This window comes from Bradyrhizobium sp. BRP19 (genome assembly GCF_020194195.1).
In the GTDB taxonomy this organism is placed as follows: domain Bacteria; phylum Pseudomonadota; class Alphaproteobacteria; order Rhizobiales; family Xanthobacteraceae; genus Bradyrhizobium; species Bradyrhizobium yuanmingense.
In genome coordinates this window covers 394,340-447,580 of the sequence record NZ_JADYVZ010000002.1, presented here as the reverse complement: position 1 = coordinate 447,580, position 53,241 = coordinate 394,340, and the positions used below count along the sequence as shown (strand labels likewise).

The window sequence follows — 53,241 nt, the reverse complement described above, 5'->3', positions numbered from 1 at the left end:
CCGCTCGATCCCGTCAGCGATACGCCGGAAGGTCAGACCGACCTGACCAGGCGATTCAAGCAGGATCCCGCAGCGCAGGCGGTTCTTGCCAATACGCGCAAGCTGTCGCAGATGAAGCCCGCAGACTTTGATGCGGTATTCTATCCGGGTGGTCACGGCCCTATGTGGGACCTCGCCGAGGATCCGGATTCCGTCGCGCTGATCGAAGCCTTTTACAACGCCGGCAAGCCGGTGGCGGCCGTCTGCCATGCGCCGGGCGTGCTCCGGCACGTCACATACAACGGCGAGCCGATCGTGAAGGGCAAGCGCGTGGCCGGATTCACCAACAGTGAGGAAGAAGCGGTTGGGTTGACGAAGGTCGTGCCGTTCCTTGTCGAAGACGAATTGAGGCGGCTGGGCGGGCTATTTGAAAAGGCGCCGGACTGGCAGAGCTTTGTCATCACCGACGGAAGGCTCGTCACCGGCCAGAATCCAGCCTCGTCAAAGGCCGGCGCCGAGGCGCTGCTCAAGCTCCTGAAGCCTGCAGCCACCCGCGGCATCAGGCTGCAACGCCGCACGCCATTTTATTGGCGCGTCACCTTCGACCTTCCGCCGCTGAATATCTTTGGGCCCGAGAACATTCCGCAGCTCAACGAAATCATCACGGCGATCGAGACCGACCCGCAGGTCAAGGTGGTCGTGTTCGACAGCGCAGTCGAGGGCTTCTTCCTGACGCACTACAATTTCTTCGCCCCGCTGGAGGAGTCGACGAAGATTCCGCCGGGGGCCACCGGACTGCAGGCGCTACCTGACCTGCTGGTCCGTCTGAGTCGCGCGCCGGTCGCGTCAATCGCCATGGTCCGTGGCCGCGCCACCGGCGTTGGCAGCGAACTGGCGCTGGCAAGCGACATGCGCTTTGCGAGCCGCGAAAATGCGATCCTGTCGCAATGGGAAGTCGGCGCTGGCCTCGTGCCGGGCGGCGGCCCAATGGCGCGGCTCCCGCGCTTGATCGGCCGGGGTCGTGCCCTTGAGGTGCTGCTAGGCGCCGATGACATCAGCGGGGATCTTGCGGAACGCTACGGTTACGTCAATCGATCGCTGACGGACGCAGAACTCGACGGCTTCGTTGACGCCCTGGCCACACGAATCGCCTCCTTCGACAAGCAAGCGATCGCCGAGACAAAGCGGCTGGTCAACGTCGCGAGCCTGCCGTCGGATGCGGACATCGCGCCCGAATGGGACGCTTTCCTCGCGTCGGTCCAGCGTCCGGCCAGCCAGAGCCGAATCAAGATCCTGCTCGATCGTGGCTTCCATCGGCCGGGCGATGTTGAGAACCGGCTCGGATATCACGTCGGCCGGCTGAACAACTAACCATCCGGAGAATCCGCGACAAGGGGCTGCCCCGAGGCGGCCCCCTCTCAGGTCTTCGCTAGCAGAGGAGAGGTTATGATCCTCGAGCATCAATTGGATGAGGATACATTCCGAGCGATTCTGCCGGAAGAAATTACGTGGGAGCCGTTCCCGTTTCCAGCGGGCGCACGTCTAGCTGTTATGGTTGGTCACCCCGCCGAACCGGGGCCGTACCTAATTTGGGTTAAAGGACCGCGCGGAACGAAGCTTATGCCGCACAAGCATCCGGAGGACCGGATCTACACGGTCATATCCGGGGTCTTCTATATCGGCCTTGGAGAAGCCTTCGATGACGACAAGCTCAAGGCCTATCCACCTGGGAGCGTCATTGTCCTCCCGGGCGAGACCTGGCATTTCCACTGGGCGAAATCAGGTGAGTACGTCACGCAGGTCTCGGCGCTCGGTCCGCTCGGCCTCGAGTATCACGACTCGCGAGATGATCCGCGCGGCAGTGCGGGGGCCGCAATCGGAAGCGAGAGGAGCAATGGTCGTCTCTGCGACCACAGCAACTCCGCTTCGGGTGAATTCGCCTATCACATCGATAAGCAGTTCCGTCATACTGCAGTCATCGATCCGCGACGACTGTTCGTCAGCAGGGAACGGATTGAATGAGCGGGTTGTCGCATGACCGCAACGGGTCACAAGCTGCGGTCCGACCGCTCTGCTCGTCCGGTCCGGTTTCTCTCCGAGAGCAGGCTTCGCGGCGGTCATGGGCAGTTCGGCTGAAGGCCAATTGACCTGACATTCGATGCAAAAGCGCGTCGGTCCGCTCACGGCGGCGGAAAGGCTCCTGCTATTGGCCCGACGACGTCGCGGCCAGCTGCCGGTCGATGGGATCGAACGAAAATGAAACGAGATGCTACGGGTATATCCGCTTCGGAGCGACCATCCTGACCGATGAGCATCAATCCGACGCCGCCATTTGCCACATTCAGAATGATCGGCTCGCCGCTCCACGTCTTGATCGGGTCCATTCCGATGATGAGAAATTCGCCGATAGGCTGGTCGAAATATTGGAGACGCAATTGCGGGCCGATTTCGGCCGCAGCGAGTTCGAGGCCGAACTGCTGGGCGCGTGCGTAAACGTTAGCCAAAGTCACGGTATCGGACGTGAATCCAAGCTGCGCAGGCGATAGATCGAGAAGCTCCACATATGTCTTCCGAGAGCTAACGGTGAACGTCGGCCTAGCAAGGATTTCAGCGGCTTGACCACCGACATTGCAGCCCTTGCTATCGAGTTCGTTGCGCAAGGCAAGAGAGTCGGCGAAGGTACCTATTGTGATCGTTTTCCATGTCGCAACGTCGCGCGCGGACTTAATAGGCTGTTGCGACGCCGGAGCCGAGCGCGTCTTGAGCTTCAGCTTGTTTTGCAACACGTCGCGCGCCGCGCATTGAGCGGACGCGGCGCTCGCAAAGGAAATGACGCAGGCCGCCGAGAGTATGGAAGCCAAAAGGTAGAGGAAAGGTCGGCTTGCTTGGTTATGACCTGCCGCGCGCCGGGCTCGGCTTGTGAAAATACACATGGCAAATGACTTTTCTGAAAACGTTTGGACCGAAAAAGCCCAATTCCGGCAGCGGACGCTGCGCCGACGCGATGCCCTTCTCTTATCCGGCTTCTTCCAACCGTACTCCGTTTAACTAAGAGAGCATGTGAACCAGCTCACAGCCTCCTTCGACGCGTGCTTACGCGCTTACATCACCGGCGCCGAAGTTGTGATCAACGGCGGCTACCTGCCGCAATAGCTCGCTGCCACGGCGGTACGCGCGCTCAGCATTGCACGGCATACAGCGCGCGTCCGCCGTGATGCAGCTTCGCTCCTCTGGTTGCCTGCTGGCCCTGATCATCCTCGCATCGGTCGCGGCCCCGGTGCCGGCTCACGCACATGTCAAATGGTTTGCGCCCTATATTGTCGGAGCGCCACCACAGTCGATCGGGGCCACGTTGACCAATGTATGGTTCTGGACCGGCATTGCGCTCGTGCTGGCATTCTTCCTCGCGTCACGAGCCATCGAGAAGTCGAGCGCCGGCGAGTCGGTCCTGCTGGCCATGGATCGCATCACCGACCCTCTCTGGATGCGCCTCGACGACTTCGTGCGCGTCGTCATCGCCGCCTTCTTCGTGGCGATCTTCGCCGTCGGCGGCGTCTACCTGACGCCAGATCTCAAAACGCCGGCCGAATGGGTGTCCTGGACCCAGCTCCTGATCGCCGGGTTGATCTTCTCTCGCAAGACGCAGCCACTTGCGGCTCTCGGGATCATCGCCTTGTGGCTACTCGCGCTGCGCGACTATGATGTCTTCCATTTGCTGGACTACCTGGCGCTTGGAGTCGGTGTCGCCGCCTATCTGGTGTTGGAGGCTTCATCCAATCCGGAATGGCGCAACCATCGCTTCGAGGCGCTGCGCTGGGGCGTCGCCATCGCGCTGATGTGGTCGAGCCTCGAAAAGTTTGCCTATCCGGACTGGTTCTACCCGCTCGTGCAGGAAAAGCCCTTCTTGACCTTCGGCATGCCGCGCGACGTATTTATCCCGATGGCGGGCGTCGCCGAATTCACGATGGGATTCGGATTGATCTGGACGCCGCTTGTCCGCCGGCTGTCGGCCATCGCTCTTTTCATCATCTTCAACGCAGCGGTCTATCCGTTCGGGCGAACCGACCTGATCGGACACGCGCTCATCATGGCGGTCGTTGTTGCCATTGCTGCCGATCATAGTCGTGAGGTTCATTTCCTGCCCGCACTCAAGCGAAGGCTTGCCGGCGTCCCGACCGGACTTGCGGCGGCGCTAGTCATTTTCACAACGGGTTACTGGGGACTGCACATTGCGATTTATGGCCTCGAAGGAGACATCGGAACGCTGGCTGGAGAGCGGCTGACCCATACGCCGAACCCCGAACATCCGCATGGCATGCACGGCGCTGCGGCGATAGGGTTGACGGCTCCGGATGCCTACCGCGCCGCCATGGACCGCATGCACGGTCCGATGATACGAGGCATCACCAACGCTGATCCCGATGCAGCCTTCGTGCTCGGCATGATCCCTCACCATCAAGGCGCAGTCGACATGGCCGAGATCGTCCTCAAGTTCGGCAAGGATTCTCGAAACCAGCACTTTGCTCGCGAGATCATCGACACCCAAAGGCGGGAGATCGGCGAGATGCGGACATGGCTCAGTCAGAAGAACATTCCGCAACCGTGAGGAAGGGCGATGAGCGCGACAGGCTCCGTCGTCCTGATTGGTCCCGCTTGAGCGCAACAGATGCTCGGCAGGAACAAACATCACGTCAGTAAGCAGCCAGCTCTTCTATCGATCCAAGCTCTTACGAAAGCACTGAGCAGTCCACAAACGGTGCGGCCAACCCAGCAGTTCGCTCTCCATCACGACAGGCCGGGGGTTACCCCAAGCCGACCGAGGCCAGGTAGCTTGAGCGCCGGGCGTCGGATGTCGATGCCGAGAACGGCGCCGAAGAAATTGATCTCCAGACCTTCGACCCAGCCGAGCGAGAAGCCGATGTATCCGGCAAGCGAGGCGTAGATGCCCGTGCCGGACGCCGTTACGCCGAACCATTTGCCGGTGTACGGGAAGTCCTTGCCGATCGCGGTCGGCGGCAGGACGGCCCGGAGCTCAGGGACGGAATCGAGTGCGGCCTGCACGAAGGTGTTCGAATTGGGCCCAGGCCAGACGCTGTAATCTCCATAGGATCGAAACCTGTAGTTTTCGACCACATGCCTGATCTTCGGGATCAGCGCCTCCGCACGCTCGCCATCGACGGCCACGACGATTTCAGGCACAGCGCCGAACCATCGCCCGTCCGGAGCGAAGCCGTTGGTGCGGATCGGCTCGCCCCAGGCCGTGTAGTCGTACCTTGTGTACGACGGCGCATCTTTCTCCTTGACGACGATCCAGGTGTGAATCGCGAAGATGCCGCGCCATCTCACCGTTCTTGCTCCGAACACCCGGATGACGGCCTCACGGTGGTCGGCCGCGGCGGTCAATAGACCCGCGCTGGAGCGGTCGGCCGTCTGCCAGCTCTGGCGGCCATCATCCAGCCAAAAATATCTCGCCGCCGATGCGGCAAGCGGTGCGAAGACGAGGAACAGAAAGATGAGCAACGGCTTTTTCAAGGGAGTGGTACGGCGGGGATCTTCGGCAAACATATAGTTCGCATCGATGTCGACGCCATAGCCGCCGCCCCCGGTCGCCGAACGAGCCTGTCACCTCGGTCGGGCGGGCACGAGATCGATCGAGTTGTTCCGCAACGGATGGAGCACACGCATGGACATGAAGGAAGCCGCGGCAATGACCGAAGCCTCCGGGCTGACGGACGATCAGGGCGGCATGGAGCGGACTTCAGGCCCGCGGCCGGGTTCCGGAGAGCAAGGAGGAGCTTTTGCTCCGCAGGCCCGCACGCCGTCGCCAGAGCCGGCGAAGCGATGGGCCGACCAGTTGCGCGAGGTGACGGTGAGGGCGCCGTTACGGTCCTTGCTCGTCGCTTTCCTGGCCGGAGCATGGATCGCTCGCCGCCGCTAGGAACTGTGACAAGAAGCAAGCGGTTTCAGGCGCTGGCATAGGAAAGGGTGGACGATGAGACTTCTGGTTTTGGCCGCGACTGTCCTTCTGGGCACCATCTCGTTTTCCATGGCGCAAAGCTCAGGAGGCGGTTCGGGAGGTGCTTCCTCCGCTGGAGGGGCGGGCGCAACCGGTTCGGGCGGCGCTGGTGGCTCGACGCTCTCGAACGGGACGACGCTGAGCGGAACCGGCGGTTCGCCGGGGCCCAACACGCTCAATGCAAAAGGGCAGGGAACGACGGGCCAGAGACTCGGCGTGACCCCGTCCGGTCAGGAGGGCGGCGGATCTCGACCGTCTTACAACACGCCAGCCGCAAACGCCGCCGTCCAGCAGCTTGGAAACACCAACACGGGCATCCTTAAGAAGTAGCGGTGATCAAGGCGGCGTGCCCACTCGCTGTGGCGGCGGCGCTTTGACGTTCGCCCTGCAGTGGACCAGGAGCAGGCACCTGCAGGTCCAGATCGTTGAGCGACCGCAAGGGCTGCTCACCTGCATTGCAACTCGAGCCTTTTGAATCGGCCTGTGCAATTTCGGGCCTAATTGAGAAGGTGTTGGCTTCGCAGGAAGCCAATCGCGCTTGCGACGCCGTCTTCGACGCGGATCGCTTCGCCAAGGCGGTTCGCTCGCTGCTGAATCAACGGATTTCCGGTGGCCTCTGCGATCGCGGCGGCCAGCCAATCGGCTGAAAGGTTCCTCACTCCTCTTGATCTTGGCCCGACGCCCAGATCATCGATGCGCCTTCCCCAGAACGGCTGGTCGCCAAAGAAGGGACAAATGATATTCGGCTTGCCAGCTCGAAGCGCAGCCCCCGTAGTGCCGGCCCCGCCGTGATGGACGCAGGCCGACATCAGCGGGAACAACTGCGCATGCGGTGCGCCTTGGATGAAATGGACGTGACTGGCTCCGAGATCGCCTCGAAGAGCACCGCCGCCGACCGCTAGAACGCCGCGTTTCCCAGCCTTGGCCAATGCCTCCAGTACGAGTTTCGTCAGGGACGTCGGGTCGACACCTGGCATGCTGCCAAAGCCCACATAAACAGGCCGCTCATCGCCCTCTACGAAGCGCTGGAGTTGCGGGTCAGGCTGCCAAACGTCGTCGCCTCCCAGGAACCAGTACCCAGTCACCGCGACAGTATTCGGCCAGTCCGGCGGAACGGGCACGACATGCGGACTATAGGCGTAGAGCGTCGCGCGAGGCCGCAGCTTCTTCTCCGGCGTGTTTGCGAGGTGGAGTTCGGTGGCCCGCCATTCCCCGATCATCCCGCGAAAGAGGGCGTAGGCGCTGTGAGCCATCGCGCTGTGCGTGAGTCTGTTGAGGGGGCCAAGCGAGCGGAACGGCACGAGCGGGCTCGCGAACGCTGCTGTCGGTGTGAAGCCAGGCAGGGGAGAAGCCAGAACGGCAGGGCAGGATAACTTTTCTGCGATATGCGCCGCGGCGATGGCCTTCGGGTGATAGATGATCAGTTCTGGACGAAATCGTCGGGCGGCTTGCCATTCGGCGCTGAGCTGTTGGCGGCCGATCGGCCTGAACTGCTTCAGCATCCTGAAGCCAGCCATAAACCCCGCACCGCCCGCCATTGCCGCCTTGGCTTCCGGGGTTTCCAGGAGGGCGAGATATTCACTCGGAAGATGCGCGAAAGCGATGCCGCGGCTCACGACGAACGATTCGAACTGCGAGGGCGCGGCGATCAGCACCTCGTGCCCGGCCTGCTTCAGACCGAGCGCCAAGGCGAGATAGGGTTGCACGTCGCCGCGGGTGCCTAGTGTATGGATTGCGACTCGCATGCTTCTGACCATTGAGAAATGGATTGGGACGACAACCGCTGCTCAGACAAGCCGCTTCTGATGAAGCTTTGACCACACCCCACCCATGTGTCGCAATCGGGCGCGAGTTTCTGCTCACTGGTCAGACGCTCGGGTTTCGGGAGATCGAGAGATCGGCCGATAGTGTGACGGCCCGCCAGGCTTTATTGTTTGAGCCTCATCGTTCAGCGACGCCAATGAGTGCGGTCGAGCTTATCGGCAGCACCGGACGACCATCGGCTCTGGCCCGCACCTCGGCAATCACCGCCGCCTTTTCGATGTCGTCCAGGCTGGTCCAGTCGGGCGACATGCCAAAGAGCGTGTCAGGCGCGTCGAGCGCCGCGACGTCGAGCAGAAAATCATGAGTCACCGTGTCGATCCGGGGATTGCGATAGCCGGCAGCGACGAGGGCGCGGGCGAAATCGTCCGGATCGCTCAGGGCCTGAACGGCTTCAGGCATTGCCATGCCCGGCCGATCAGGGAACAGCTTTTGCCGCACTTCGCCCAACAGGAGGAAGGTCGCTGCGCCCCGATCCTGCCAGGTCGCAACCACGCCATGCCCGCCGGGGCGCGTCACCCGTCGCATCTCGGCCAAACCCTTGCGCCAATCGGGGAACATGATGACACCGAAGATCGAAAAGACGGCATCGAAATGCGCGTCGGGCAGGTCCAGCGCCTGTCCGTCCATGACCCGCGCCTTCACATTGGGCAGACCAGCAGCTGCGATGCATCCGACCATGCCGGGCGAGAAGTCGGTCGCCAGGACTCGTGCGCCGGTGCGAGCGGCTGCGAGGGCGAGCGCGCCGGTGCCGGCTGCCACATCGAGAACATGACTCTGAGGCGTCAGGGTTACGCGCGCCAGCGCCGCCTCCGCAAACAGGGCGGTGAAGGGGTGCGCGGTCTCTCGATAATGCCTGGCTGCGCTGTCCCAGTGGTCCGGATCCTCGAACTGTCGCACTTCCGATCGCTCCCGTGTCATGTAACTTTATATGTAGCATGACTGCGTGCCCTTGCCAATGATGGGATGCATGCGAAAGATCAGCCGATGCGAAACGACAGCCGCCTTTCCCGAATGCTGCATGTGCTGCTCCACATGGCGCGACATGACGGCCCCATGACCTCGGAGGCGATCGGCACGATGCTGGGGACCAATCCGGTTGTCGTTCGCCGCACATTGGCGGGGCTGCGCGATGCGGGCTATGTCCGGTCGGACAAGGGGCATGGCGGCGGCTGGGTCATTGCGTGCGACCTCGAGCGCGTGTCACTTCTCGATGTCTATCGTGCGGTCGGCGGTCCCCGGCTATTTGCGATCGGGAACGAGCATTCCAATCCAGACTGTGCGATCGAGCAACTCGTCAACGCAGCGGTGGACGATGTCCTTCGCGATGCCGAAGCATTGCTGGTCGAACGGCTGGGCGCGGTGAGCCTCGCAGACTTGAGCAAAGGTCTCGACGCGCGCTGCGCAGGCGATCCCAGGTGGCAGCTCGAACGGGTTGGCCGCTAAAGCTCTCTTCTTGTCGTAATTCCGGCTGCTCCGCCCAATGCCGAGAAGTGAAGCGTCTTCTTGCCATGGGGCATTCAGCGAGGCGCGCCGTTCGTCCGCAGGGATCGCACGAAATCGATCACGGCCAGCACCACGACGCAGACAACGATGATGATGAGCGGAATGGCCTTGATCCAGACCAGCAGGATTCCAAGAAATGCGATCATGAGCGCGAGGCCGATGAGTCCGGTGATCAGATTGGTCATCGCACTTTCCTTTTCTCCGCGCCGGGAGCGGATTTCGACCCGGCGCTCGGGACGTTGCGCCGACCGCTGCCACGCATGCGCCCGATGCTCTTGATCAGCCAGTGCGCCGTGCGCAAGAGGCGGGCGTCGTTGCCGCGGCGGCCGACGAGCTGGACGCCCAGCGGAAGGCCCGTTTCGGAACGCATCAATGGCAGGCTGATCGCGGGCACGCCGAGATACGTCCAGAGCGAGCAGAAGACCGGGTTGCCCGTCGTCTCGATGCCGGGTGCCGCGCCCGGCGCTGCGGGCGTCAGGATGGCGTCGTATTCATCGAAAAGGTGGTCCAGAGCCTGGTTGAGCGGCGCAATCCCGGCCAGAGCGTTGCAATAATCCGCCGCAAGATGCGCGCGGCCGCGCTCGATCGCCTGGCGCAGACGCGTGCTCAGCCTGTCGCCGCCTCGCTGGTCATCGCGCCGCAAATTGTGCGCCATATCGACTTCCATGATGATGCGGTGCATGTCGACGGCCCCGTTGAAGCTCGGCCCAAGCTCGACTTCGCTGCACGCTTCGCCCAAAGCGTCGACGAGCTCGGCAAAGGCTTCACGCATCTCCGGCTCGGCCTGATCCCAGACCGGAGAGCGCACAAAGGCAAATCGCGGCGGCAACGGCGGCTCGCTCGCCGCGACCGCAGAGAATGGCGGGCGCGCAACAGGCCGGGTGTCCGGATCCTCCGGGTCGAAGTCGACCATGACCTCCGCCAGCAGGGCCGCGTCCTCGACGCTGCGCCCGAACACGCCGACATGGTCGAGCGTACGCGACAATTGGAGCGCGCCGCTGCGTGGAATGAGGCCGTGCGTGGGCTTGAAGCCGACCACGCCGCAGAAGGCGGCAGGGCGGATCACCGAGCCGTTGGTCTGAGAGCCGATGGCACCCGGCACCATCAGCGCCGCGACGGCCGCGGCGGAGCCCGAGGACGATCCGCCGGGGGTGTGATTTGGGTTGTGCGGATTTCGGGTCTTGCCCGGATTGTAGTACGCGTACTCGGTGGTCACCGTCTTGCCGAGGATCACCGCTCCAGCCGCCCGCAGACGCGCCACGGCCGCCGCATCGCGCCGCGGCGTGCGTCCGGCCCACAGCTCCGATCCGAATTCGGTCGGCATGTCGCCGGTGTCGAAGATATCCTTGATGCCCACGGGCACGCCATGCAGCGGGCCTGTGGCCTTGCCGTGCTTGCGATGATCGTCGGCCGCCTCGGCCTGCCGCATCGCGTGGTCGCGATCGAGAAACGCCCACGCCTGGATATCGCGATCGACCTCATCGATGCGCCTGAGGCAGTCGCCGACGAGCTCCACCGAGCTGAGCCGGCCGTCGCGGATGCCGGCTGCGGCGTCCGCGAGGCCGAGCGCGTTGAGACTCATGCGCAGCCTCTCGTCGGTTTGCCGGGTCCGCTCATCGCGCCCCATAGAGATAGCTCGGCAGCCACAATGCGATCCCCGGGAAGATGTAGACCAGTGCCATGGTGAGGAAGACCAGGCCGACGAACGGAAGCGCGCCGGAGAAGATGTCGGTCAGCTTCACCTCGGGCGGCGCCACGCCCTTCAGATAGAAGGCGGCCATCGCGACCGGCGGCGTGTTGAAGGCCGTCTGCGTGTTCAGTGCCACCAGGATGCCGAAGAAGATCGGATCGATGCCGTATTGCGGAAGCAGCGGCAGGAAGATCGGCACGAAGATGATGATGATCTCGGTCCATTCCAGCGGCCAGCCGAGCAGAAAGATGATGAGCTGGGTCAGCAGCAGGAACTGGATCGGCGAAAGGTTCATCGAGGTGAAGAACTGCTCCACCACCGACTGCCCGCCAAGGACGGCAAACACCGCCGAAAACGTCCAGGACCCGATGAAGAGGTAGCAGACCATCGCCGTCGCGCGCACGGTCAGGTACACGGATTCGCGTATCATCTCGTAGTTGAGCGAACGATAGGCGGCCGCCAGCACGATGCTCATGAGGGCTCCCACCGCGGCCGCTTCCGAGGGCGTCGCCAGCCCAAACAGGATCGCGCCGAGCACCGAAACGATCAGCAACGCGAGCGGCAGGAACGACGTGGCAAGCGCCCAGATGACCTTCGAGGTCGGCACGTCGGTATGCTCGCGCGGCAGCTTCGGCGCGAGCGCGGGATTGATGATCGCGCGCGTCATCGCATAGAGGACGTACAAGCCGGCCAGCATGAACCCCGGAAAGAACGCCGCCGCGTAAAGCTTGACCGCCGAGACGCCGGCAGTCGCCGCATAGACGATCAGGAGAATGCTCGGCGGAATCAGGATGCCCAGGCAGCCACCGGCGCAGACGACGCCCGCCGACAGCTTGGCGTCGTAGCCCGCTCGCAGCATCGCCGGTAATGCCAGCAGCCCCATCAGCGTGACGACGGCACCGACGATGCCGGTGGCGGTCGCGAACATGGCGCAGGTGATCAGCGTGGCCACGGCAAGTGCGCCCGGCACGTTCTTCATCGACAGCTGCAGCGAGTAGAACAGGCGATCGAGGATGTTCGCGCGCTCGATCAAATAACCCATGAACAGGAATAGCGGAACTGCCACCAGCACGTCGCTGGATGTGACCTCGAACGTCTTCTGCACCAGAAGCGTGAAGATGCGGTTCTGGAAGAAGTCCTGACCGGGGGTGTAGTAGGCATAGTAGCCGAACGAGACGCCCATCGCCATCAGCGTGAAGGCGATCGGGAAGCCGAGCATGATGATGAAGATGAAGAGGCCCAGCATCAGCATGCCGAGTTGAGGATCGGTCATGCGCCTGGTCCCTTCTCGCTCTGCGGCTCAGCCGCGTGCTGCTGATGTTCGCGGATGACGAGGCTCTCGGTCTCCTCCACGTCGTGCAGACGTTGCGGCCATCGGCCGGTGCGGATGCACAGCACACAGCGGATGATCTCGGCGACCCCTTGCAGGAACAGAAGGAAGCCGGTGAGCGGGATCAGCGCCTTCAGCGGAAACACCGGAACGCCGGCCGGACTGAAGATGCTGACTTCGCGGAAGCGCACCGACATCTGGGCGTAGTTCCAGCCCGAATACATCAGCGCCGCGATCGCCGGCAGAAAGAAGAGGATATACAGGACGAGGTCCATCGTCGCCTGGGTGCGCGGCGACCAGAGGCGGTAGACCACGTCGGCGCGGACATGGCCGTTTCGCGAGAGCGTGTACGCGCCGGCCATCAGGAACATCGCGCCATAGGTGATGTAGCTGATGTCGAAAGCCCAGGTGGTCGGCGCACGCAGCACGTAGCGCACGAACACCTCGTAGCTGACTCCCAGGGTGAGAACGAGGATCAGCCAGGCGAACGCCTTGCCCACCCACGTGCTGAGCTCATCGATGAAGAACAGGAATTTCGTCATGCGAGCTGAACTCGCTGCGAGCAGTCCATCCGGATGTCCCCCTCCAACTCGTGGGCGGCGCTTCAATTGCGCCGCCCTCGCGATAAGACCTGACGCGATCCCCCGCGACAGCCGTCAGACCTTGAGCACGCCCGGGAAGTGATGCTCGAAGGCGCCGCGGTAGTCCGTCGCGTTGTTCATGTTGTAGTAAACCACGCGGCGCACCCATTCCTTCTGCGAATCCATCACCTTCTTCATGAACGGATCCGAGCCGAGCTGGGCGATCAGACCGTCCCACGCCTTGATCTGCGCGTCGAACACAGACTTCGGTGTGCGCTGGACGTTGACCTTGTCCTTGTTGATCAGCTCCTGCAGGTCCTTCGAATAATAATCCATTGCCTTCCATTCGTTGGCGGAGGACACGGCTTCGGCGGCGTATTGCAGGATCGCCTGCTGTTCCTTCGGCAGCGCGTTGAATTTCGTCCGGTTGAACATGATCTCGAAATATTCCGTCGCCTGATGATGGCTGCCCATCATGTAGTTCTTGGCGACATCCTGCGCGCCGAAGCGCCGGTCCGAGGTCGGATTGTTGAACTCGAACCCGTCGATCACGCCGCGCTCCATCGCGGGTACGATCTCGCCGCCGGGCAGCTGCGCGACCGATGCGCCCATCGCCTGGAAGAGATCGGCGGCCAGACCCACCGTGCGATATTTCAAGCCCTTGAGATCGGCGTCGCTGGTGATCGGCTTCTTGAACCAGCCGAGCGGCTGGGTCGGCATCGGCATGGCGAAGAAGCTCTTGATGTTGACGTTCATGATCTTGGTCTGGAGTTCCTCGAACAGCTCCTTGCCGCCGCCGTTGTGGATCCAGCCAAGGCCTTCGTTGGCGTTGAAGCCGAACACCGGGCCGGTGCCGAACAGCGAGGCGGCCTTGTGCTTGCCGTACCAGTACACCGTCACCGTGTGTGCCGCGTCGATCTGGCCGCCATGAACGCCGTCGAAGACCTGGAACGGATGCACGACCGAGCCGCCGACCAGATAGTCAATGCGCAGCCGGCCTCCGGCCATATCGTTGACGCGCTTCACATAATCTTCGGCCATCTCGTTGAAGACATCGGCCTTGCCCCACGAGCCCTGCATCTTCAGGGTCGCTGTCTGCGCCCGGCTGACTTGCGGCATGGCGATGGTGGCAGCGCCGGCCGCGCCGGCGGTCAGCAGGAATTTGCGACGAGTTGTTCTGGTCTTTTCGGACTTTGCAGTCATGGACGTCCTCCCTGGCGGCCTGATTGTTCGAACGCGTTTCGACGCGCTTGTCGTTGTGAACCGCTGGAGGTATGCCGCATTCCAGCGACTTTGATCACAGTTTGGACGCATTGCCGGCATCCGACAAGCCCCGGTGTCGCATTATTGGTCTTAGACGTTCGACTCCAGGCAGTTCGATATTCACGCGCATGTCGCGGCGCAGCAAAGATGCAGCCGGACCTCAGCCAGTGGTGCCCGCCCGATGCGATTCTGGAAAATTTCGCGGCTCCTCAGGGCTCGCGTGCCGTCATAGGATCGGATCTTCCGGGCTTCATTTCCAATCCCGTTCGTTGTGAACTCGACCTTGGCGGCGGAAGCAGATCTGGACATCCAGCCCGGCCGTTGCCGCGAACAAAAGCACAGAGGGGGATCATCATGCCTGCGTTGTCACGCCGCGATTTCCTGGCACTCTCTTCGGCGGCCGCCGCCGTCGGCCTCGCCGCGCCCGCCCGCGGGGCGATGGGGCCGAACGACAAGTACGATCTGGTGATCCGGGGCGGCGAGGTGCTCGACCCCAGCCAATCGCTGCGCGCCAGGCGCGATATCGGCATCCGCTGGGGCACGATCGAGGCGATTCAGGAGGCGATCCCGGCGGAGCGCGCGCTGAAGAGCATCGACGCCGCGGGCAAGCTGGTGATGCCCGGCCTCATTGATCTGCATTGTCACGTCTATCCCTACGGCTCGGCCATCGGCATTCCCGCCGACGAGCTGGTCCAGTTCCAGGGCACGACGACCGTCGTGTCGGCGGGCGACGCCGGCGTCAACAATCTGGCGGCGCTGCGCCGCTTCATCGTGGCCCAGACGCGGGCGCGGATGTACGCCTTCGTTCACATCGCCAACAACGGCCTGTCGGCGTTCCCGGTCGCCGAGCTCCACAACATCGATACAGCGCAGACCGAAGCCTGCGCCATGGCACTGGCCGAGAATCCGGACTTCCTGCTCGGGGTCAAAGTGCGCATGTCGGAAAACGTCATCTTCAAGCATGGGCTCGAGCCGCTCAAGCGCGGCATCCAGGCGTGCGAGATGTGCGGCTGGCCGGCGAAGATGATGGTGCATATCGGCGGCGTCGAATCCAAGGAGCTGATGTCGCAAATCCTCGACCTGATGCGCCCGGGCGACGTGCTGACGCATGCCTATTCGGGCGCCCCGAACATGTCGAGCGTGTTCACGAATATCGTTCAGGACGGCAAGCTGCTGCCTGCGGCTCTCGCGGCCAAGCAGCGCGGCGTCATGTTTGACGTCGGGCATGGCGGCGGCAGCTTCGATTTCACCGTGGCGGAAGTGGCGATCCCCGGCGGATGCGCTCCTGATACCATCTCTTCGGACATCCACGTCTTCTCCGGCAATTCGCCGGGGATTCCCTTCCTGCCCAACGTCATGAGCAAGTTCATGACGCTCGGTTTCACGCTGGAGCAGGTGGTCGCAATGGCAACGACCGCGCCGGCGAAGATCATCAGCCGCGCGCCGAAGATCGGCACGCTGCAGGTCGGTGCGCCCGCCGACGTCGCGATCATGGAGCTGGTGGAGGGACCGGTCAGCTTCGTCGACACGCGCAACAACAGGAGGGAAGGGAAGGCCCACCTCAAGCCGATCCAGACCGTCATCAACGGCGTGCCGTTCGGGCGGCCGTATCAGGCGCCGTTCTCAGTAAGATAGAGAGGCGGCGCCGGTCTCAGGTCTCTTCGAGGTTCGGCGAAAAGTTCTTACAGACCGGGCGTTGATCTCCAGGCCTTCGACCCAGCCGATGGAAAAGCCGACATATCCGGCAAGCGAAGCATAGATGCCCGTGCCGGACGCAGTTAGCCCGACCCATTTGCCCGTAGGCCCCGAACCGAGCGGTCACGAGCGAATGGGCTCGATCCCGGCCTGTCCCGGGCTTCCCCTCGCGCCCCGCATGGCCTATGACGCTGCAACGCAAAAATCCCCCAAAAGACACGCATGATCCGCCTCGACAACGTCAGCAAGCAAGCCGGCCACCAGATCCTGTTCATCGAAGCCTCCGCGGCCCTCAACAAGGGGGAGAAGATCGGCCTTGTCGGGCCGAACGGCGCCGGCAAGAGCACGCTGTTCCGGATGATCGCCGGCGAGGAACTGCCCGACGAGGGTCAGGTCTCGATCGATCGCGGCATCACCATCGGCTATTTCAACCAGGACGTCGGCGAGATGTCTGGCCGCAGCGCGGTGGCCGAGGTGATGGACGGCGCCGGCCCCGTCAGCGAGGTCGCGGCTGAATTGCGCGAGCTCGAGGCCGCCATGGCCGACCCCGACAAGGCCGACCAAATGGACGAGATCATCGCCCGCTATGGCGAGGTGCAGCACCGGTTCGAGGAGCTCGACGGCTATGCGCTCGACGGCCGCGCGCGCGAGGCGCTCTCCGGCCTCGGCTTCAGCCAGGAGATGATGGACGGGGATGTCGGCAAGCTGTCCGGCGGCTGGAAGATGCGTGTGGCGCTGGCGCGCATTCTCCTGATGCGCCCCGACGTCATGCTGCTCGACGAGCCGAGCAACCATCTCGATTTGGAAAGCCTGATCTGGCTGGAAAAATTCCTGCACGATTACGAAGGCACGCTTCTGATGACCTCGCACGACCGCGAGTTCATCAACCGCGTGATCTCCAAGGTGATCGAGATCGATTCCGGCTCGCTCACCACCTACACCGGCGATTACGAATTCTACGAGCAGCAGCGGGCGCAGAACGAGAAGCAGCAGCAGGCGCAGTTCGAGCGCCAGCAGGCCATGCTCGCCAAGGAGATCAAGTTCATCGAGCGCTTCAAGGCGCGCGCCTCGCATGCGGCCCAGGTGCAGAGCCGAGTCAAGAAGCTCGACAAGATCGAGCGGGTCGAGCCGCCGCGGCGCCGCCAGAGCGTGGCGTTCGACTTCCTGCCGGCGCCGCGCTCGGGCGAGGACGTCGTCGCGCTCAAGAACGTGCACAAGGGCTATGGCTCAAAGCGCATCTATGACGGGCTGGACTTCATGATCCGCCGTAAGGAGCGCTGGTGCGTGATGGGCGTCAACGGCGCCGGCAAGTCGACGCTGCTCAAGCTGGTTGCCGGTGCGAGCGAGCCGGACGAGGGCACCGTGGCGCTGGGCGGCAGCGTCAAGATGGGCTATTTCGCCCAGCACGCGATGGATCTGCTCGACGGCGAGCGCACCGTGTTCCAGTCGCTGGAGGACGCGTTTCCGACGGCGGGGCAGGGCTCCTTGCGCGCGCTCGCCGGCTGCTTCGGCTTCTCCGGCGACGACGTCGAGAAGCGCTGCCGCGTGCTCTCGGGCGGCGAGAAGGCGCGCCTCGTCATGGCCAAGATGCTGTTCGACCCGCCGAACTTCCTGGTGCTGGACGAGCCCACCAACCATCTCGACCTCGCCACCAAGGAAATGCTGATCAACGCGCTGTCGGATTTCGAGGGCACCATGCTGTTCGTCTCGCACGACCGGCATTTCTTGGCGACGCTGTCGAACCGCGTGCTGGAGCTGACGCCGGAGGGCATCCACCAATATGGCGGCGGCTACACCGAATATGTCGCGCGCACCGGGCAGGAGGCGCCGGGGTTGCGGAGCTAGTCATGGCTTTTGCCCGTCAGTCTGGCGACGGTCTCGATTTCGTTGGTCCAAATGCCGCCGGAATAGCTTTGCGGAAGGCGGGCGAGCAATTCCGCCGTGTCGACGCCCGTAGAAAACCCGCCGCCGCTGTAGGGGCCGAGCACGAACGCGGCGCTGTTGACGCCATTCATGCGTGCGAGGAAGCGATCGGGCCAGCCCCATAGCCAGGGGGCGACGTTGATTGGCACCAGCACCATCGCGTTGCGGCAAGCCTGCGGGACGAGGCCTGTCCAGCCGTAGCCGATATAGCGGACCAGGCAGCTTCGGATGGCTGCGCGCGAGATCGTGCGGACATCCGGGACGAGGCGACGGATCACGTCGATGGGCTCGTCGCCGCCATAGACCATGATGGTGCTGCGCCTCCCGGCCGGCAACGCGGTCAGCACGCCGGCAAGTTTCTCGCCTTCGTCCGGGTCCCGGCTCTTCACGTTGATGAGCAACTGCTTGTCGGAGAAGGCAGCGAACACCTCCGACAATGTCGGCATCATGCCGACGCCCTTGCCGCGGAACGGGAAGGTCTTGCCGCCGTCGGCGGTGTAGCCGTAGCCGATATCGAGCGTCTTCAGCTTTGCCATGCTCTGCGCGCGGGTGACGCCGAGGCCGTCGGTCCGGCAGTCGAGCGTCCAGTCATGGAAGACGGCGAACTCGCCGTCATTGGTCGGGTGCACGTCGAGCTCGACGATGTCGGCACCGGCCGCGAAGCTCGCGCGCATCGAGCGCAGCGTGTTTTCGAGATAGTCGTGCACCGGCGGCAGCATCCGCGCGGCGGTGCAGGTATCGTTCTTCAGGTCGCGTTCATCGAACCGCTGCGCCATGCCGCGATGGGCGAGCAGCACCGGCTTGCCGTCCCGATGTGGCGCCAGAAGGCTTGTATTGTTGACGTAAATTGCAGCTGCGACGGCGATCATGATCGCCGCGGTCACTTTCAGTTTCCTGCCCACCAGACATTCCTCATTCCATGATCATCATCCTCAGTGTTTGAGGTCGATTTGCGGCACCCCGCGCAAGACGTCCCGGCACGGTCGGCGTCTTGAATGCCTCCCGTTCGTTCGTTACGCTTCGCAAAATGGGAACGAACAACCATGAAGCAGCTGCGGATCGGCGACATCACCATCGATGCGGTGATCGAGCGGGAGGGGCCGTGGCGGCGGCCCCAGGACTTTTTCCCGACCTATGACGAAGACGTCTTCAAGCGCCATCTGCCGACGATGGAGCCGGAGGTGTTCGATGCCGCGCGCGGCATGATGGTGATCACCTACCAGACCTTCGTGGTCCGCACGCCGCGTTACACCATCCTTGTCGACACCTGCACCGGTGAGGACAAAGGCCATCCGCCGCCGTTCGATTTCCCCGGCAAGGCGCGCTGGCGCAATGAGCTGTTTGCGCTCGGCATCGGCTTTGAGCAGATCGACTACGTGTTCTGCACGCATCTGCACATCGACCATACCGGATGGAACACGACCCTGCGCGACGGCCGTTGGGTGCCGACGTTTCCGAATGCGAAATATATTTTCCACAAGGGCGAGTATGCGGCCTGGGAAGCCGAGCATGCCAAGGGCAACAATCCGCCTGGCACCGTCTTTCGCGACAATTGCCGGCCGGTCGCCGAGGCCGGGCAGGCGCTGCTCGTCGACGACGACTACGCGCTCGACGACACCGTTACGCTCACGCCGACGCCGGGGCATTCGCCGTGCCATTGTTGCGTGAACATTCTTTCGAAGGGCCAGCGCGCCGTGGTCGCGGGCGACCTCATGCACCACCAGATTCAGTGTCGTGAGCCGGATTGGTCGGCGAAGCCGGATTGGGATGCGAAGCTGTCGGCGATGTCGCGACGAAAGTTCTTCGCCTCTGTTGCCGACACCGACACGCTGATCCTGCCGATCCATTTTCCGACGCCCACGGTTGGCCTGATCAAGCCGTTCGGCGCGGCGTTCGATTATCGTTTCAAGCGCGACTAGGCTCTAATAGGTGTAGAACATCCGCTGAATGTCCTTGGTGTCGCTCGTCTTGGTCAACGCCAGCATCAGCAGAATGCGCGCCTTCTGGGGATTGAGCGTATCGGAGACGACGAAGTCGTGCTCATCGTCCTTGGCCTCGCCATTGCGCGCGACGATGCCGTTGCCGACGCGGCTGCTGCGAAGGATCACGACGCCTTTCTTGCGGGCTTCGTCGAGCGCCGGCTCGACCGCCGGGCGGGCCAGGCTGCCGTCACCCACGCCGGCATGGACGATCCCCTTGGCGCCGGCGCCGACAAAGGCATCGATCGCGACCCGGTTCATGTTGGCGTAGCCGTAGACGATGTCGACCTGCGGCAGGACATCGAGCTTGGACACGTCGAATTCAGAATCTGCCGTGTGCCGGCGGGTCGATTGCCGATAGAAATACGGCTTGTTGCCCTGCATGTAGCCGAGAAAGCCGAGTTCAGGCGTGCGAAAGGTGTCTGCCGTGGACGTGTTGTTCTTGGTGACATCGCGCGCGGCGTTGATCTGATCGTTGAGGGCGACGAGCACGCCCTTGCCCACGGCTTCTTCACTGCCGGCGAGGATCACCGCATTGAAGAGATTGATCGGGCCGTCCGCGCTGATCGCGGTCGATGGCCGCATCGCACCGACGACGACCACAGGCTTCTTGCTCTTGACGACCAGATTGAGGAAATAGCTGGTTTCCTCGATCGTATCGGTCCCGTGTGTGATCACGATCCCGTCCACGTCGTCCTGCGCGAGGAGCGTATTGACGCGCTTGGCGAGCTTCAGCCAATGATCATTGTTCATATTCTCGCTGGCGATCTGGAAGACCTGCTCGCCCTTGACGTTGGCCACGGTTTTCAACTCGGGGACGGCGTTCAAGAGGGTCTCGATGCCCACCGTGGCCGCGGTATACCCGATGACGGTGGTGCTGCTCGCCCCGCTGCCGGCGATCGTGCCGCCGGTTGCGAGAACCATGACGTTGGGCAGGCCGGGGCTTCTCGCGTTGGCAACGTCAACGATCATGAGCAGCGCAAAGAGCACGCTCATTATCGCCATCATGTGATCACGCACGCGGAACTGCAACATCTCGTCCATCCTTTGCTGGAAGCCTCGTTGATGCGCCCCGGTTCGCTCAGCGCCGCATCATCTGTCAGCCGCTGCGTTCTGTCCAGGGTCGCGGCGCGCTTGCTTTACGCGCTCGGCGCGTGTCGGAAACTGGCGGTGCGGAGGCACCAAAAAGCAAATGGCCGGGACATTCTCGCGCGAAGACGCGCTTCTGCCCGGCCATGACGGCATTTCGGTTGTGGCTTTGCTGAAAAAGCCGGGAACGGACTGCGCGTTACGCGCTGGTCTCGCACTTCTTCATGAAGCTGTTCTTGGCGGCGCCGGCGAGCGGCTTGCCGTCGGCGCTGACGGCCTTGGGCGCGCAGGCGTCTTCCTTGCACTTCTTCAGAAACGAGGTCTTGGCGGCGCCGGCCAGCGGCTTGCCGTCCTTGCCGACGGCCTTGCTCTCGCAGGTTTCTTGCGCAAGGGCCGAGCCCGCTGCGAAGGTGGCAACGATCGCAGCGAGGAAAATCCGTTTCATCATGGGGGTCTCCTGAACCAGAAATGGCCGGGAGAGTGGAGCCGGGAATCGTGGCGCAATCAAGCAGGATGAGCACTGGGCCGCCCGGTCGCCCGCTGATTTTTGCGCGCCAGCTCGGAAGATGTCGCCTCTGTTGCAGTGCTCGCTGACCGCATCGGGCGATCCTGCTAGCGTCGGTCCCTTGAGATGGAGAGGAAGCATCGTGATGGACGCCGCGATCCCGCACGACCAGGCAGCCGATCGGCATTCCCACCTGGTTCGACCCCAAGACATGGATTGGCAGAAGACGCGCTTTCCGGGCTGCGAGGCCAAGACGCTACTGTTCGATCGCCGTACGGGGCTGATGACCGCCTTGATGCGTTTTGCGCCAGGATCGGTGCTGCCCGATCACGAACATGTCGGCATCGAGCAGAGCTGGGTGATCGAAGGCGCGCTCGTCGACAAGGAGGGTCCAGCCAAGGGCATTGCCTGCAAGGCCGGCGAATTCATCTGGCGCGAGGCGGGGAGCCGGCATGCCGCTTGGTGCCCCGACGGCGCGTTGATTCTGGCGATCTTCCAGGTGCCGAACAAGTTTTTCGAGGCCGACGGCCGCGTGGTCGATGCCGCTGGCCAGGACTGGGATGAGACCTGGGGGCACACCGCGGCGCAGCGGGCGCAGAGCGCCTGATCGCCTTCACGCGCCGCGCATCAGCAGCGCCTTGAAGTCGGCCCGCGCGCGCTGCGCCTCAGTGCGCGCGACGTCGGAGGCGTCGCCCATGCCGAAATAGCCATGGATCAGGCCGGGGCCCTCATGGTGCTTGACCTTCACGCCGGCGGCCTCCAGCGCCCGCGCATAGGCGGCGCCTTCGTCGCGTAGGGGATCGAACCAGGCGGTGGTCACGACCGCGGGCGCGACGCCGGCCAAGGAGGCGGCCCGCAGCGGCGAGACGCGCCAGTCGCCGGCGTGTGCGGGATCGGCGAGATAATGGCCGCAGAACCATTCCATCGTCGCCCGCGTGAGGAAGTAGCCCTCGGCGTTCTCGCTGCGCGAGGGATAGCGCGCGTTCTCGCGCGCATCGGCATAAGCGCCGACGACGTCGGTGACCGGATAGACCAGCAGTTGCGCGGCGAGCTTGATGCCGGCCTCCCGGCAGGCGATCGCGCTCGTCGCTGCGAGATTGCCGCCGGCGCTGTCGCCGGCAACGCCGAAGCGCGTTGCGTCACCGCCGAATTCCGCGACGCGGCCAAACACGTCGCTGACCGCGGCGAAAGCATCCTCGAAGGCGCCGGGAAAGCGCGTCTCGGGCGGGCGGCGATAGTCGACGGAGACGACGACCGCGCCGGTCTCGATCGCAAGGTTGCGCGCCTGCCGGTCGTGGGTTTCGAGATCGCCCGCAACCCAGCCGCCGCCGTGGAAGAACACCACCGTCGGTGCCGGCGCGGCGCCGACCCGATAGACCCGTGCGGGAAGCAGACCGGCGCCGCCTTTCACCCTGATATCCTCGACGCTATCGACCGGCGGCGGCGGAATGGCGGCACGCGAGGCAGCGAGTGCGCGCAAGGAATCGCGGGCGCTCTGTGGCGTCATGACCGTGGGATCGCGCATCGGCATGAGCGGAATGATCTGGGCGATGACGGGATCGAGCGGTGCGGCCATGGACTTTCCTCACAGGGTTCTTGGTCTTGCTTGGTCCTTAGCATAGGTTTTGCGGGCCGCATCGGCAACCGGCGTGCGTCGCAAGGCCGGACGAACGGGCAGGGAGGTTCACGAGGTGGAATTCGAGACGCTGGTCCAGTCGCGCCGCAGCGTGCGTGGCTTCAAGAACGAGCCGGTGCCGCGCGCGGTGATCGAGGCGATCATCGAGAGCGCCAAGCGCGCGCCCTCGTCGATGAACACCCAGCCCTGGCATGTCCATGTGCTCACGGGTCATCCGCTGGAGGAGGTGCGTCGCCGCAACATGTCGGAGATGGCCGGCGGCGCCAAGGTCAAGCGCGACATCGTCAGCCATGGCGAATACCAGGGCGTGCATCGCACCCGGCAGGTCGACATCGCCAAGAAGCTGTTCGGCGCGATGGGAATCGCACGCGACGACAAGCCGATGCGGCAGGACTGGGTGCTGCGCGGCTTTCGCCAGTTCGACGCGCCGGTCTCGCTGGTGCTGACCTATGACCGCGTGCTCGATCCCGGCGCGGTCTGCCACTTCGATCTCGGCGCGCTCTGCTACGGCATCGTGCTCGCGGCGTGGGACCGCGGGCTCGGCTCGGTCATCAACGGGCAGGGCATCATGCGCTCCGACATCGTGCGCGAGGTCGCCGAGATTCCGGAAGACGAGGTCATCATGACCTGTGTCGCGATGGGCTATCCCGATGACGGCTTTGCCGCGAACGCCGTGCGCTCGGACCGCGAGCACAACCACCAGTTCGTGCGTTACGTGGGTTTTGCCGATTAGCACGAGCAAGAGGAGATTATTCTCTGGCGGAAAATTTTTGGTGCGGTGTCGCGAGTGGCCTCTTGCATTCTCGAAGTCGCGGGAGGAACAATATGCGGACTGAGAGGTTTGTTGCTGGCGCGAGGGAATTGATATGCGGCGGCTGGCTAGCCTGGTTCGGCGGTTCTTCGGTCCGCGACTGCGGCCCAAGATCGACGATGATCCAAGTCTTCCTTTCACACCCGAAGAGTTCGGCCGGCTGATTCGCAGCGGCCGGCACGAGGACATGAAGCTGCTGGCCGACGGGCTGGCCTGCCGCTCCATCCCGCGCCGCGCCAGCCATCGTGCGACGCATTAGGCTGCGCTCGAGACGGGTCACAGCGCTCACCGCGTGAGCGCGACCTGCTTGAACGCGCGGACTAGCGCCTTCTCCAGCTTGCCTGTCATCTCGCACAGAACGTCGTAGGCCTCCGCGCGCGGCATGGTCGGCTTGTAGTGCCGGTGCTCGATCAGGGCTGCGAAGATGTCCGAGATCGTTAGAATCCTGACGATATCGCCAATGCTCTCGGCGCAGAGCGCATCGGGATAGCCGCTCCCGTCGAGGTACTCGTGATGATGGCGGACGGCATCGAGAATCTCCGGCGAGATCCCGTCATGGTCCTTGAGAAACGTATAGCCGGCGGCGGGATGCGTTTCGATCAGCGCGCGCTCGGCGGCATCGAGGCGGCCCGGCTTGTCGAGGATGGCGAGCGGAATCTGCGCCTTGCCGATGTCATGGAACATGGCCGCCGAGTAGAGACGTTCCAGGTCGGCCCTGCCGACGCCAAGGCTCAGACCGAAGTCGATGGCGACACCGGTGACGAGCAGGCAATGCTGATAGGTTCCTTCGTGGTGCCGCCGCACCGTCATGAGCCACTCCGTCAGGCCATGCCGGGTGATGCGATCGGCGATCTGGCGCCCCGCTTCCTTGGTGGCGTTGACGTCAAGCGGCTGGCCCAGGGTGACGGAGGTAAACATGGATGCGATCGCGGTCGCGGCGGTCTCGACGGCAGTGTCGGCCTGCGCGCTCTCGCGCGACGCGGCCGAGAGCGGATCAGGCGGATCGGACAGCGCCGCCAGCAGCCTCGCCCGGTTGATGGTGCCCGGAAGGACCAGTGTCGCTCCAAGCGCATAGGCCTGCGAAACGGCGACATGCGAGGTGTGCTCCAGCAGGAAAATCCGCTTCTTCGCCTTTGCGAGCTTGCCCGCCCGTTTCTTGATCGCCGCGATATTGTCGACATCGCGAAGCTCGGCGCGAATGACGATGGCGGACGGCACCTCTGACAGCTTGGCCTCGGCGTCCAGCCGCTCGCCCGCGACGGCGAAGCGTTGCTCGAGGAGCGAGCACACACCGGCCAGCTTGTCGGACGTGTCGGCCAGCACATGAACGAATGGGCGCGGCGCTGCAGCGACCGCGACGCCGCCAAGGCTGGTGGGTTTGAGTGTGGTTTGCGCGTTCTGCACGGATATGCCCCGGAATAGCGCGGGCTCCAATCGATGGGTCGAATTCTCGGTCTATTTGGCCTGATCGGAGCTCTGCGCTGCGGCAGCCGGCGCAATCGCCTGCTTCTTCTTGCTTTGTGCGGTGACGAAGTGGATGCCAGCGGTGGTGCCGTCGATCCAGACCAGCTCGCAGCGCCGGTAGGCCAGGCCCGTCGACGACAGCAGCATGAAGAATTCCTTGGCCTGGAGCACGTCCAGCGTGCCCTCGACCTCGACCTTCGCGCCCGTCTGCGAGACGTCGAGCAGGACGCAGCTGCGCCGCCAGGTGCCGTCGGATCCCATGAGATTGACCGGTTGCCTGTGGTCCATTTTCACGCGAAAGGCTTTGCGACCGTCGAACTTCATCGGCTAACCCCCATCTTTTTTGCGTCGCGATGTCCCCGACCGCACTCCTTGGCGTTTGCGGCAATTTCGCCCCACCGCACCGTCCACTGGCTGGTCGACAGCAGCAGCGTCTCGAAAATGTGCTGCGCGCGTTCGCGCTCGGCGAAAGAAAGCCGTGTGCCGCAGCGGTTGCTCAGGATGGCGAGCGTGGTCTGCCAGTTCAGCCGCGAGGCGCGGCAGGCCATGACGAGACCCTCGCAATCCTCGTCGGTCATGACATGTTCGACGATCTCGATGGGAGCGCCCGAAAGCACCGATAGCGCGGTGATGAGATTGGCGGTCTCGCCGCGGATGGCGAAGCGGTTCACCGTGGAATCGTTCAGCTTGCCGATGCGGCTGAGTGCAACGATCTCCGGTCGCGCGATCGCATAGGCCGCCGCGGAGGGTAGCTTGGTGACGATGGGTGCGGCCGTTGCGGCTTGAAGCGAGACGGTGGCGTTCAGGCCGATGCCGGATTTCGGCGCCGGTGAGGCCGACAGCAACTTCCGCATGACTGTGTCGGGCGTGTCGGGCCTGAGCGCCAGTGCCTTGGTGAGTTCGTCATCCACCAGGCACTTCTCAACCAGCGCAACGTAAGCGGCTTCGGAGAATCTTGCCTCGCTGTTGCCGATCAGCGCAAGACAAACGCTGGAAGTGCCACCCTTGATCAGCGTCTCCATCACCCGTGGATCGATCGGCGCGCGGCCGGCGATGGCACATTGCTGCCGTACGCCGCTCGCGGCTGCGATCAGTGTGAGATCGGCCGTGGACAGCGACCGCGAGCGGAGCAAAACGGGGCAGGCGACTTCCGGGTCGCGGTGCGAGGCGAGACGTCGCACGGTGTCCGGCGGAGCCGCCTTGAGCTCTGCGAGCGCCGCGCTGACATCGATCAGCGCGCTGGCCTCAACCCGCTCGATCAGTCGCACCAGGACGCCGTCGACCACACCGGCGAGCAATTCCTGGGATCGACCGCGGCTGCTTGTGAGCAGTTGCAAAAGGCCGAAGAGAATGCGGGCGCACCGGTCCAGCGGACACGTTGCGACCGCGTTCTCCAATTCGGCCAGATTGTCGGCAGGCGAATTTGCCGTCATGGCAGGAGCCTGAAATGAAATAAATTGCACAATCAAACGACGGTTATTCCGCCGCAAAGGCGTTAATTTGAATCTTAAATGGCAACGGCTTCGGTATTGGCGCACCGCCTCAATCGCAGGAAACGCTATCGAAATTCGGCGAGACAGGGTTGTCCCGGATTGTTCTTTCAACCGGCCCGTCTCCAATTGATCAGGGCACGTTAGGATCGATTCTAACGAAATAAACCGAAGGAGGCAGCGAACGGCACCCCGCGGCCGGACGCACATTCAGAGCGGCGCGGCATTTCTCATATTTCCATGAACAGCATTGACGATGTGCCGAGGTCGGCACTCAAAACATTTCGTTTTTCCGACGTCGACGAATTTCGAAGCGCTATACGCGGGCTGAATTTCGAATTCACCCCTTTTGTGCGGAAGATTTCGGCTGAGCAGACGATCCTGGCCCTACCGGGCTGCGACGTGAATTTGACGCGCGCGTTTCCGCGGGTGGTTGACGCACAACTCGTGGAGAATTGCACGGCGATCGGCTTCACGATAGACGATCTCAATGTGCCAATTCGCTTCAACGGCTCGCAGCGGGCGCGACCCGTCGTGGTCATCGGCAACGGTGGGGCGGCCTACACCACCGTCGAGGAGGTGCAGCGGCAAATCGCCTCGGTGGTTTTCCGGCCGGAGGTGAGGGATCGTGGCTGGCCGTCCACGCTCTCGAGCTTCAAGATTTTTGAGATCTCCACGGCCGGCTTGCAGCGATTGCGCGGCGTGGTTAGGGAGGTGCTGGCCGAGGCGGCCGGCCCGATTTCGGCACCGGAGCTCTTGTTGAAGGGCGCGGCGATGAAGGAGTCCCTGCTCGGAGCCGTTGACGAGGCCTTTGCGACGATCGTTCCGGCCCGCTGGACCTTTGCACCCAACGACGGACGGAATCTCAGGATCTTCCAGGATATCCGCGCGCTGCTGTCTGACGACCTGTCGGAGCCGATTTATAGCGACGAGATCGCGCGCAAGCTGGGGCTGTCCGTTCGGACCATGCACGACGTCGTGCGCCGCTATCGCGGCATGAGCCTGCACCGCTATTTGCGTCTGCATCGGCTGTGGCTGGTGCGTCGGCGCCTTCTCGCCGGGGCCGATAGCGTCAAGGCGGTCGCGCTGGCGTATGGCTTCTGGCATCTCAGCGATTTCTCAAGAAGTTACCGTGACCAGTTCGGCGAGACGCCGTCGCAAACACTGGGCCGTGGTCGCGGAAGGTAGTGCGACAAATCGGGTAGGGCTGGACGCCGGTTTCGTGCTACCGTCCGGCCATGAGCAATCGCATTCTCGTTCTCTACGGTTCTTACCGTTCCGACCGCATGGGCATCCGCCTTGCGAATTTCGTCATCAACCGGCTGCGCGATCGCGGCGAGGACGTCGAATTCATCGACGCCAAGGCGATCGGGCTGCCGATGCTGGACCGCATGTACAAGGAACATCCCAAGGGCTCGGCGCCGGAGGCGCTGGAGAAGCTGGCCGGGCAGATCCGCGGCGCCGACGGATTCGTCTTCGTCACCGGCGAGTACAATTGGGGCATCCAGCCCGGGCTGAAGAACCTCACCGATCATTTCCTGGAGGAATGGTTCTGGCGCCCGGCCGCGATCGTGAGCTATTCGGCCGGCCGGCTGTCCGGCGCGCGCGCAGCGACCGCCTGGCACGGCACCCTCTCGGAGATGGGCATGGTGGTGGTATCGAGCACCATCGGTGTCGGCCCGATCGCGCAGACGCTGTCGGAAGCCGGCGAGCCGATCGGCGACGGCGGCAAGGCCCTGGAGCGCTCGTTCCCGCGCTTCGCCGACGATCTGACCTGGTGGATCGAGGCGGCGAAAGCGCAGCGCGCGCGCAAGGCGCCGCCGTATTGAGGTCGCGTAGCCTGGATGGAGCGACAGCGTAATCCAGGGTCTCGCGCGTCAACGGCACTGTCCCGGATTGCGCTGCGCTCCATCCGGGCTACGACTTCGCGTGCTACGCCGCCCGGACCTCACCGAGGAAGCGCTCGAACTGGCCGGCGAGATCGCGCGACTGGGTCGAGAGCTGCTCGGCCGCGCCCAGCACCTCTCTTGCCGCGGCGCCGGTGTCGTCGGCGGCGCGCTGCACGCCGGAGATGTTGCTGTTGACCTCCTGGGTGCCGCGGGCAGCCTCCTGAACGCTGCGGGCGATCTCCTTGGTCGCCGAGCCCTGTTCCTCGATCGCCGCGGCGATGGCGGTGCCGATCTGGTCGATCTCGGCGATGACGTCGGCGACGTTGCGGATTGCCGCCACCGTCTCGTCGCTCGCGGTCTGGATCGCGGTGATCTGCTCGGAGATCTCGGTCGTGGCCTTGGCGGTCTGCCCGGCCAGCGACTTCACTTCGGAGGCGACCACGGCAAAGCCGCGGCCGGCCTCGCCGGCACGGGCGGCTTCGATGGTTGCATTTAGCGCAAGCAGGTTGGTCTGCTCGGCGATGCTCTGGATCAGCGTCACGACGTCGCCGATCTTCTGGGCGCCTTCGGCGAGCGTCCGCGCGGTGTCGCCGGTGCGGCGGGCATTGTCGACGGCACGGGCCGCGATCTCGGTGCTTTGGGCGACCTGACGCCCGATCTCCGCGATCGAGGAGGTCAGCTCTTCGGTGGCGCTCGCGACCGTCTGCACGTTGGTCGAGGTCTGTTCGGAGGCGGCGGCGACCACGGCGGCCTGGCTGTTGGTCTGCGCCGCCGTCGAGGTCATCGACTGCGCGGTGCTTTCCATTGCAGCAGAGGCCCGCGACAGGCCGCCGACCAGCTCGGTCACCTTGGCCTCGAAGGCGCGGGTGAGATCGTCGAGCGCTTGGGCGCGGCGCATCTTGCCGTCGTTCTCGGCCTGCTTCTCGGCCGCGAGCCGATCGGCGCGGATCATGTTGTCCTTGAACACCTGAACGGCCGCGGCCATCGCGCCGATCTCGTCGGAGCGCTCGGCGCCCGGAATGCTCTCCGCAACCTCGCCGTCGGCGAGCCGCGACATGCGCGTCGTCAGGCCGACGATCGGCGCGCAGACGCGGCGGCGAACCGTCACGATGAGGCCGGCGCTGGCGATCAGCACGGCGACAAGGCCGACGAGCGCGATCGTGAAGCTGGTGTGCGCGGCCGACGAAGCGCCGGCGAGAATCTGCTCGGCGTTGTCGTAGAAGGCGTCGCGGACGCCGATGATGGTGCCGAGGCCGCGCTGCGTGGCGGCGTAATAGGTGTCCATGTCGTGTTCGTATTTGCCGGTGATCGCGCCGTCCTTCACCAGCTTGAGCTCGCGGCCGAACTCCTCGACATAGATCGCGTTGAACTTCTCCAGGGCCTCCGCGACATTCGCCGGCGTTGTTGGATTGCCGCGCAATTCCTGCAGCGACATCACGACCTGATCGTTGCGGCCCTGCGAGCGGGCAATGTCGGCCTTCTCGGCGTCGGTCGCCGGCTTCTTTCCGCCGAGGAGATTCTTGTGCAGGCTGGAGTTGAAGCCGCCGACGTCGCGCAGTGTCATCGCGACATTGGCGTAGCTGGCCTGCCGGTAGGCGTCACCGTTCAGGATCGCCATGCGGCGGACCTGCTCGTTGAGCAGCGCAGTCACGCCGCCGTTGAGCACGGCATTGTCGGCGACGATCTTCTTGGCCGCGTCTTTGCGCGCCTCGGCGGGACCCGCCAGCGCCTTGTCGATGGCCTCGCGCAACGCGGTGAACTTCGCGTTGATGCCGTCGATGTTGCTGCCGATCGTGGTGCCGTCGTCGAGCGGGCCGGGCAGCTCCTTGCGCAGTGCATTCATCTTGTCGCGGGCGCGGTCGGTCTGCTTGCGCAGCTTGTCCTGCTCGGCCAGCAGCGCAGGGTCGATGGCCGCAGGTCCGTAGAGGATGTTGGTGGAAAAGCCGCGCTCCGGATTGAGATAGCGCGGGATGTCGCTGACCGCACGGACGATTGCGAGCCGCCCCTGCGCTTCAGTGATCCGTTCCATGGTCTGGTACTTCGTCGCGGCGACGTAGACGGCGAGACCGCCGCCGACGGTCGAGAGCGAGACGATGGCGCTGGTCAGGAGCGTACCGATTTTCATGATCTGTCCGGCAAATAACGGAGAAGTATTTTGCCCGGACGATAGGGCGGCCATGTTAATCTGCGGTTTACGCTCCCTGGCCGGCTCAGCTGTAGGTCGCGCTGACCGATCCCAGCGGACCAAAATCGGCAACGTAGGTCTCGCCAGCCTTGGGCCGGAGCATACCGGTCAGCGTGCCCGTGCTGATCGTCTGGCCGGCCTTGAGACCGATGCCGGTCCGCGACAGCTCGTTGGCAAGCCAGGCCAGCGGCACCAGCGGATGGTCAATCGCCTCTGCAGCGGAGCCGCGGCGTCTCTCGATGCCGTTGCAATTCAGGACGACATCTTGAGTGGCGACGTCGCGGCTGCGCCAGTCGGCGATGGGCTCTCCGAGCACGATCGTTCCTGATCCGGAGCCGTCGGCCATGATCGCCGGCATCGGCGGAAACGCCGCATCGTGAATGAAGCGGCACTCGGCGAGCTCGATGCCGGGATGCAACGAGACCACGGCGTCGCCGACCTCGTCCACCGTATAGGGCTTCGCGCGCGGCGGCAGATCGGCGCCGAGACGCGCCTGGAACTCGACTTCAGGGATCGGGCTGCATTGTCTGGCATGCTCGACGCTGGCGGGCGAACTCTTGATCAGGGGCGCGAACACCCGCCCATAGATCGGCGCGGAGATGCGAAGCTGACGCTGAAGCCCGGACTTCATGCCCGCGATCTTCCAGCCGACAACATCCCAGCCGAGTTCTTCTTCCACCATCTGCGCGACTTGGTACGCCGTGTCCGCATCCGGTGGGACCAGCCGTTCGTCGAGGCCGCTCTGTTGCCGGCCCTCGCGACGCAAATCGGCGAGCTGACGGGCGAGTTCGCGTTGTCGGGACAAGTCCATTGCGCGTCTCCAATCTATTTGCTTGTGCGGGCGAGGGCGGCTGCGAGGACGATCTCCAATTCCTCCTGGACCTGATCGAGCGCGTCGGCGCTGCGGCTGGCACGGCACATCGCGACCGTGCCTTCGATCGAGGCGACGACAAGCGTTGCAAGCCGCTCGGCGCGCTCGGCAGCCAGTCCTTCGCGCAACAAGGCTGCTTGCATGATCCGCCGCCAATCGGCGAACACGCCGTCGGCGAGGTCGAGCAGGTGCTGCTGCGCGGCCGCGTCGTCCTTGTCGCTGGGCTCACCGACATAGCGATCGACCGCCACGGCGAGCACAGGGCAGCCGGCCTCGAAGCCGGTTGCCTCCAACTGGCGGCGCCATGATGCGACAAAAGCCTTGAGGCCGCCGATCACGCCGCGTTCGTTCATGGCTTTCTCCAGAGGAATGGATACCTGCCGGCCGGCGAAGGTCACGGCTTCGGCGATCAATTGCGGCTTGCCGTCGGGGAAGTGGTGGCTGATCGAGCCGCGCGGCGTCGCTGTGTGGCGGACCACGTCGCGCATGCTGGTGGCGTTGACGCCGCGGCGGCTCATTAGGTCGGCGGCGCCGGCGATCATCCTGTCGCGTGTGGTGGCAGTCATCGGGAATCCTGCAATTGGCCATCTCCATCTAGACTATGACACTTGACATACGCAAGCCGCGCTGAGATATGACGAGTGTCATATTCGTGGAGAGGTGCCGATTTGACCATCATTACCGTCACCGCACCGGCCGGACGGCTCGGCCTGCCGCAGCGCCGGCAGCTTGCGGAAAGCCTGACCGACGCCGTGCTCGAGCCCGAGGTCGGCCACAGGGCGCCGGCGGCCCGAATGGGGTTTCAGGTGCATTTCCACGGCCTTCCGTCCGACAGCATGGCGATCGGCGGCCGGTTGCTGTGCGACCAGGACAAGCCGCGCGACATCATCACCGTCAACATCGCCGTCATGAACGCGGCCTGGCCGGCGGAGGTGCGCGCCGAGGTGATCCGCAACGTGCTGGCGCGGCTTGCGGAGGCCTGCGGCATGCCGGCGCCGTCGCCGACCTGGTGGGTCAATTTCGAGATCATCGATGAGGGAAGCTGGGGATCGCGCGGCGGGGTGCTCTCGATCCTTCAGCTGCTGGATTCCGGCGTGTTCACGCCGGCCCGGATCGAGGCGATCCGCGCGGCGCTTCAGCAGCCGGCCTGACTTGCTGCCAACACCAACAATCGGGAGACGAGCACATGAGCGAAGGTCAGATCGGCACCGAGGTGCACGGCCACGTCCTCAAAATCATCATCGCCAACGCCGCGAAGAAGAACGCGTTCACGCCTGCGATGATGGAGCAATTGTCCGATGCACTCACCGAATTGCACCACAACGAGGCCTATCGCGTCGGCGTGGTCTGCGCCGAGGGCGGGGATTTCACTGCAGGTCTCGATATGCCCAAATTCTTCGGTCCCACCGCGGAGAAGCGCAACACCAAGGACGGCAATGTCGACCCGTTCGGGCTCAACAAGCGCTGCCGCAAGCCGATCGTGACGGCAGTGCAGGGTATCGTCTACACCATCGGCATCGAGCTGATGCTCGCCGGTGACATCGTGGTTGCGGCCGACGATGCACGTTTCTGCCAAATGGAGGCGAGGCGCGGCATCGCACCACTGGGCGGCGCGCATTTCCGCTTCCTATCGCGGGCCGGCTGGGGCGATGCGATGTATCATCTGTTCCTCTGCGACGAGTTTTCGGCGCAGCGCGCGCACGCGATCGGTCTCGTCCAGGAGGTCGTGCCTGCAGGCGAGCAGATCGAGCGGGCGATGACGCTCGCCGCCATGATCGCGCGCAATGCGCCACTCGGCATCCAGGTGACCAAGGAAGCGGCGGCGAACTATGTCGAAGCTGGCGAAGCGGCTGCGATTGCCTACATCCCGAAAATTCGCGATCGTGTGCTCGGCAGTGCCGACGCCAAGGAGGGCATCCAATCCTTCATCGAGCGTCGCGCGGCCGTCTTCCAAGGACGTTGATCGGCGCCTGCTAATGCCGAGCCTGATCCGGCCTTTCGAGGATATCCAGCGTAGCGCCATCGCGTTCGCCTGCGAAATATCGGGCGAGCGCCTGATCGAAGACGGGCTCGTCGGAGACCGCGCCGAACAGCGTCATCGACGAGCGGAATTTGGCGTCATCCGGCGCGCCGAGGATCGCGTTGATGGTCCGGCCCTCGACCGCGAGCACCAGCCTGGTGCATTCGATCAGTCGGCCGCCCAGGATAGGGTGGACGAGATAGGCCTCGGCCTCCGCGCGGGAGCCGATGGCATATCGCTGCGACATGGCGCTGGCGCCGAGACCTGCGACCTGGGGGAAGATGAACCACATCCAGTGAGTCTGCTTCCGGCCCCTAGTCAGCTCGCCCAAGATGTCGCCATAGACCGGGTCTTGGGCCTGGACAAAGCGATCGAGATCGAACGGATCGGTCATTGGATACCTTAGGGGATACCTTTGGAGGGCCTTGGCGGCCCCGATTATGCCTAACTTTTGGCTCCCAATGTGGTAGCTGGTATAGAGTCTCTCCGGGTGGGGGTGGGTAAGCCCCCGGGGGTCGATTTGGGGATCTGATGGTTTCCGACGCAGCACACGCCGAGAGGCTGTTGTCGCGCCGCCGTGTCGGGCGGGCTGAAACGATTCTGCTGTCTGTGGCCGCGATGGCGCTGGCGCTCGGCGCCGCCGCGTGGGTCGCCGATATCAGCGATTCGACCCCGCTGGTCTCCGCGGCGTTGCCGCCGGCCAATGCCCCCTCATTCGAGGACCGTTTCGCCTCGGCCTCGGCCGGCCCGTCGCCGCGCGAGCTTGGTCTGCGGGTGCTGGAGCGCTCCGCGGTGAATGCGGCCCAGCTCAAGCTGCGGGATGCCAAGGCGATGCTGGCCCAGAAGCTCCAAGGCGACGACTGGCGCTCGATCCTGAGCGAGGACGACCGGTACATGACCGAGGAGGCGAGGCGCTCGCAGCGCGCCGACGCCATCCCCATGCCGCGCGCGCGTCCGGTCCAGGCGGACTTCTCCGCTCAGATCGCCTCCAGCCAGGCCTATGCGGACACCAATCTCAGGGTCGACAACCGCAATTTCTTCGAAAAATTCACCGACAAGATCAAGCTGGCCTCGCTGACGCCCGGCGACGGCCTGCTCGGCAGGGGGCCGGATCTCGCCGCGCTCGGCTACGATTCGCGCACTGCGGTCTATGACATCTCGGCCAAGGCGGTCTATCTGCCGAGCGGCGTGGCGCTGGAAGCCCATTCCGGCCTGGGCGCGCTGATGGACAATCCTGACCATGTCGACCGGCGGATGGTCGGCGCGACGCCGCCGGCGATCTACGATCTGAAGCCGCGCGAAAAGCCGTTCCACGGCGTCCGTGCGCTGCGCATGACCCCGGTCGAAGGCACCAGCGCGCTCGGCCGCGTCGGGCTGCTCACGCACAATTACCTGCTCGGGCCGCGCGGCGATTCCAACGGCTGCGTCTCGATCAAGGACTATGATCGGTTCATCAAGGCCTACGACAATGGCGAGTTCAACCGCCTGGTCGTGGTGCCGAGTCTGCGCGGCGCGGCGACCGCCTCGCAGCGCGCGAGCACCGATTCCTGATATTCGCCTGCGACGGCGGGGCTGCCGTTTCCCCTTCGTTAAGCCGTCCTCGTCCAGAAGCAGCCCATGAGCGATCCATCCAATTCCGAAACCCCGCTGCGTACGACGTTCAAGATCAAGCTGAACGGCGACACGCTGGCGATCGCGACCGTCGGCCAGGCCTATCAATTCCTGACCAACTTCAAATCGGTCGAGTGGATGGAATTTCGCTCGCTGCACGAGGACGCCGTCGCGGCCCTGGAAGGCGCCGCCGGTAACGCCATGCTGGCGGTGCAGGCAACCAACGCCGTGCGCGCGCTGTTCGTCAGCGCCAAGCTGCTCTGAGAGAATCTCTCCCTCTGGCCTGATCCGTCGCCCTCGAACCCACTGCAAGGCGGGTGCGACGAAGGCTTGCGCGTCCGCGCCAGGGAGAGGGAATATGAAATTGGCAGAATTCATTGCAGGCATCGACGTTGGCGCGGAGCAACCAACCGAAGCCGCGCTCACCGCCTTCGAGACGTCCATCGGCTGTCGCTTGCCGGACGACTATCGCCGCTTCCTGCTGGCCTGCGCCGGCGGCTATCATCAGGGGGGCGCCGACTTCAACTGGCCGCATGGGGACTGGGCGGGTTCGGTGCAGGAGGTCCTGGGATTGCGGTCCGACGAGTGCTCGCTGGTGCAGACGCGCCAGACGCCGCAATGGCCGACCGTCGATGAGCTGTTGTGGATCATGAGCGACCACGGCGGCAATCCGATCTGCATGACGATCGACAAGGCCCATTTCGGCGAGATCTGGTTCATGGACCACGAGATGGCCGAATACGAAAAGCCCTGGACACTGGCGCAGGCGATGTCCGATCAATGGGGCTATGTCCTGCCGCTAGCACCGACGTTCAGCGATTTCATCGCCGGCCTGTACGAGGAAGCAGCGGCCGCCTGAGGCGAGGCCGGGCCGAGCGGGCGGGTCCGCCGCGACATGCTAGGTCCAGCTGGTCCACGGTATCCGGTGCAAGCCCGACCTTTCTTTTCCGTCGCTTGAACTCCGCTCCCGGAACGGGCAAACGGTTCGCCAAGAAACCGTGGCCCAGGCCATCCATTCGACGCTGAGTTCAAGGGAGACCCATCATGAAACGCCGTACATTCCTCCAAGGTGGTGCGGTCGCCGGCGCGACCACGCTGGTTGCGGCCCCTGCGATCGCGCAGAGCATGCCCGAGATCAAATGGCGCCTGACGTCGAGCTTCCCGAAATCGCTCGACACCATTTACGGCACGGCGCAGACATTTGCGAAATATGTTGCCGAGGCGACCGACAACAAATTCCAGATCCAGACGTTTGCCGCCGGCGAGATCGTTCCCGGCCTGCAGGCGCTCGATGCAGTCAGCACCGCATCGGTCGAGATGGCGCAGACCCCGCTCTATTTCTACATCGGCAAGGAGCCGGCGCTGGCCTATGCCACCGGCGCGCCCTTCGGCATGAACCATCGGCATCAGGAATCATGGTGGCACTTCGGGGGCGGCGCCGACCTCACCAACGAAGCGCTCAAACCCTTCAAGGCGCACGCCATCCTCTGCGGCAATTCCGGCACCCAGATGGGCGGCTGGTTCCGCAAGGAGATCAAGTCCGTCGACGACCTCAAGGGCCTGAAATTCCGCATCGCCGGCATGGGTGGCCATGTGCTGGCAAAGCTCGGGGTCGTCCCGCAGCAGATCGCGGGAGGCGATATCTATCCGGCGCTGGAGAAGGGCACGATCGACGCGGTCGAATTCGTCGGTCCCTACGACGACGAGAAGCTCGGCTTCTACAAGGTCGCCAAATACTACTACTTCCCCGGCTGGTGGGAAGGCGGTGCCATGTTGCACATGATCGTCAACGACGAGAAATGGAATTCGCTGCCTAAGCAATATCAGGCGATCGTCAACCAGGCGGGCGCGGCGGCCGGTGCGTGGATGCTCGAGAAATACGACAGCGTGAACCCCGGTGCGCTAAAGCGGCTGATTGCGAACGGCACCGAGCTGAAGGCGTTCCCGCAACCGGTGCTGGAGGCCTGCTACAATGCGACTCAGGACCATCTGAACGAGCTCGCCGCCAAGAGCGACCTGTTCAAGCGGACCAAGGAGAGCCACGACGCGTATATGAAGGAGGTGCTGTTCTATACGCAGATCGCGGAGAATTTCTACGACAACTATCTGCTCAGCAAGACGCGCAGCAAGACCTGAGCGGAAGAGGCGAGGGCGCGGTGTTTACGCCGCGCCCAGCTTCGTAGCCCGGATGGAGCGCAGCGCAATCCGGGAGAGTGCCGGGTGATGCGCGAGACCCGGATTGCACAAACGGGCGGCGCTTTCGCGCCGACCGTTGGCTCTATCCAGGCTACGGGACCGCGCATCCACTCACGTAACTGCGCGGAGACATTAACCAGCCATTAACCATATCGGCCGCATCGTTAACCATTCAATAACAGGGAACGAGTCGGCCGCCATGGAGGCTGCAGCAAAGGTCCAACGTCAGATGGTGCGCCTGCGCGGGCGCTCCTATGTGGCTTTCGTGTTCACGCCGACGGTTCCGGTCCAGGACTGGCTGCACGAGATCGACGCCACGATTGCGCGCTCGCCCGGCTTTTTCGCCGGACGGCCGGTGGTGATCGACCTGTCCTCGGTCGATCTCAGCCAGGCCGGCATCGGCCATCTGCTCACCAGCCTGCAGGACCGCAACATCCGCGTGCTCGGCATCGAGGGCGTGGAGGAGGGAAGGCTGACGCCGATGATGCCGCCGCTGCTGTCGGGCGGACGCAGCTGCGTGGTCGAGCCGAGCGCGCCGAAGAAGGCCGAAGCGAAGGTCGAGACCAAGCCGACGTCGCTGCTGCTTGAAAACCCCGTGCGCTCGGGCCAGACCGTGATCTTCCCGGAAGGCGACGTCACCATTCTCGGCTCGGTCGGCTCGGGCGCCGAGGTCGTCGCCGGCGGCTCCATCCACGTCTACGGCGCGCTGCGCGGCCGCGCCATGGCGGGCGTCAATGGACACACCAGCGCGCGCATCTATTGCCAGAAGATCGAGGCCGAACTGCTTGCAATCGACGGATTTTATCAGACCGCCGAGGACATCGACGAGGCCCTGCGCGGCAAGCCGGCGCAGGCCTGGCTGCAGGGGAATACCATGCGAATTACAGCACTGAACTGACCAGCAAAGGAGACATTTCAGATGAGTAAGGTACTGGTCGTGACATCAGGCAAGGGCGGGGTCGGTAAGACCACGACGACCGCCGCGCTGGGAGCTGCCTTGGCGCAGCGCGGCGACAAGGTGGTCGTCGTCGATTTCGACGTCGGCCTGCGCAACCTCGACCTCGTGATGGGCGCCGAACGCCGCGTCGTGTTCGATCTCATCAACGTGGTGCAGGGCGTCGCCAAACTCCCGCAGGCGCTGATCAAGGACAAGCGGCTGGAGAATTTGTGGCTGCTGCCGGCGTCCCAAACCCGCGACAAGGACGCGCTGACGGAGGAGGGCGTCGGCAAGGTCATTGCCGAGTTGCGCAGCCGGTTCGACTGGGTGATCTGCGACAGCCCGGCCGGCATCGAGCGCGGCGCCTCCATGGCGATGCGCTTCGCCGACGAGGCCGTGATCGTCACCAATCCGGAAGTCTCCTCGGTGCGCGATTCCGACCGCATCATCGGCATGCTCGATTCCAAGACGGTGCGGGCCGAGAAGGGCGAGCGCGTCGAGAAGCACATCCTGATCACCCGCTACGATCCCTCGCGCGCCGCGCGCGGCGAGATGTTGACCATCGACGACATCCTGGAGATCCTTGCCACGCCCTTGCTCGGCATCATCCCCGAGAGCCAGGACGTGTTGAAGGCCTCCAACGTCGGCACGCCTGTGACTCTGTCGAATGCCGATGGAGCGCCGGCACGAGCCTATATGGACGCCGCTAAGCGCCTCTGCGGCGAGAACGTGACAATGCACGTTCCTGCCGAGCGCAGAGGATTTATGGACCGGCTGCTGCGACGGAGGGCTGCATGAGCATGGGTCTGCTTCGACTCCTCCGCGGCAAGAAGGCCACAGCACCCGTCGCGCGCGAACGGCTGCAGATCCTGCTTGCCCATGAACGTGGAATGCGCGGCCAGCCCGATCTGCTCGGTGTGCTGCGTGAGGAAATTCTCGCTGTCGTGTCCAAACATGTGATGCTGGACCCGACCAAGGTCATCGTCCGGCTTGAACGCGGCGACGAGGTCTCGACCCTCGAGGTCGACATCGAGGTGCCCAACGATTTCGAGGGCAAGAAGGTGGCGGTCGCGTAGGGGACGCGGCCGCAGACTCCCGATTCTGGGGTGGGTGCGAAGGCGGTCCGCCGGGCATGGCGGGCCGCCTTTGTCTTGCCGTTCACATCGATTGGACGGAACGCGCCCCGCGCCTCGATCGTTGTGAACCACCCGCGGCAGCGTTGCACCGCGGCAGGTCAGACGGGAGAGCGCCCATGATGTCCGAGGTCCAGGTCCATACACTTGCCCGGCAGATGCTCGAACAGCACGGCTTTGCTGCGATCGCGAAGGCCGCTGAGCAGGCCCAGGCCTGCGAGGGCCGCGGCGAGGCCGATGAGGCCAGGGAATGGCGTCACATCGTGGACGCCATGAAGATCATGCGCGGCCCGCATCAGAGCTGACACTCGAACGCGCGAGTTTCAACGCTCGCCGCGATCGGCGCCTTGGGACGAATTGCGGTTCTGTGTCTGCGGCTGCGCGCGCTCGCCCGATTCCTTGCAGGGCAGGGGTTCCCACGAGCCGTCCGGCGCCTGCTGATAGGCACTGCAGGACGGCGAGGTGGACTTTTCCCCGCCCTTCTGGGCGTCGGAATTTCTCGCCAGTGCGGGCGCAGTCAGCACCGCGGCGGCTGCAATCGCGCCGGCGAAAACGAAATGGATACTCCGCATGAGGACCTCCTGTTCGAATTCGGAAAGAGGCCGCATGCTGTGAAAAATTATGACGATTTTGGGCCGCGGCAGAGGTTCCGTCGCGGCGTGCTTAACGGGGCGGCGCGCTAGCCACCCTTGCTGCGGATCAGGCCGGCGAGATTGGTCTTCTGGGCTTCGCACCAGCCGGACATGCCGAGGCGGCGCTGGTCCATGTCGGTCGCCTGGGTCGCGATCGCGACCTCCGCCATCAGGTCATCGTCCTGCTTCTCGCCCATCTTGCCGCCGGTATGCAGCCAGGCGATCGCCTTGCGCACCTTCTCGGTGGTGCCGTCGGGCAGGTGCATCTGCTGCGCCCTCTGCACGAGGTCCTGATAGGCGAGATCGGTGTTGGGGCACTCGACCTTGGCGGCGAAGGCCTGCAAGACCATCGTCACATAGGTCGATCGCGGCGGCGCATCGCCCGCGAGGGCCGGCGCGGCCAACAGCAACAGGCCCGTCATCAGAAAACCGGTGCGCATCCCTGGGACCTCCTCCATTTTATCGAGAGGCTAGCGTCCGGCGCGCCGCTCGGCAATGGGATCGGGACACAATTGTCGCCGATCGGCCCAGTAGGCTAACCTGCGCTCCCCAGCATCGGAGCGCGATATGAGCCTGTTCAGCACGCCGTTCGATCCCACACGCGACACCGCGCTCGTCACCGGCGCAGGCAACGGCATCGGCCGCGCGATCGCGCTCGGCCTGGTCGGCGAGGGCGTCCGCACCGTGTTCGCGGATGTCAGCGCGGAGCGGGTGCGTGCCGCGATCGGCGCGAGCGAGAGGCCAGGTCTCGCCGTGCCCTGGGTCGGCAATCTTGCCAGCCTCGAGGCCTGCGATGAGCTGCTGACATCAGCGCATTCCGCGCTGGGCGAGGTCACGCATTTGGTCCACAGCGCCTCGCCGCCGCGGCGCGAGGCGGATCACTTGCTCGCAGTCGATCGCAACACCTGGCAGGAGATGCATGCCGTCAATCTCGATGCCGGCTTTCACCTGGCGCGCGGGCTCGCCAAGCGGCTGATCGCGGCGAAGCGGCCGGGCTCGTTCCTGTTTCTGACCTCGCTACATGCGGGCACGCCGCGCAACCTGGCGCATTACTCGACGGCAAAGGCCGCCATGGCGATGCTGGTGAAGGAGCTGGCCAAGACGCTCGGACGCTACGACATCCGCGTCAACGCGCTGGTCCCCGGCGCGATCGCAGCCGGCGGGTTCGTCGCCGATCCCGCGCTGGCGCGGCACATTCCGCTCGGACGCCTCGGTGAGGCCGGGGATCTCGCACCGATGGCGCTCACGGTGCTGTCGAACAAGCTGTCCGCTTACGTCACCGGCGCAGCCTTCGTCGTTGACGGCGGATTGTCGCTGACGAACTGGTTCGAGGCGCCGGTGCTGGATTAGCCTAGCGCTGCCAGGCCGGCACCGGATCGAGCGGCGTGCGATAGACCTCGTTGTGATCGCGATCGGTGACGCGCACCGCGCAACCTTTCTGCTGTAGTTCGGGCTTTACCTGCGACAGCTCGCAAGCCAATTGGTCGGCGCGATCGGAGGCAACCTCGATGTCTTCGAGGATGATTCCACCCTGGTTCTTGAACTCACCACCAACCACGAGATCGAAAGAATAGTAGGGCATCCGAATTCCCCGGTGTGACGATCTGAGCTTCAGTGCAAGTCTCAACACATGTCGGATGGTACCACTGAGTCGACATCTATCGAATGAACAGAGCGCGCAATCTCTGGGCTTATGGCGCAGAAATGATGTGCAACGTGCGGGCTCGTTAAGAGTTTATTAAATATACCCGCGCGATCATTAGGCATGGAATTGCAGCAGAACCGGGCTCCGGGAACCGGCAGCTGCAAGAGAAGGCCGCCGGCATAGATCCCGACGGCCTTTTCTCTTGAGCGAGACGTCGCTCACCGTAATCGCCCGGAGTTAACGCTTCACATCGACTCGGACAGCGTGCGTGAGCGCGTGACAGCAAGGCTGCGTCGTTGCTCTAAAGCGCGATGCGATCAGGATGAATCGTCATCGCGCTTCAGGTTGTTGTTGTTTGAGCATGATCGTTTCGGAAAACCGCTGCGCACTTTGCGCTTACGCGGCCCTTCGGGTTCGGATCATGCTCTAGCGCAGCGGCATCGGCGGACGCACGATAGGTCCGTCGTCATCAGCAACGGCTTGCGTCGTCGTGGTCGGCGCAGCCGGCGGCGTGGCGGCGGCGGCCTGCGATAGCGGCGGCGAAGGCGCGAGCGGCGCGGGCGAAGAGGCCGGCATGTAGGTCCGCGTTACAGGCGGCTTGGGCTTGCGAACCGGCGCCGCCGCAGGCTGCGGCGGGAGCGCGGCTGCGCGCGCGCGCGGATCGACCGGCGGCCTCGCCTCGGTGACCGGCTTCGGTGCGGGAGGCCTCGCCATCTCACGCGCCATCTGCTCCTGTCCGGCTTTCAACTCGGCGATGTTGGCCTTGAGCTGCTCGATCTGCTGCGCCATGGCGGCGAGATCGCGTGTCATCGATTGCACCGATTGCGCCGCGTCGACCGACTGTGGTGCCGCGGGCGCAGTCGCAGCTAGCTGAGCCGCGGGCGGCGTCGCAGCTTGATCTGCGGTTTGGTTGGGCGTGGCTTCCGCTGCGGGCGGCGCAGCCTGGGCGGCGGCGACCGGCGCGCTTTGCTGCGGTGTCGCAGACAACAACGAGGTCGTCGGGAGCAGCGAGGTCAGCACCGGCGTCCATTCGGCCAGTAACTGCTTTGCTGTGTCGCCGTGCTTCTCCCAGGCGATGCTGGCGGCCACGCTGGCGCCGGCAAGCAGGAACGTGACGAACGCCCCGCGCAGCCACTTGCCGACCGAGGACCGCTTCTTCATCACGGGACCATCGCTGGACGTGACGCGGACAGCGGTGTCGATCGACGGTGCCGCAGTGGATTTTCCGTAGACGACGTTGATGCTTGGCTCGGGCGCGCGCGCCGGCTCCAGAGTGAACTTCGGCGTGACCTTGGGCTGCGGGGCAAACTTGGGTTCCGGGGCAAACCTGGGCTCCGGACGCGGCGCGATCTCTGGCGCCAGCGCAGGCGACACGCTGGCGGGGCGCGAGGCCCGCACGATCTCGGGCGAGATCTGGACCGCGTCGTGAGGATCGTTGTCCTTGACCGTGTCTTTCACGATCTCATCGACGATTTGCTTGGCGTTCAGCGTCGCGAGCATCGCAGCTCCTTTGAAGCCCAGTGTTCGAGGTTAAGGCATCCGCATTGGCGCGGGGGTGATCCGAGGTGAGGCCATACCCGGTCCCCATGTCGCACGAGTCCAGCCGGGTTTGACCAAAGCAAGGCGAGGGGATGGAGATGATGCGACACTCTTCCGCCCTTTGTGGTGATGGAACCCAATTTGCCGAACACGCGCATGTGTTCCTGCACCGCCTTGTTTTCAGCACGATTTTGGCAATATCTGGTGACGGCGGGGGCGTCGTTATTCCGCTATCGGGGGGCCGGCGGTGCCAAGATCTCTACTCGTTTTGTTCGTCGCAGCCCTGCTGCCGCTGGGCGGCTGCATGCAGACGACACTTTCGCCATCGACGGATGCGAGCATGACGCCGCGCGACCGTCAGTTGCTCGCGCACGCGCCTTACGCCAAGGCGAACGTGCCCCAGCAATATCTGCGTCACATCGTCGATTACCACCGCAAGGAGCAGCCGGGCACGATCCTGGTCGATACCGACGCGCGCTACCTCTATTACGTGCTGCCCGAGGGCAAGGCGATCCGCTACGGCGTTGCGGTCGGCGAGGAAGCCATGGCGTTCTCCGGCGTCGCGCGGGTCGGCCGTTTGGCGGAATGGCCGGACTGGGTCCCCACCGCGGATATCCAGGCGCGGCTCGGTCCCTATCCCGCGCGCGTTCCCGGCGGTCCCGCCAATCCGCTGGGCGCGCGGGGCATCTATCTCTATGTCGGCAACAAGGACACGCTCTATCGCATCCACGGCACCAACCAGCCCGAATATATCGGGCAGGCGATCTCGTCCGGCTGCATCCGGATGCGCAACGAGGACGTCATCGATCTCTACGACCGGGTGAAGCTCAATTCGATGGTCGTGGTGCTGCCGCCGGGGCAGAGCGCGCAGGCCGCGGCGGGCGGGCGCTGGCGCGGCTGAGGTCTGCGCCGGTCAGTTCGAGTTTAGGTGCGTTGTCACGCTCTAGTTCTCAGGCCGGGCGACCCGCCATTGCAGCGTCGTGGCGTTGCCGTTGGCGTCGCCCGGCGCCTTGTCGGCGGGCGAGGTGTAGAGCGGGCGATAACGGTAGGCCCACATCTTGCTGCCGTCGTTGCGGTTGATCACCGTGAAGTCGCCGACGGCCCTGGCGTCGGCCGTTGCGGCGAGCGGCACCCAGCTCTCGATGCACTTGCCGTTGCAGTTCGACGTCTTTCCCGTGGTGTCGCGCTCATAATAGTAGAGCGTCATGCCGTTGAGATCGACGAGCTTGGGCCCCTGCTTGGTCAGGATGACCTTCGCGGGAGCCGTTGGCGCCTCGACCTTCGGCGGAGGAGGATCGCCGCCGCCATGGCCCCCTGCGACCGCCTGAACGGTCGAGAGCGCGACGGCCGCGGCCACAACGAGGAACCTGAACATCCGAAACTCCGCCCCGCAAAGTTAATCGCGCGTTAAGCGCCCCAATGCGGCCGAGGTTAGCAGCCGAAGGTTAGTTCCTGGTTTCGTGCGCTGCGACAATTACGGACATGGTCCGAGATCAGAGCTGCGCATCGCGCAGCGGCGCGCGGCTGAGCTCGTTGCCGGCGGCGATCGCCTTGCGCAGCAGCCGCATCAGCTCCTCACTCTCTTTCGCGCTGAGGCCGCGCAGCATGATGCGCTGCGCGGATTCGACGGCCGGGGTGATCTTGCGCAGCGTGCGGCGGCCCTCGTCGGTGATCTCGAGCTCACGCGCGCGGCGGTCGCGGCTGGAGGGGCGCCGCTCCGCGAGGCCCTTCTGGACGAGGCGATCGATCACGCCGGTGATGGTGGTGCGATCGTAGGCGATCAATCCGGCGAGCGTCACCTGATCGAGCCCCGGATTGGCCTTGATGGTTGCAAGCGCGGCGTATTGCACCGGAGTGAGATCGAAGCCGGCGTCCTCGACCTCGGCCAGGAACACCGCGACCGAGATCTGCTGGAAGCGGCGTGCCAGATGTCCGGGCATGTCGTTGTTGTCTTTCACCGAAATCTCCTCCGGGGCAGAGCGGTGCGGATCATTGACAAGTATACTGATAGTCAGCATACTGATCAATAAGAAACAGAATTTGGCGGGAGAGGTGCTCATGCAGTTCCATCTCAATGGATTTCAGCCGGGCGACCCTGAAATCGCCGATCCTGCCGCGCGCGTTCAGGCATCGGGAGCGGCGGGCGCCGTGCCTGGCGAGGTCGATGTCCTCATCGTCGGCTGCGGGCCGGCCGGCCTGACGCTCGCCGCCCAGCTCGCGCAATTCGCCGACATCAGAACCTGCATCGTCGAGCAGAAGCCGGACCGCCTGCTGGTCGGTCAGGCCGACGGAATCGCCTGCCGCACCATGGAGATGTTCCACGCCTATGGCTTCAGCGAGCGTGTGCTGAAGGAAGCCTGTTGGGTCAACGAGACCACGTTCTGGAAGCCGGATGAAGCGGCGCCGGAAAAGATCGTCCGCAGCGGCCGGGTGCAGGACGTCGAGGACGGGCTGTCGGAATTCCCGCACCTCATCCTGAACCAGGCGCGCGTCCATGATTGCTTTCTCGACGTCATGCGCAAATCGCCGGCGAAGCTCGCGCCGTATTACAGCCGGCGCGTGCTTGATGTGAATGTTGATCCGGCCGCCGGCGCTGACCATCATGCCGTGACCGTGCGCCTCGAACGCGTCGATGCCGCGAACGAGGGCAAGGTCGAGACGATCAAGGCCCGCTACGTCGTCGGTTGCGACGGCGCCCGCAGCACGGTGCGCAAGTCGATCGGGCGCGAGCTGCACGGTGATTCCGCCAACCACGCCTGGGGCGTGATGGACGTGCTGGCCGTGACCGATTTTCCGGACATCCGCTTCAAGTCGCTGATCCAGTCGGCCAAGGACGGCAGCCTGCTGATCATTCCGCGCGAAGGCGGCTACATGGTCCGCATCTATGTCGAGCTCGCCAAGCTCGATGTCGGTGAACGCGTTGCCAATCGCAACATCACCGCCGATGACGTGATTGCGAAAGCGCAGCGGGTCCTGAAGCCGCATCGGCTCGAGGTGAAGGAGATCGCCTGGTGGTCCGTCTACGAGATCGGCCAGCGCCTCACCGACAAGTTCGACGACGTGCCGGAGGGCGAGATCGAGACGCGCCAGCCGCGCATCTTCATCGCCGGCGATGCCTGCCACACCCACAGCCCGAAGGCCGGGCAGGGCATGAACGTATCGATGCAGGATGCCTTCAATCTCGGCTGGAAGCTCGCCGCCGTGCTGCGGAGGCAGTGCGCGCCAAGCCTGTTGCATTCCTATTCGGCCGAGCGCCGGGCAGTCGCGAAGGAGCTGATCGATTTCGATCGCGAATGGGCTGATATCCTCGCCTCCGCCGCCAAGGCCGGCGGCGCCGATGCCGCCAAAACGCAGGACTATTTCGTCCGGCACGGACGTTTTACCGCGGGCACGGCAACGCATTACAGGCCCTCGATGCTCACCGGCGCGGCCACGCATCAGCACCTCGCGCAGGGCCTCATTATCGGCACGCGCTTCCATTCCGCGCCGGTGGTCCGGCTGGCGGACGCCAAGCCGGTACATCTCGGCCATGCCGCACGGGCCGATGGCCGCTTCCGCATCTACGCGTTCTCGCCCGACGAGAACCCCGCAGCGTCGGGCTCGGCCATTCGTGCCTTGTGCAATTTCCTCGCGGAATCCCGGAAGTCACCTATCCGTCGATATACGCCTGTTGGAGCTGACATCGACAGCGTGATCGATCTGCGCGCGGTGTTTCAGCAGGACCATCGCGAGCTCGCCATCGAGGCAATGCCGCCGATGTTGCTCCCGAGCAAAGGCCGTTACGGCTTGTACGACTACGAGAAGATGTTCTGCCCGGATCTCAAGAGCGGCCACGACGTCTTCACGATGCGCGGCATCGATCGGGCGGCCGGCTGCATCGTCGTGGTGCGGCCCGACCAGTATGTCGCGACCGTGCTGCCGCTCAACGATTTTGCCGGGCTGGCCTCGTTCTTCGACGCCTTCATGCTACCGGTGAGCTGACGCCGAAAGCGCCGCGCGGGCCGTTCCGCCCGCGTTTCCGCCGCCGAGCTCTGGCTAGCCGCAACGAAAGCCCGGCCTTGGTGCCGGGCTTTCCGCTCCCGCGCCCTCCGGTTCCGTGCGCGTACAATTTAAGAAAGTTCTTCGCGGGCAGATTTCATCGATCGTAATATGTCTATCCAAAGCTGTAAGCATCCACTCGGGGCAGCGGGGCACCGGAGGATGACGATGAGACAGAACCAAGCGGAGACGCGCCGTCAGCAAAATGTCGCGAAGCGGTCGATGACCAAGGAGGCCAAGCAGCTGGCCGGCCTGATTGCCGGACTGCGCGAATCCCTCGAGGAGATCCACAAGGAGCGGGCGGGCACCAAGCTGTCGGGCGCAGAAATGGGACTACTCGATGAGCGTCGCAACAATCTGCTGCTCACCATCGCAGCCCTCAATGACCGCCTTTCGGCGGTGCAGGGCCTGATCAATCTCGGCCGCCCGCACATTATCCGCGTGCACTAGCGCCGATCCGAGGCAACGAGATCGGCTCTGTTGCGACGGCACGGGGCCGGCCACAGGCCTCGTGGATGGCACCAAATTGCCACGCTCCCGGCGAATTGCCGCCAAAGCCCGCTGCCACGACAAGGCCGGGTGCAGGGCGACGCAAGGGGATGCGAATTGGCCTACAAGATGGTCGCAGAACGCGACAACGAGAAGTACAGTTTCGCCCGCGAGAGCCGGTTGCTCATCGTGGCGAAGGCGAAAGTGTGGGCGAGCGAGGGGTGGCGGGTGGTCGTCACCGACCAGGATGGCAAGGCCTACGCGCCGTCCGAGCTCGATCAGCTGTCCGCAGCGTGATGGTGGGGCGCGACCTCTTGCTCAGAGTCGGCACCGCGCGCATCACCGCACGGTGGTCTCCGAGAACAGGTTGATGATCACCACCCCTGATACGATCAGCGCGATGCCGACGAAGGCTGCGGCGTCCAGGATCTGACGGAACAGCACGAAGGAGACGGTGGCGGTCAGGATGATGCCGACCCCGCCCCAGATCGCATAGGCGATGCTCAACGGGATCACCCGGATCGCCACCGAGAGCGCGTAGAACGAGGCGACGTAGAACAGCACCATCGCCAGCGTCGGCCAGGGACGGGTGAACTGCGCGGACTGCTGCAGGAACGCCGACGCGGTGACCTCGAACACGATGGCGAGGGCGAGAGCGGTATAGGCGTTGAAGACGGAGGTCATGCGGAGGCTGTGTCCGGGCCGACGGATGGCTGACGTGCGACCGCAAATATCACGCGGGAATGACGAGTCCGCGACAGGACGCAGCGCTTGCGTCGCCCGAAGTTTGACTCTACGGACCTCTTTCATGCTCGTCATCTCCATCCAGAGCCAGGTGGTCCACGGCCATGTCGGCAACAGCGCGGCCGCCTATGCCATGCAGGCGGAGGGCGTGAACGTCGCTGCGGTGCCGACGACGCTGCTGTCCAACCATCCGCGCTATCCGAGCCTGCGCGGACGGGTGCTGGAGACCGAGCTCGTCGCCGATCTCCTGAGGGGAGTCGAGGAGCGCGGCCTGGTCGACGAGGCCGCGGTGGTCGTCACCGGCTATCTCGGCTCGCCCGGCAATGCCGCCGTCATCGCCGATTTCGTCGAGCGGGCGCGCACGCGCAATGGGAAGCTCGTCTATCTCTGCGATCCCGTGATCGGTGACGACGGCCGCGTCTATGTCGCGGACGGCATCCTGGACGTGCTCCGCCACCGGCTGCTGCCGACGGCGAACCTGACGACGCCGAACCAGTTCGAGCTCGAGCTGCTCTCTGGGGTCGCAATTGCCGACGCCGAGAGCCTCAGCGCGGCCTGCGCGGTGCTGGCTGGGGCAGGCACCGACGTCGTCGCCACCGGCTGCACCCTCGCTGACACGGCGGCGGGGCAGGTGGAGACGATCCTGTGCACTGATGGCCGATTGTCGCGCTTTGCGACGCCGCGCCTGCCGATCCGTCCCTACGGCACCGGCGATCTCCTCACCGGGCTGATCGCGGCGCATCTGGCCAAGGGCGAAGCAATGGAGTTGGCGGTACGGCGCGCGGTCGACACGGTCTTTGCCGTGCTGGTGCGCACGCAGGCCGCCGGCTCGGCCGAGATGCGGCTGGTGCCGCTGCCGACGGCAGAGCGCAAGCCGTAAACCGTCAGGTCGCGCGCTTGCCGGCCGATTGCGCCGACTTCTGCGGCTTGGCCGCCGGGCCCTTCTGCTCGCGCGCGACGTCGGCCTTCGGCGGCTTGGCGCTCGCAAGGCCCTGTGTCTTCTTCGGCTTAACGCCGGCAACGTCCTTGCGGTCGGAGGTGCCGCGCTTCGAGATATATTCCTGGCCGTCGATCGGGCCGACATGGGGCGGATCGCGGCCGAGATAGGGTCGGCCGATGCCGTACGCCTTGCCGTTGGCATCGACCCACTTCCACAGGATTTCGGTCGAGACCCAGCGCTGCGCCCTGTTGCTGCCTTGCGTGCTGACGATGTCTGCCGCCATGCCGTGACCGTAGCCGCCGCGCGTGCTGCCGCCGTGATAGGAGCGGTTGGAGGCGGCCTTCAGGCCGCTCGCGATCGACTGGCGATAGTCGTCGCGGAACGCGCTGGTGATGCCCGGCGACAGGCCGGCGGCTTCGGCCGCGAGCATCATGCGGAACAGCTTCTGCTTGAAGCTCTTGTCCATGCCGCCGATGACGTAGTCCATCATCGACATGCCGGCGCGCTCGGCCGCATGCGGATCCTTCCAGGTGAAGTCCTGATCGACCAGCTTGGTGAAGCTGCGCATCACCGTGACGGTCTTGCCCTTGCGCTTGATGGTGACTGCGCGCCGCTCCTGCACCTTCATCGTGTCTTCCTTGGCGGTGCGCTGATAGAGCGCCCAGAGGTAGCGGTCGATGCAGGCCTCCATGACGAAGCATTCGTCGAGCACGGCGATGTTGTCGGCAGGCGGTGACGCCTTGCGCGCAGGCGCAACGGGGTCGCTCGCGATCGCCGCGGCCGACAATGTGTCCGTCGTCACGATCTCGGTGGGATCGGTGGATGCGAGCTTGACGGGCTCCGCCACAGGGGCGGGGGCAACCTCGCTGACGACGGGCTCCGGTTCAGGCAAGATCGGCGGCGCGGGCACGGCTTCCACCGGCAGGATCAGCGCCGGGTCGGCCGAGGCAAGCTTGATGGTGGAGGCGGGCTCTTCCGGCGTTGCCTCTGCCGGCGCGGGAGGGTCGGGCAGCGCAGTGACGGTGGCTGCGATGTCGGCGGTCAAGGCGAAGCGGTCCTCAAGGGTCGCAGCGCGCGGCACGTCGGCGAGGTCGATGCGGCCGAGATCCTTGGCATGATCCTTGGCACGATCCTTGGCGCGCGAGATGGCGGCCGCATTGGCGGCGCTGTTTTCGATGAGCGCAGGCGCATAAGCGGAGAGAGACAATGCCAGCCAGCCGGCGAGAACGGCCGAGGGACACGACACCGCCACCAGAAGAGACCGCCGATCGTTCATGATCCCTGCCTCCAAACGGTCTGCTCGAACAATCTTGCCCGAACAGTGATGATGCAAACAGTCTGACGAAACAGTCGCACGGAAAGGCACGCAGCACGTCGATTGTTCGGGCCACGGTGTGGCGGCGCAATGGCGCAAATCGGGGAGTGCGGGCTTTTCGGGGCAACTGTGGCCGAGGTGCAACGCCCGGTTCCATTTGACGTTGCCGCAACTTTGTTGCGGCTGGTGCGTTGGAGGCGCCATGACGCATCCCTCGCTTCGTCCCATGGACGCCTTCGACCCCACCGAGCCCGCCATCCTGCACGATCGTCTCTCCGACACGATCATCACCTGGACCGCCGACCAGGCCGAGGACTACCGCCGCGCCAGCCGGCCCGGCGCTGATGGAACCGTGGCCTGGAAGACCTATCTCTTCGACGGCTGGGGCAACGTGCTTGGTGGCTGAGCGGCTCCTCTGGAGGCGCCGCGTCGCAGCCGGCGTGATTCGCCCAAATCCCTGGACGCATTAGGCATAACGTCATGCATTGCATGCGATGTTGCAATGCGGCGGTGTATGTCGCACTGCAGCAAAATACGCCTAAATAGGCTCCGACTCTCAAACCTCGGAGCATCACCAATGAACAAAAAGACCTTGTCGATCGCCGCCTTCCTGACGATCGCGGGCGGTACCGCGGCTTTCGCCGCCGAGCTGCCGACCTATGAGGCCAACGGATTCCCGGTTTCCCCGCTGCAGTTGCGAGTGCTCGGTGCCGCACATGTCGAGCAGCAGGTCGCAGCGCCAAGCGCAATCGCCTCGGTCCACCAGGCGAAGGTGCTCAGCCCGCGCAAGGTGAAGACCGCGGACGTGATCACTGGCGCGGGCCGCTAAGCTCGCCGCGCGCGCAGGCTTGACGGCGAGCGGCCGTAGAGTTCGGCGAAGGCGGCGTTGAACCTGCGCAGGCTGCCGAACCCGGCCTGGAATGCGATAGCGGTCATGCTGTCATCGCCGGCATCGAGCAGGTGCTTGGCGCGCTGGACACGCAGTGTCTTGGCGAGCTGCTGCGGCGTAGCGCCGACATGGCGCTCGAACAGGCGCGCCAGGTGACGCGACGAGATGCCGAGCCGCGTCGCGAGATCGACCATCGAGCCTTCATCCAGCGCGCCGTCATCGATGAGCCTCATGGCCCGGGCCACCGTGGAGCGCGTGCCGTTCCAGGCCGGGCAGAAAGGAGCGGTCTCGGGACGGCAGCGCAGGCAGGGCCGGAAGCCGGCGGCCTCGGCAGCCGCAGCCGTCGGATAATAGACCACATTGCGCGCCAGCGGCTGCTTGGCCGGACAGACCGGCCGGCAATAGATGCCCGTGGTCTTCACCGCCGTGAAGAAGCGGCCGTCATAGCGGGGATCGCGGCGCAGGCGCGCGGCGTTGCAGACATCAAAGCTCAACATGATCGCATGGTAGCGCATGGGGGCGGCGGCGGAAGGGCTGCCGGATGACCGAGTCTGATTGTGGCGAGCCGCGGCGCGCCTCGCGGCCTAGAAGGCGGTTCTCATCGCAACACGGCCGGAGACCCCATCGTGACCAGCCCGAGAGACGTCGTACTGAACGCCTGGAAGACCTTTTCGTCACGCGATCCCGAGCGCATCGCGGCACTCTTCACCGAAGACGCCGAATGGATCGCGCCGAAGGGAAATGCCACCGCCGTCGCGCTCGATCATACCGATCACATGGTGGGAGCGCACCAGATCGCCCGCTTCATCGCCAAGGAAATGCACAGGCTGTTTTCGAGCATCGATATCACGTTCCGCGGCGTCTATGTCGACGGCGATGTCGTGATCGTGGAGGAGCGGATGCGCGCCACGCTGCCGGGCGGCAAGCCGTACGAGAACGAGTATTGCTTCGTGTTCGAGGTGGTGGGCGACCGGATCAGGCAAGTGCGGGAATACATGGATACGCGCAAGGGATGGCGGATGGTCTTCGATGAGGGGCTGTAACACGCGTCGTCGGCATCGCCCTCGCGTGACAGCCCTGCAGCCGCGTGGGTTGAGCGGCTCAGCGAGCCGACATATCGAGTGATCCATGGATCAGCGGACGAGCGGCGCCGACGCTCAGAAGAAGGATACCGCGCCGGCACTGCTCGGCGTGGTCTGCGGGCTTGCCGCAGCGCTGTTCTGGGCGCTCGGCTTTGCCGCCACGCGGCACGGCCTCAAGGCCGGCTTCACGCCGGTCGATCTGCTGGTGCATCGCTATGTCTGGTCGGGGATCGCCTTCCTGCCCCTCGTGTTGCGCGCCGGACTCTCCGATCTCTGCGGCATCGGCTGGGGCAGGGGGCTCGTGCTGA

At 64.4% G+C, this 53,241-nt stretch carries 62 protein-coding genes and 2 pseudogenes (2 of these 64 only partly in view); 34 read left to right on the top strand and 30 right to left on the bottom strand.

The window, feature by feature from the left end:
• The 3 genes and pseudogenes from I6F36_RS39520 to I6F36_RS07895 form a co-directional block, all read left to right on the top strand.
• Positions 1-516 (top strand): annotated as a pseudogene (locus I6F36_RS39520) (type 1 glutamine amidotransferase domain-containing protein); its annotated part reaches 153 nt to the left of the window's first position; the annotation flags it as partial.
• Positions 502-1,350 (top strand): enoyl-CoA hydratase/isomerase family protein, encoded by an 849-nt coding sequence (locus I6F36_RS39515; protein ID WP_249788953.1) that lies wholly within the window; start codon positions 502-504, stop codon positions 1,348-1,350. The pseudogene I6F36_RS39520 and the gene I6F36_RS39515, both read left to right, overlap by 15 nt.
• Positions 1,351-1,425: 75 nt before the next feature.
• Positions 1,426-2,001, top strand: a complete 576-nt coding sequence (locus I6F36_RS07895) for a cupin domain-containing protein (protein WP_225171245.1) — start codon at positions 1,426-1,428, stop codon at positions 1,999-2,001.
• Positions 2,002-2,159: 158 nt separating this feature from the next.
• On the opposite strand, the gene I6F36_RS07890 is transcribed toward I6F36_RS07895, so the two are convergent.
• The gene (locus I6F36_RS07890; protein WP_225171244.1) at positions 2,160-2,912 is read right to left on the bottom strand and encodes a hypothetical protein; all 753 of its coding nucleotides are present in this window, start codon (positions 2,910-2,912) and stop codon (positions 2,160-2,162) included.
• Between the two features lie 281 nt (positions 2,913-3,193).
• On the opposite strand from I6F36_RS07890, the gene I6F36_RS07885 reads away from it, so the two are divergent.
• A complete protein-coding gene (locus tag I6F36_RS07885) occupies positions 3,194-4,585 on the top strand; it encodes a DUF305 domain-containing protein (protein ID WP_225171374.1) in 1,392 nt (463 codons plus the stop codon).
• A 179-nt stretch (positions 4,586-4,764) separates the two neighbouring features.
• Here the strand turns inward: I6F36_RS07885 and I6F36_RS07880 are convergent, their stop codons facing one another.
• Entirely contained in the window at positions 4,765-5,499 is a 735-nt protein-coding gene (locus tag I6F36_RS07880) for a DUF3750 domain-containing protein (RefSeq protein ID WP_225171243.1), read from the bottom strand.
• 163 nt (positions 5,500-5,662) lie between these two features.
• On the opposite strand from I6F36_RS07880, the gene I6F36_RS07875 reads away from it, so the two are divergent.
• Positions 5,663-5,917 carry a hypothetical protein gene (locus I6F36_RS07875; RefSeq protein WP_036022803.1) on the top strand — a complete coding sequence of 85 codons (255 nt, stop codon included), beginning with the start codon at positions 5,663-5,665 and terminating at the stop codon, positions 5,915-5,917.
• Positions 5,918-6,492: 575 nt separating this feature from the next.
• Here the strand turns inward: I6F36_RS07875 and I6F36_RS07870 are convergent.
• Together I6F36_RS07870 and I6F36_RS07865 are read right to left on the bottom strand one after the other, a co-directional pair.
• Positions 6,493-7,740 (bottom strand): glycosyltransferase, encoded by a 1,248-nt coding sequence (locus I6F36_RS07870; RefSeq protein WP_036022807.1) that lies wholly within the window; start codon positions 7,738-7,740, stop codon positions 6,493-6,495.
• 196 nt (positions 7,741-7,936) lie between these two features.
• Positions 7,937-8,716: a class I SAM-dependent methyltransferase gene (locus tag I6F36_RS07865; protein ID WP_225171242.1), complete on the bottom strand. Its 780-nt coding sequence runs from the start codon at positions 8,714-8,716 to the stop codon at positions 7,937-7,939.
• 87 nt (positions 8,717-8,803) lie between these two features.
• Here I6F36_RS07865 and I6F36_RS07860 point away from each other — a divergent pair, with 87 nt between their 5' ends.
• Entirely contained in the window at positions 8,804-9,262 is a 459-nt protein-coding gene (locus I6F36_RS07860; RefSeq protein WP_036000430.1) for an Rrf2 family transcriptional regulator, read from the top strand.
• Positions 9,263-9,336: 74 nt separating this feature from the next.
• Here I6F36_RS07860 and I6F36_RS07855 read toward each other — a convergent pair whose 3' ends face one another.
• From I6F36_RS07855 to I6F36_RS07835, 5 genes are all read right to left on the bottom strand, one after another.
• Positions 9,337-9,507: a hypothetical protein gene (locus tag I6F36_RS07855; protein WP_157284651.1), complete on the bottom strand. Its 171-nt coding sequence runs from the start codon at positions 9,505-9,507 to the stop codon at positions 9,337-9,339.
• Entirely contained in the window at positions 9,504-10,904 is a 1,401-nt protein-coding gene (locus I6F36_RS07850; protein ID WP_225171241.1) for an amidase, read from the bottom strand. Before I6F36_RS07850 ends, I6F36_RS07855 begins: the two co-directional genes overlap by 4 nt.
• A 31-nt stretch (positions 10,905-10,935) precedes the next feature.
• Complete coding sequence (locus I6F36_RS07845; protein ID WP_225125630.1) at positions 10,936-12,285, bottom strand: TRAP transporter large permease subunit; 1,350 nt, start codon at positions 12,283-12,285, stop codon at positions 10,936-10,938.
• Positions 12,282-12,884: a TRAP transporter small permease subunit gene (locus I6F36_RS07840; protein WP_025035930.1), complete on the bottom strand. Its 603-nt coding sequence runs from the start codon at positions 12,882-12,884 to the stop codon at positions 12,282-12,284. The genes I6F36_RS07845 and I6F36_RS07840 overlap by 4 nt, the downstream gene beginning before the upstream one ends.
• Positions 12,885-12,998: 114 nt before the next feature.
• The gene (locus I6F36_RS07835) at positions 12,999-14,126 is read right to left on the bottom strand and encodes a TRAP transporter substrate-binding protein (RefSeq protein WP_036000349.1); all 1,128 of its coding nucleotides are present in this window, start codon (positions 14,124-14,126) and stop codon (positions 12,999-13,001) included.
• A 414-nt stretch (positions 14,127-14,540) separates the two neighbouring features.
• On the opposite strand from I6F36_RS07835, the gene I6F36_RS07830 reads away from it, so the two are divergent.
• The gene (locus tag I6F36_RS07830) at positions 14,541-15,821 is read left to right on the top strand and encodes an amidohydrolase family protein (RefSeq protein ID WP_225125629.1); all 1,281 of its coding nucleotides are present in this window, start codon (positions 14,541-14,543) and stop codon (positions 15,819-15,821) included.
• Between the two features lie 60 nt (positions 15,822-15,881).
• On the opposite strand, the pseudogene I6F36_RS07825 reads toward I6F36_RS07830, so the two are convergent.
• Positions 15,882-15,986: pseudogene (locus I6F36_RS07825) on the bottom strand (DUF3750 domain-containing protein); the annotation flags it as partial.
• A 117-nt stretch (positions 15,987-16,103) separates the two neighbouring features.
• Between I6F36_RS07825 and I6F36_RS07820 the strand changes: the two are divergent.
• On the top strand, positions 16,104-17,726 hold the full coding sequence (locus I6F36_RS07820; protein ID WP_109143956.1) for an ABC-F family ATP-binding cassette domain-containing protein: 1,623 nt from the start codon (positions 16,104-16,106) through the stop codon (positions 17,724-17,726).
• Here I6F36_RS07820 and I6F36_RS07815 read toward each other — a convergent pair.
• Complete coding sequence (locus I6F36_RS07815; RefSeq protein WP_109145822.1) at positions 17,723-18,673, bottom strand: glycerophosphodiester phosphodiesterase family protein; 951 nt, start codon at positions 18,671-18,673, stop codon at positions 17,723-17,725. The two genes, I6F36_RS07820 and I6F36_RS07815, sit on opposite strands and share 4 nt — an antisense overlap.
• 174 nt (positions 18,674-18,847) lie before the next feature.
• Between I6F36_RS07815 and I6F36_RS07810 the strand changes: the two genes are divergently transcribed.
• Positions 18,848-19,723 carry an MBL fold metallo-hydrolase gene (locus I6F36_RS07810; RefSeq protein ID WP_225171240.1) on the top strand — a complete coding sequence of 292 codons (876 nt, stop codon included), beginning with the start codon at positions 18,848-18,850 and terminating at the stop codon, positions 19,721-19,723.
• Positions 19,724-19,726: 3 nt separating this feature from the next.
• Here the strand turns inward: I6F36_RS07810 and I6F36_RS07805 are convergent, their stop codons facing one another.
• Both I6F36_RS07805 and I6F36_RS07800 read right to left on the bottom strand, forming a co-directional pair.
• The gene (locus tag I6F36_RS07805) at positions 19,727-20,818 is read right to left on the bottom strand and encodes a type II asparaginase (protein ID WP_204524523.1); all 1,092 of its coding nucleotides are present in this window, start codon (positions 20,816-20,818) and stop codon (positions 19,727-19,729) included.
• A 253-nt stretch (positions 20,819-21,071) separates the two neighbouring features.
• A complete protein-coding gene (locus I6F36_RS07800) occupies positions 21,072-21,320 on the bottom strand; it encodes a hypothetical protein (RefSeq protein WP_036000331.1) in 249 nt (82 codons plus the stop codon).
• 202 nt (positions 21,321-21,522) lie between these two features.
• Here I6F36_RS07800 and I6F36_RS07795 point away from each other — a divergent pair, with 202 nt between their 5' ends.
• Positions 21,523-21,984, top strand: a complete 462-nt coding sequence (locus I6F36_RS07795; RefSeq protein WP_036000328.1) for a cupin domain-containing protein — start codon at positions 21,523-21,525, stop codon at positions 21,982-21,984.
• A gap of 6 nt (positions 21,985-21,990) precedes the next feature.
• Here the strand turns inward: I6F36_RS07795 and I6F36_RS07790 are convergent, their stop codons facing one another.
• Positions 21,991-22,953, bottom strand: a complete 963-nt coding sequence (locus tag I6F36_RS07790; protein WP_225114114.1) for an alpha/beta hydrolase — start codon at positions 22,951-22,953, stop codon at positions 21,991-21,993.
• Between the two features lie 115 nt (positions 22,954-23,068).
• On the opposite strand from I6F36_RS07790, the gene I6F36_RS07785 reads away from it, so the two are divergent.
• Positions 23,069-23,746, top strand: coding sequence for a nitroreductase (locus I6F36_RS07785; RefSeq protein WP_225114113.1), 678 nt, complete (start codon positions 23,069-23,071; stop codon positions 23,744-23,746).
• Between the two features lie 133 nt (positions 23,747-23,879).
• Positions 23,880-24,083 carry a hypothetical protein gene (locus I6F36_RS07780; protein WP_036000317.1) on the top strand — a complete coding sequence of 68 codons (204 nt, stop codon included), beginning with the start codon at positions 23,880-23,882 and terminating at the stop codon, positions 24,081-24,083.
• A gap of 26 nt (positions 24,084-24,109) precedes the next feature.
• Here the strand turns inward: I6F36_RS07780 and I6F36_RS07775 are convergent, their stop codons facing one another.
• The 3 genes from I6F36_RS07775 to I6F36_RS07765 are packed head-to-tail and all read right to left on the bottom strand — an operon-like array spanning position 24,110 to position 26,721.
• A complete protein-coding gene (locus tag I6F36_RS07775; RefSeq protein WP_225114112.1) occupies positions 24,110-25,228 on the bottom strand; it encodes an HD domain-containing phosphohydrolase in 1,119 nt (372 codons plus the stop codon).
• Positions 25,229-25,279: 51 nt separating this feature from the next.
• Entirely contained in the window at positions 25,280-25,612 is a 333-nt protein-coding gene (locus tag I6F36_RS07770) for a PilZ domain-containing protein (protein WP_036000311.1), read from the bottom strand.
• The gene (locus I6F36_RS07765; protein WP_225142041.1) at positions 25,609-26,721 is read right to left on the bottom strand and encodes a DUF2336 domain-containing protein; all 1,113 of its coding nucleotides are present in this window, start codon (positions 26,719-26,721) and stop codon (positions 25,609-25,611) included. The genes I6F36_RS07770 and I6F36_RS07765 overlap by 4 nt, the downstream gene beginning before the upstream one ends.
• A 297-nt stretch (positions 26,722-27,018) precedes the next feature.
• On the opposite strand from I6F36_RS07765, the gene I6F36_RS07760 reads away from it, so the two are divergent.
• Both I6F36_RS07760 and I6F36_RS07755 read left to right on the top strand, forming a co-directional pair.
• Entirely contained in the window at positions 27,019-27,966 is a 948-nt protein-coding gene (locus I6F36_RS07760; protein ID WP_225141708.1) for an AraC family transcriptional regulator, read from the top strand.
• Positions 27,967-28,016: 50 nt separating this feature from the next.
• Positions 28,017-28,607: an NADPH-dependent FMN reductase gene (locus tag I6F36_RS07755; protein ID WP_225125624.1), complete on the top strand. Its 591-nt coding sequence runs from the start codon at positions 28,017-28,019 to the stop codon at positions 28,605-28,607.
• A 103-nt stretch (positions 28,608-28,710) separates the two neighbouring features.
• Here the strand turns inward: I6F36_RS07755 and I6F36_RS07750 are convergent, their stop codons facing one another.
• The 3 genes from I6F36_RS07750 to I6F36_RS07740 form a co-directional block, all read right to left on the bottom strand.
• The gene (locus I6F36_RS07750; protein WP_225141709.1) at positions 28,711-30,792 is read right to left on the bottom strand and encodes a methyl-accepting chemotaxis protein; all 2,082 of its coding nucleotides are present in this window, start codon (positions 30,790-30,792) and stop codon (positions 28,711-28,713) included.
• An 85-nt stretch (positions 30,793-30,877) separates the two neighbouring features.
• Positions 30,878-31,663 carry a 2-keto-4-pentenoate hydratase gene (locus tag I6F36_RS07745; RefSeq protein ID WP_225128566.1) on the bottom strand — a complete coding sequence of 262 codons (786 nt, stop codon included), beginning with the start codon at positions 31,661-31,663 and terminating at the stop codon, positions 30,878-30,880.
• 14 nt (positions 31,664-31,677) lie between these two features.
• Entirely contained in the window at positions 31,678-32,265 is a 588-nt protein-coding gene (locus I6F36_RS07740; RefSeq protein WP_225125616.1) for a TetR/AcrR family transcriptional regulator, read from the bottom strand.
• Between the two features lie 126 nt (positions 32,266-32,391).
• Here I6F36_RS07740 and I6F36_RS07735 point away from each other — a divergent pair, with 126 nt between their 5' ends.
• Both I6F36_RS07735 and I6F36_RS07730 read left to right on the top strand, forming a co-directional pair.
• On the top strand, positions 32,392-32,874 hold the full coding sequence (locus I6F36_RS07735) for a tautomerase enzyme (protein WP_225141711.1): 483 nt from the start codon (positions 32,392-32,394) through the stop codon (positions 32,872-32,874).
• Between the two features lie 35 nt (positions 32,875-32,909).
• Positions 32,910-33,686 carry a crotonase/enoyl-CoA hydratase family protein gene (locus I6F36_RS07730; protein WP_036000278.1) on the top strand — a complete coding sequence of 259 codons (777 nt, stop codon included), beginning with the start codon at positions 32,910-32,912 and terminating at the stop codon, positions 33,684-33,686.
• Between the two features lie 10 nt (positions 33,687-33,696).
• Here I6F36_RS07730 and I6F36_RS07725 read toward each other — a convergent pair whose 3' ends face one another.
• A complete protein-coding gene (locus I6F36_RS07725; protein WP_225141713.1) occupies positions 33,697-34,137 on the bottom strand; it encodes a DUF1810 domain-containing protein in 441 nt (146 codons plus the stop codon).
• 206 nt (positions 34,138-34,343) lie between these two features.
• Between I6F36_RS07725 and I6F36_RS07720 the strand changes: the two genes are divergently transcribed.
• The 8 genes from I6F36_RS07720 to I6F36_RS07685 all read left to right on the top strand — a co-directional run bounded on the left by I6F36_RS07720 (position 34,344) and on the right by I6F36_RS07685 (position 39,925).
• Positions 34,344-35,294 (top strand): DUF2778 domain-containing protein, encoded by a 951-nt coding sequence (locus tag I6F36_RS07720; RefSeq protein ID WP_225142044.1) that lies wholly within the window; start codon positions 34,344-34,346, stop codon positions 35,292-35,294.
• 66 nt (positions 35,295-35,360) lie between these two features.
• Positions 35,361-35,618 (top strand): hypothetical protein, encoded by a 258-nt coding sequence (locus tag I6F36_RS07715; RefSeq protein ID WP_036000273.1) that lies wholly within the window; start codon positions 35,361-35,363, stop codon positions 35,616-35,618.
• Between the two features lie 94 nt (positions 35,619-35,712).
• Positions 35,713-36,213, top strand: a complete 501-nt coding sequence (locus I6F36_RS07710) for an SMI1/KNR4 family protein (protein ID WP_036022833.1) — start codon at positions 35,713-35,715, stop codon at positions 36,211-36,213.
• A 185-nt stretch (positions 36,214-36,398) separates the two neighbouring features.
• A complete protein-coding gene (locus I6F36_RS07705; protein WP_225171239.1) occupies positions 36,399-37,490 on the top strand; it encodes a TRAP transporter substrate-binding protein in 1,092 nt (363 codons plus the stop codon).
• Positions 37,491-37,749: 259 nt separating this feature from the next.
• Entirely contained in the window at positions 37,750-38,448 is a 699-nt protein-coding gene (gene minC, locus I6F36_RS07700) for a septum site-determining protein MinC (protein ID WP_036022835.1), read from the top strand.
• 21 nt (positions 38,449-38,469) lie between these two features.
• The gene (minD, locus tag I6F36_RS07695; RefSeq protein ID WP_036022837.1) at positions 38,470-39,285 is read left to right on the top strand and encodes a septum site-determining protein MinD; all 816 of its coding nucleotides are present in this window, start codon (positions 38,470-38,472) and stop codon (positions 39,283-39,285) included.
• Positions 39,282-39,563 carry a cell division topological specificity factor MinE gene (gene minE, locus I6F36_RS07690; protein WP_036000260.1) on the top strand — a complete coding sequence of 94 codons (282 nt, stop codon included), beginning with the start codon at positions 39,282-39,284 and terminating at the stop codon, positions 39,561-39,563. Before minD ends, minE begins: the two co-directional genes overlap by 4 nt.
• Before the next feature lie 176 nt (positions 39,564-39,739).
• The gene (locus tag I6F36_RS07685) at positions 39,740-39,925 is read left to right on the top strand and encodes a hypothetical protein (protein ID WP_036000257.1); all 186 of its coding nucleotides are present in this window, start codon (positions 39,740-39,742) and stop codon (positions 39,923-39,925) included.
• 18 nt (positions 39,926-39,943) lie between these two features.
• On the opposite strand, the gene I6F36_RS07680 is transcribed toward I6F36_RS07685, so the two are convergent.
• Entirely contained in the window at positions 39,944-40,192 is a 249-nt protein-coding gene (locus I6F36_RS07680; protein ID WP_025035957.1) for a hypothetical protein, read from the bottom strand.
• A 107-nt stretch (positions 40,193-40,299) separates the two neighbouring features.
• On the bottom strand, positions 40,300-40,692 hold the full coding sequence (locus tag I6F36_RS07675) for a hypothetical protein (protein ID WP_036000295.1): 393 nt from the start codon (positions 40,690-40,692) through the stop codon (positions 40,300-40,302).
• Between the two features lie 127 nt (positions 40,693-40,819).
• Between I6F36_RS07675 and I6F36_RS07670 the strand changes: the two genes are divergently transcribed.
• Positions 40,820-41,602, top strand: coding sequence for an SDR family NAD(P)-dependent oxidoreductase (locus I6F36_RS07670; RefSeq protein WP_036000254.1), 783 nt, complete (start codon positions 40,820-40,822; stop codon positions 41,600-41,602).
• A gap of 1 nt (position 41,603) precedes the next feature.
• Here the strand turns inward: I6F36_RS07670 and I6F36_RS07665 are convergent, their stop codons facing one another.
• Positions 41,604-41,834 (bottom strand): hypothetical protein, encoded by a 231-nt coding sequence (locus I6F36_RS07665; RefSeq protein WP_057029028.1) that lies wholly within the window; start codon positions 41,832-41,834, stop codon positions 41,604-41,606.
• Positions 41,835-42,323: 489 nt separating this feature from the next.
• Entirely contained in the window at positions 42,324-43,397 is a 1,074-nt protein-coding gene (locus I6F36_RS07660) for a hypothetical protein (protein WP_225171238.1), read from the bottom strand.
• 343 nt (positions 43,398-43,740) lie between these two features.
• Between I6F36_RS07660 and I6F36_RS07655 the strand changes: the two genes are divergently transcribed.
• Positions 43,741-44,337 carry a L,D-transpeptidase gene (locus tag I6F36_RS07655; RefSeq protein ID WP_167361659.1) on the top strand — a complete coding sequence of 199 codons (597 nt, stop codon included), beginning with the start codon at positions 43,741-43,743 and terminating at the stop codon, positions 44,335-44,337.
• Between the two features lie 42 nt (positions 44,338-44,379).
• On the opposite strand, the gene I6F36_RS07650 is transcribed toward I6F36_RS07655, so the two are convergent.
• The gene (locus tag I6F36_RS07650; RefSeq protein ID WP_036000243.1) at positions 44,380-44,811 is read right to left on the bottom strand and encodes a hypothetical protein; all 432 of its coding nucleotides are present in this window, start codon (positions 44,809-44,811) and stop codon (positions 44,380-44,382) included.
• A 118-nt stretch (positions 44,812-44,929) separates the two neighbouring features.
• Complete coding sequence (locus I6F36_RS07645) at positions 44,930-45,394, bottom strand: MarR family transcriptional regulator (protein WP_225125612.1); 465 nt, start codon at positions 45,392-45,394, stop codon at positions 44,930-44,932.
• 100 nt (positions 45,395-45,494) lie between these two features.
• Between I6F36_RS07645 and I6F36_RS07640 the strand changes: the two genes are divergently transcribed.
• The 3 genes from I6F36_RS07640 to I6F36_RS07630 all read left to right on the top strand — a co-directional run bounded on the left by I6F36_RS07640 (position 45,495) and on the right by I6F36_RS07630 (position 48,260).
• Positions 45,495-47,417, top strand: a complete 1,923-nt coding sequence (locus I6F36_RS07640; RefSeq protein WP_225141733.1) for an FAD-binding monooxygenase — start codon at positions 45,495-45,497, stop codon at positions 47,415-47,417.
• 225 nt (positions 47,418-47,642) lie between these two features.
• The gene (locus I6F36_RS07635; RefSeq protein WP_036000293.1) at positions 47,643-47,924 is read left to right on the top strand and encodes a hypothetical protein; all 282 of its coding nucleotides are present in this window, start codon (positions 47,643-47,645) and stop codon (positions 47,922-47,924) included.
• A gap of 129 nt (positions 47,925-48,053) precedes the next feature.
• Positions 48,054-48,260 (top strand): hypothetical protein, encoded by a 207-nt coding sequence (locus I6F36_RS07630; protein WP_036000235.1) that lies wholly within the window; start codon positions 48,054-48,056, stop codon positions 48,258-48,260.
• A 42-nt stretch (positions 48,261-48,302) separates the two neighbouring features.
• Here I6F36_RS07630 and I6F36_RS07625 read toward each other — a convergent pair whose 3' ends face one another.
• Entirely contained in the window at positions 48,303-48,647 is a 345-nt protein-coding gene (locus tag I6F36_RS07625; protein WP_036000232.1) for a multidrug efflux SMR transporter, read from the bottom strand.
• Between the two features lie 124 nt (positions 48,648-48,771).
• On the opposite strand from I6F36_RS07625, the gene pdxY reads away from it, so the two are divergent.
• On the top strand, positions 48,772-49,587 hold the full coding sequence (gene pdxY / locus I6F36_RS07620) for a pyridoxal kinase (protein ID WP_225155984.1): 816 nt from the start codon (positions 48,772-48,774) through the stop codon (positions 49,585-49,587).
• Between the two features lie 4 nt (positions 49,588-49,591).
• On the opposite strand, the gene I6F36_RS07615 is transcribed toward pdxY, so the two are convergent.
• Positions 49,592-50,923: a hypothetical protein gene (locus tag I6F36_RS07615; protein WP_225141739.1), complete on the bottom strand. Its 1,332-nt coding sequence runs from the start codon at positions 50,921-50,923 to the stop codon at positions 49,592-49,594.
• 241 nt (positions 50,924-51,164) lie between these two features.
• On the opposite strand from I6F36_RS07615, the gene I6F36_RS07610 reads away from it, so the two are divergent.
• Together I6F36_RS07610 and I6F36_RS07605 are read left to right on the top strand one after the other, a co-directional pair.
• The gene (locus I6F36_RS07610; RefSeq protein ID WP_025035973.1) at positions 51,165-51,368 is read left to right on the top strand and encodes a hypothetical protein; all 204 of its coding nucleotides are present in this window, start codon (positions 51,165-51,167) and stop codon (positions 51,366-51,368) included.
• A 171-nt stretch (positions 51,369-51,539) separates the two neighbouring features.
• Positions 51,540-51,791, top strand: a complete 252-nt coding sequence (locus I6F36_RS07605) for a hypothetical protein (protein WP_036000218.1) — start codon at positions 51,540-51,542, stop codon at positions 51,789-51,791.
• Here I6F36_RS07605 and I6F36_RS07600 read toward each other — a convergent pair.
• Positions 51,788-52,348, bottom strand: a complete 561-nt coding sequence (locus I6F36_RS07600; RefSeq protein WP_225171237.1) for a bifunctional transcriptional activator/DNA repair enzyme AdaA — start codon at positions 52,346-52,348, stop codon at positions 51,788-51,790. The two genes, I6F36_RS07605 and I6F36_RS07600, sit on opposite strands and share 4 nt — an antisense overlap.
• Positions 52,349-52,477: 129 nt before the next feature.
• On the opposite strand from I6F36_RS07600, the gene I6F36_RS07595 reads away from it, so the two are divergent.
• Entirely contained in the window at positions 52,478-52,894 is a 417-nt protein-coding gene (locus I6F36_RS07595) for a nuclear transport factor 2 family protein (RefSeq protein WP_225149538.1), read from the top strand.
• 85 nt (positions 52,895-52,979) lie between these two features.
• A protein-coding gene (locus I6F36_RS07590; protein ID WP_225171236.1) for a DMT family transporter crosses the window boundary here: on the top strand, positions 52,980-53,241 show its beginning. 653 nt of this gene lie beyond the right edge of the window; only the first 262 of its 915 coding nucleotides appear in the window; its start codon is at positions 52,980-52,982; the stop codon falls past the right edge of the window.

Coding starts and splice junctions, on each gene's coding strand:
- I6F36_RS07605 (WP_036000218.1), top strand. CDS start 51,540: ATGAACAAAAAGACCTTGTCGATCGCCGCCTTCCTGACGATCGCGGGC.
- I6F36_RS07725 (WP_225141713.1), bottom strand. CDS start 34,137: ATGACCGATCCGTTCGATCTCGATCGCTTTGTCCAGGCCCAAGACCCG.
- I6F36_RS07835 (WP_036000349.1), bottom strand. CDS start 14,126: ATGACTGCAAAGTCCGAAAAGACCAGAACAACTCGTCGCAAATTCCTG.
- I6F36_RS07895 (WP_225171245.1), top strand. CDS start 1,426: ATGATCCTCGAGCATCAATTGGATGAGGATACATTCCGAGCGATTCTG.
- I6F36_RS07625 (WP_036000232.1), bottom strand. CDS start 48,647: ATGACCTCCGTCTTCAACGCCTATACCGCTCTCGCCCTCGCCATCGTG.
- I6F36_RS07815 (WP_109145822.1), bottom strand. CDS start 18,673: ATGATCGCCGTCGCAGCTGCAATTTACGTCAACAATACAAGCCTTCTG.
- I6F36_RS07600 (WP_225171237.1), bottom strand. CDS start 52,348: ATGTTGAGCTTTGATGTCTGCAACGCCGCGCGCCTGCGCCGCGATCCC.
- I6F36_RS07795 (WP_036000328.1), top strand. CDS start 21,523: ATGGACGCCGCGATCCCGCACGACCAGGCAGCCGATCGGCATTCCCAC.
- I6F36_RS07610 (WP_025035973.1), top strand. CDS start 51,165: ATGACGCATCCCTCGCTTCGTCCCATGGACGCCTTCGACCCCACCGAG.
- I6F36_RS07665 (WP_057029028.1), bottom strand. CDS start 41,834: ATGCCCTACTATTCTTTCGATCTCGTGGTTGGTGGTGAGTTCAAGAAC.
- I6F36_RS07850 (WP_225171241.1), bottom strand. CDS start 10,904: ATGAGTCTCAACGCGCTCGGCCTCGCGGACGCCGCAGCCGGCATCCGC.
- I6F36_RS07810 (WP_225171240.1), top strand. CDS start 18,848: ATGAAGCAGCTGCGGATCGGCGACATCACCATCGATGCGGTGATCGAG.
- I6F36_RS07855 (WP_157284651.1), bottom strand. CDS start 9,507: ATGACCAATCTGATCACCGGACTCATCGGCCTCGCGCTCATGATCGCA.
- I6F36_RS07670 (WP_036000254.1), top strand. CDS start 40,820: ATGAGCCTGTTCAGCACGCCGTTCGATCCCACACGCGACACCGCGCTC.
- I6F36_RS07635 (WP_036000293.1), top strand. CDS start 47,643: ATGAGACAGAACCAAGCGGAGACGCGCCGTCAGCAAAATGTCGCGAAG.
- I6F36_RS07870 (WP_036022807.1), bottom strand. CDS start 7,740: ATGCGAGTCGCAATCCATACACTAGGCACCCGCGGCGACGTGCAACCC.
- I6F36_RS07680 (WP_025035957.1), bottom strand. CDS start 40,192: ATGCGGAGTATCCATTTCGTTTTCGCCGGCGCGATTGCAGCCGCCGCG.
- I6F36_RS07675 (WP_036000295.1), bottom strand. CDS start 40,692: ATGCGCACCGGTTTTCTGATGACGGGCCTGTTGCTGTTGGCCGCGCCG.
- I6F36_RS07655 (WP_167361659.1), top strand. CDS start 43,741: ATGCAGACGACACTTTCGCCATCGACGGATGCGAGCATGACGCCGCGC.
- I6F36_RS07845 (WP_225125630.1), bottom strand. CDS start 12,285: ATGACCGATCCTCAACTCGGCATGCTGATGCTGGGCCTCTTCATCTTC.
- I6F36_RS07640 (WP_225141733.1), top strand. CDS start 45,495: ATGCAGTTCCATCTCAATGGATTTCAGCCGGGCGACCCTGAAATCGCC.
- I6F36_RS07750 (WP_225141709.1), bottom strand. CDS start 30,792: ATGAAAATCGGTACGCTCCTGACCAGCGCCATCGTCTCGCTCTCGACC.
- pdxY (WP_225155984.1), top strand. CDS start 48,772: ATGCTCGTCATCTCCATCCAGAGCCAGGTGGTCCACGGCCATGTCGGC.
- minE (WP_036000260.1), top strand. CDS start 39,282: ATGAGCATGGGTCTGCTTCGACTCCTCCGCGGCAAGAAGGCCACAGCA.
- I6F36_RS07860 (WP_036000430.1), top strand. CDS start 8,804: ATGCGAAACGACAGCCGCCTTTCCCGAATGCTGCATGTGCTGCTCCAC.
- I6F36_RS07830 (WP_225125629.1), top strand. CDS start 14,541: ATGCCTGCGTTGTCACGCCGCGATTTCCTGGCACTCTCTTCGGCGGCC.
- I6F36_RS07840 (WP_025035930.1), bottom strand. CDS start 12,884: ATGACGAAATTCCTGTTCTTCATCGATGAGCTCAGCACGTGGGTGGGC.
- I6F36_RS07660 (WP_225171238.1), bottom strand. CDS start 43,397: ATGCTCGCGACGCTGAACGCCAAGCAAATCGTCGATGAGATCGTGAAA.
- I6F36_RS07820 (WP_109143956.1), top strand. CDS start 16,104: ATGATCCGCCTCGACAACGTCAGCAAGCAAGCCGGCCACCAGATCCTG.
- minC (WP_036022835.1), top strand. CDS start 37,750: ATGGAGGCTGCAGCAAAGGTCCAACGTCAGATGGTGCGCCTGCGCGGG.
- I6F36_RS07685 (WP_036000257.1), top strand. CDS start 39,740: ATGATGTCCGAGGTCCAGGTCCATACACTTGCCCGGCAGATGCTCGAA.
- I6F36_RS07805 (WP_204524523.1), bottom strand. CDS start 20,818: ATGTTGCAGTTCCGCGTGCGTGATCACATGATGGCGATAATGAGCGTG.
- I6F36_RS07765 (WP_225142041.1), bottom strand. CDS start 26,721: ATGACGGCAAATTCGCCTGCCGACAATCTGGCCGAATTGGAGAACGCG.
- I6F36_RS07885 (WP_225171374.1), top strand. CDS start 3,194: ATGCAGCTTCGCTCCTCTGGTTGCCTGCTGGCCCTGATCATCCTCGCA.
- I6F36_RS07790 (WP_225114114.1), bottom strand. CDS start 22,953: ATGGCCGCACCGCTCGATCCCGTCATCGCCCAGATCATTCCGCTCATG.
- I6F36_RS07740 (WP_225125616.1), bottom strand. CDS start 32,265: ATGATCGCCGGCGCCGCCGACCTAATGAGCCGCCGCGGCGTCAACGCC.
- minD (WP_036022837.1), top strand. CDS start 38,470: ATGAGTAAGGTACTGGTCGTGACATCAGGCAAGGGCGGGGTCGGTAAG.
- I6F36_RS07780 (WP_036000317.1), top strand. CDS start 23,880: ATGCGGCGGCTGGCTAGCCTGGTTCGGCGGTTCTTCGGTCCGCGACTG.
- I6F36_RS07650 (WP_036000243.1), bottom strand. CDS start 44,811: ATGTTCAGGTTCCTCGTTGTGGCCGCGGCCGTCGCGCTCTCGACCGTT.
- I6F36_RS07875 (WP_036022803.1), top strand. CDS start 5,663: ATGGACATGAAGGAAGCCGCGGCAATGACCGAAGCCTCCGGGCTGACG.
- I6F36_RS07760 (WP_225141708.1), top strand. CDS start 27,019: ATGAACAGCATTGACGATGTGCCGAGGTCGGCACTCAAAACATTTCGT.
- I6F36_RS07715 (WP_036000273.1), top strand. CDS start 35,361: ATGAGCGATCCATCCAATTCCGAAACCCCGCTGCGTACGACGTTCAAG.
- I6F36_RS07755 (WP_225125624.1), top strand. CDS start 28,017: ATGAGCAATCGCATTCTCGTTCTCTACGGTTCTTACCGTTCCGACCGC.
- I6F36_RS07615 (WP_225141739.1), bottom strand. CDS start 50,923: ATGAACGATCGGCGGTCTCTTCTGGTGGCGGTGTCGTGTCCCTCGGCC.
- I6F36_RS07705 (WP_225171239.1), top strand. CDS start 36,399: ATGAAACGCCGTACATTCCTCCAAGGTGGTGCGGTCGCCGGCGCGACC.
- I6F36_RS07745 (WP_225128566.1), bottom strand. CDS start 31,663: ATGGACTTGTCCCGACAACGCGAACTCGCCCGTCAGCTCGCCGATTTG.
- I6F36_RS07710 (WP_036022833.1), top strand. CDS start 35,713: ATGAAATTGGCAGAATTCATTGCAGGCATCGACGTTGGCGCGGAGCAA.
- I6F36_RS07890 (WP_225171244.1), bottom strand. CDS start 2,912: ATGTGTATTTTCACAAGCCGAGCCCGGCGCGCGGCAGGTCATAACCAA.
- I6F36_RS07770 (WP_036000311.1), bottom strand. CDS start 25,612: ATGAAGTTCGACGGTCGCAAAGCCTTTCGCGTGAAAATGGACCACAGG.
- I6F36_RS07730 (WP_036000278.1), top strand. CDS start 32,910: ATGAGCGAAGGTCAGATCGGCACCGAGGTGCACGGCCACGTCCTCAAA.
- I6F36_RS07800 (WP_036000331.1), bottom strand. CDS start 21,320: ATGATGAAACGGATTTTCCTCGCTGCGATCGTTGCCACCTTCGCAGCG.